43 protein-coding genes and 1 tRNA gene (2 of these 44 running past the window's edge) are annotated in these 57,671 nt (G+C 38.9%); 21 read left to right on the top strand and 23 right to left on the bottom strand.

Annotation, left to right across the window (positions count from 1 at the left end; translation table 11 throughout):
* The 3 genes in view from LV716_RS08115 to LV716_RS08105 are tightly spaced (at most 20 nt apart) and all read right to left on the bottom strand, a layout consistent with a single transcriptional unit that may run on beyond the window.
* Positions 1–202, bottom strand: partial view of a 3-oxoacyl-ACP synthase gene (locus tag LV716_RS08115; protein WP_163417242.1) — the 5' end (the start) only. Its footprint begins 242 nt before the window's first position; only the first 202 of its 444 coding nucleotides appear in the window; the start codon lies at positions 200–202; its stop codon lies off the left edge, out of view.
* A 20-nt stretch (positions 203–222) separates the two neighbouring features.
* A complete protein-coding gene (locus LV716_RS08110; protein WP_163417241.1) occupies positions 223–1,575 on the bottom strand; it encodes a PAS domain-containing sensor histidine kinase in 1,353 nt (450 codons plus the stop codon).
* A complete protein-coding gene (locus LV716_RS08105; RefSeq protein ID WP_163417240.1) occupies positions 1,575–2,939 on the bottom strand; it encodes a sigma-54 dependent transcriptional regulator in 1,365 nt (454 codons plus the stop codon). The genes LV716_RS08110 and LV716_RS08105 overlap by 1 nt, the downstream gene beginning before the upstream one ends.
* Positions 2,940–3,143: 204 nt before the next feature.
* Here LV716_RS08105 and LV716_RS08100 point away from each other — a divergent pair, with 204 nt between their 5' ends.
* From LV716_RS08100 to LV716_RS08035, 15 genes are all read left to right on the top strand, one after another.
* Complete coding sequence (locus LV716_RS08100; RefSeq protein ID WP_163417239.1) at positions 3,144–4,487, top strand: TolC family protein; 1,344 nt, start codon at positions 3,144–3,146, stop codon at positions 4,485–4,487.
* An 8-nt stretch (positions 4,488–4,495) separates the two neighbouring features.
* On the top strand, positions 4,496–5,746 hold the full coding sequence (locus LV716_RS08095; protein WP_163417238.1) for an efflux RND transporter periplasmic adaptor subunit: 1,251 nt from the start codon (positions 4,496–4,498) through the stop codon (positions 5,744–5,746).
* A 24-nt stretch (positions 5,747–5,770) separates the two neighbouring features.
* Positions 5,771–6,340 (top strand): hypothetical protein, encoded by a 570-nt coding sequence (locus tag LV716_RS08090; RefSeq protein ID WP_163417237.1) that lies wholly within the window; start codon positions 5,771–5,773, stop codon positions 6,338–6,340.
* Positions 6,341–6,429: 89 nt separating this feature from the next.
* The gene (locus LV716_RS08085) at positions 6,430–7,125 is read left to right on the top strand and encodes an ABC transporter ATP-binding protein (protein ID WP_163417236.1); all 696 of its coding nucleotides are present in this window, start codon (positions 6,430–6,432) and stop codon (positions 7,123–7,125) included.
* A gap of 81 nt (positions 7,126–7,206) precedes the next feature.
* Complete coding sequence (locus tag LV716_RS08080; protein ID WP_163417235.1) at positions 7,207–9,591, top strand: ABC transporter permease; 2,385 nt, start codon at positions 7,207–7,209, stop codon at positions 9,589–9,591.
* Positions 9,592–9,606: 15 nt separating this feature from the next.
* Positions 9,607–12,042, top strand: a complete 2,436-nt coding sequence (locus tag LV716_RS08075; protein WP_163417234.1) for an ABC transporter permease — start codon at positions 9,607–9,609, stop codon at positions 12,040–12,042.
* 56 nt (positions 12,043–12,098) lie between these two features.
* A complete protein-coding gene (locus LV716_RS18540; RefSeq protein ID WP_370637509.1) occupies positions 12,099–12,440 on the top strand; it encodes an ABC transporter permease in 342 nt (113 codons plus the stop codon).
* 50 nt (positions 12,441–12,490) lie between these two features.
* Positions 12,491–14,530 (top strand): ABC transporter permease, encoded by a 2,040-nt coding sequence (locus tag LV716_RS08070; RefSeq protein WP_370637508.1) that lies wholly within the window; start codon positions 12,491–12,493, stop codon positions 14,528–14,530.
* 52 nt (positions 14,531–14,582) lie between these two features.
* Positions 14,583–17,012 carry an ABC transporter permease gene (locus tag LV716_RS08065; RefSeq protein WP_163417232.1) on the top strand — a complete coding sequence of 810 codons (2,430 nt, stop codon included), beginning with the start codon at positions 14,583–14,585 and terminating at the stop codon, positions 17,010–17,012.
* Positions 17,013–17,066: 54 nt separating this feature from the next.
* Positions 17,067–19,466, top strand: a complete 2,400-nt coding sequence (locus LV716_RS08060) for an ABC transporter permease (protein WP_163417231.1) — start codon at positions 17,067–17,069, stop codon at positions 19,464–19,466.
* 22 nt (positions 19,467–19,488) lie between these two features.
* On the top strand, positions 19,489–21,903 hold the full coding sequence (locus tag LV716_RS08055) for an ABC transporter permease (protein WP_163417230.1): 2,415 nt from the start codon (positions 19,489–19,491) through the stop codon (positions 21,901–21,903).
* 169 nt (positions 21,904–22,072) lie between these two features.
* Complete coding sequence (locus tag LV716_RS08050; RefSeq protein WP_163417229.1) at positions 22,073–24,496, top strand: ABC transporter permease; 2,424 nt, start codon at positions 22,073–22,075, stop codon at positions 24,494–24,496.
* Between the two features lie 30 nt (positions 24,497–24,526).
* Positions 24,527–26,887 carry an ABC transporter permease gene (locus LV716_RS08045; RefSeq protein ID WP_163417228.1) on the top strand — a complete coding sequence of 787 codons (2,361 nt, stop codon included), beginning with the start codon at positions 24,527–24,529 and terminating at the stop codon, positions 26,885–26,887.
* A gap of 53 nt (positions 26,888–26,940) precedes the next feature.
* Entirely contained in the window at positions 26,941–29,316 is a 2,376-nt protein-coding gene (locus LV716_RS08040; protein ID WP_163417227.1) for an ABC transporter permease, read from the top strand.
* A 51-nt stretch (positions 29,317–29,367) separates the two neighbouring features.
* Entirely contained in the window at positions 29,368–30,030 is a 663-nt protein-coding gene (locus tag LV716_RS08035; protein WP_163417226.1) for an ABC transporter ATP-binding protein, read from the top strand.
* Positions 30,031–30,186: 156 nt separating this feature from the next.
* Here LV716_RS08035 and LV716_RS08030 read toward each other — a convergent pair whose 3' ends face one another.
* The 10 genes from LV716_RS08030 to pdxA all read right to left on the bottom strand — a co-directional run bounded on the left by LV716_RS08030 (position 30,187) and on the right by pdxA (position 40,582).
* Positions 30,187–31,305, bottom strand: a complete 1,119-nt coding sequence (locus tag LV716_RS08030; RefSeq protein ID WP_163417225.1) for an FAD-binding oxidoreductase — start codon at positions 31,303–31,305, stop codon at positions 30,187–30,189.
* A 15-nt stretch (positions 31,306–31,320) separates the two neighbouring features.
* Complete coding sequence (locus LV716_RS08025) at positions 31,321–32,742, bottom strand: hypothetical protein (RefSeq protein WP_163417224.1); 1,422 nt, start codon at positions 32,740–32,742, stop codon at positions 31,321–31,323.
* 3 nt (positions 32,743–32,745) lie between these two features.
* The gene (locus tag LV716_RS08020; RefSeq protein ID WP_163417223.1) at positions 32,746–34,701 is read right to left on the bottom strand and encodes a DUF4836 family protein; all 1,956 of its coding nucleotides are present in this window, start codon (positions 34,699–34,701) and stop codon (positions 32,746–32,748) included.
* An 8-nt stretch (positions 34,702–34,709) separates the two neighbouring features.
* Positions 34,710–35,396 (bottom strand): hypothetical protein, encoded by a 687-nt coding sequence (locus LV716_RS08015; protein ID WP_163417222.1) that lies wholly within the window; start codon positions 35,394–35,396, stop codon positions 34,710–34,712.
* A 148-nt stretch (positions 35,397–35,544) separates the two neighbouring features.
* On the bottom strand, positions 35,545–36,897 hold the full coding sequence (accC, locus tag LV716_RS08010; protein ID WP_163417221.1) for an acetyl-CoA carboxylase biotin carboxylase subunit: 1,353 nt from the start codon (positions 36,895–36,897) through the stop codon (positions 35,545–35,547).
* A 90-nt stretch (positions 36,898–36,987) separates the two neighbouring features.
* Positions 36,988–37,479: an acetyl-CoA carboxylase biotin carboxyl carrier protein gene (gene accB / locus LV716_RS08005; RefSeq protein ID WP_163417220.1), complete on the bottom strand. Its 492-nt coding sequence runs from the start codon at positions 37,477–37,479 to the stop codon at positions 36,988–36,990.
* A 27-nt stretch (positions 37,480–37,506) separates the two neighbouring features.
* Positions 37,507–38,502 (bottom strand): beta-ketoacyl-ACP synthase III, encoded by a 996-nt coding sequence (locus tag LV716_RS08000; protein ID WP_163417219.1) that lies wholly within the window; start codon positions 38,500–38,502, stop codon positions 37,507–37,509.
* A gap of 175 nt (positions 38,503–38,677) precedes the next feature.
* Positions 38,678–38,878, bottom strand: a complete 201-nt coding sequence (gene rpmF / locus LV716_RS07995) for a 50S ribosomal protein L32 (protein WP_163417218.1) — start codon at positions 38,876–38,878, stop codon at positions 38,678–38,680.
* Between the two features lie 7 nt (positions 38,879–38,885).
* Positions 38,886–39,419: a DUF177 domain-containing protein gene (locus tag LV716_RS07990; RefSeq protein ID WP_163417217.1), complete on the bottom strand. Its 534-nt coding sequence runs from the start codon at positions 39,417–39,419 to the stop codon at positions 38,886–38,888.
* 110 nt (positions 39,420–39,529) lie between these two features.
* Positions 39,530–40,582 (bottom strand): 4-hydroxythreonine-4-phosphate dehydrogenase PdxA, encoded by a 1,053-nt coding sequence (gene pdxA, locus LV716_RS07985; protein WP_163417216.1) that lies wholly within the window; start codon positions 40,580–40,582, stop codon positions 39,530–39,532.
* A gap of 57 nt (positions 40,583–40,639) precedes the next feature.
* Between pdxA and LV716_RS07980 the strand changes: the two genes are divergently transcribed.
* Entirely contained in the window at positions 40,640–41,230 is a 591-nt protein-coding gene (locus LV716_RS07980) for a riboflavin synthase (protein ID WP_163417215.1), read from the top strand.
* Here the strand turns inward: LV716_RS07980 and LV716_RS07975 are convergent, their stop codons facing one another.
* Positions 41,231–43,015, bottom strand: coding sequence for a sodium:solute symporter family protein (locus LV716_RS07975; protein ID WP_163417214.1), 1,785 nt, complete (start codon positions 43,013–43,015; stop codon positions 41,231–41,233).
* 117 nt (positions 43,016–43,132) lie between these two features.
* Here LV716_RS07975 and LV716_RS07970 point away from each other — a divergent pair, with 117 nt between their 5' ends.
* On the top strand, positions 43,133–43,843 hold the full coding sequence (locus LV716_RS07970; protein ID WP_233759275.1) for a sulfite exporter TauE/SafE family protein: 711 nt from the start codon (positions 43,133–43,135) through the stop codon (positions 43,841–43,843).
* 51 nt (positions 43,844–43,894) lie between these two features.
* Here the strand turns inward: LV716_RS07970 and LV716_RS07965 are convergent, their stop codons facing one another.
* From LV716_RS07965 to LV716_RS07945, 5 genes are all read right to left on the bottom strand, one after another.
* On the bottom strand, positions 43,895–44,311 hold the full coding sequence (locus LV716_RS07965) for a response regulator (protein ID WP_163417213.1): 417 nt from the start codon (positions 44,309–44,311) through the stop codon (positions 43,895–43,897).
* Positions 44,312–44,315: 4 nt separating this feature from the next.
* Positions 44,316–46,145 (bottom strand): PAS domain-containing sensor histidine kinase, encoded by a 1,830-nt coding sequence (locus tag LV716_RS07960; protein WP_163417212.1) that lies wholly within the window; start codon positions 46,143–46,145, stop codon positions 44,316–44,318.
* A gap of 286 nt (positions 46,146–46,431) precedes the next feature.
* A complete protein-coding gene (locus LV716_RS07955) occupies positions 46,432–47,694 on the bottom strand; it encodes a serine hydrolase (protein ID WP_163417211.1) in 1,263 nt (420 codons plus the stop codon).
* Between the two features lie 147 nt (positions 47,695–47,841).
* Positions 47,842–48,549 carry a LytTR family DNA-binding domain-containing protein gene (locus tag LV716_RS07950; protein WP_163417210.1) on the bottom strand — a complete coding sequence of 236 codons (708 nt, stop codon included), beginning with the start codon at positions 48,547–48,549 and terminating at the stop codon, positions 47,842–47,844.
* Complete coding sequence (locus tag LV716_RS07945; RefSeq protein WP_163417209.1) at positions 48,546–49,595, bottom strand: sensor histidine kinase; 1,050 nt, start codon at positions 49,593–49,595, stop codon at positions 48,546–48,548. The genes LV716_RS07950 and LV716_RS07945 overlap by 4 nt, the downstream gene beginning before the upstream one ends.
* A gap of 227 nt (positions 49,596–49,822) precedes the next feature.
* Here LV716_RS07945 and LV716_RS07940 point away from each other — a divergent pair, with 227 nt between their 5' ends.
* Both LV716_RS07940 and LV716_RS07935 read left to right on the top strand, forming a co-directional pair.
* Positions 49,823–50,425 (top strand): YceI family protein, encoded by a 603-nt coding sequence (locus tag LV716_RS07940; protein ID WP_163417208.1) that lies wholly within the window; start codon positions 49,823–49,825, stop codon positions 50,423–50,425.
* Position 50,426: 1 nt separating this feature from the next.
* Positions 50,427–52,778, top strand: coding sequence for a TonB-dependent receptor domain-containing protein (locus LV716_RS07935; RefSeq protein ID WP_163417207.1), 2,352 nt, complete (start codon positions 50,427–50,429; stop codon positions 52,776–52,778).
* A gap of 129 nt (positions 52,779–52,907) precedes the next feature.
* On the opposite strand, the gene LV716_RS07930 is transcribed toward LV716_RS07935, so the two are convergent.
* Positions 52,908–52,984, bottom strand: a tRNA-Ile gene (locus LV716_RS07930).
* Positions 52,985–53,043: 59 nt separating this feature from the next.
* Entirely contained in the window at positions 53,044–53,451 is a 408-nt protein-coding gene (gene mce, locus LV716_RS07925; RefSeq protein ID WP_163417206.1) for a methylmalonyl-CoA epimerase, read from the bottom strand.
* Positions 53,452–53,557: 106 nt separating this feature from the next.
* Between mce and rbfA the strand changes: the two genes are divergently transcribed.
* Positions 53,558–53,950 carry a 30S ribosome-binding factor RbfA gene (gene rbfA, locus LV716_RS07920; RefSeq protein WP_163417899.1) on the top strand — a complete coding sequence of 131 codons (393 nt, stop codon included), beginning with the start codon at positions 53,558–53,560 and terminating at the stop codon, positions 53,948–53,950.
* 2 nt (positions 53,951–53,952) lie between these two features.
* The gene (locus LV716_RS07915; protein WP_163417205.1) at positions 53,953–55,164 is read left to right on the top strand and encodes an ABC transporter permease; all 1,212 of its coding nucleotides are present in this window, start codon (positions 53,953–53,955) and stop codon (positions 55,162–55,164) included.
* Here LV716_RS07915 and dusB read toward each other — a convergent pair.
* Both dusB and LV716_RS07905 read right to left on the bottom strand, forming a co-directional pair.
* Positions 55,161–56,153, bottom strand: a complete 993-nt coding sequence (dusB, locus tag LV716_RS07910) for a tRNA dihydrouridine synthase DusB (protein WP_163417204.1) — start codon at positions 56,151–56,153, stop codon at positions 55,161–55,163. The two genes, LV716_RS07915 and dusB, sit on opposite strands and share 4 nt — an antisense overlap.
* A gap of 46 nt (positions 56,154–56,199) precedes the next feature.
* A protein-coding gene (locus tag LV716_RS07905; RefSeq protein ID WP_163417203.1) for an outer membrane beta-barrel family protein crosses the window boundary here: on the bottom strand, positions 56,200–57,671 show its 3' portion. It continues 949 nt past the right edge of the window; 1,472 of the gene's 2,421 nt are visible here — the last part of the coding sequence; its start codon lies beyond the right edge, outside the window; the stop codon is at positions 56,200–56,202.

The raw sequence follows: 57,671 nt of genomic DNA, 5'->3' as shown, positions 1-57,671 counted from the left end.
TCATTTGCTCAACTTCAAAAAGTTGCTTGCCCAGTTTCTCCTGTTCCAATTGAACCATTGCCCTACCCGTCTCATGTTTATCACCTGCACTGCTCTTAGTTTCTGAATTTAGCGATTCTTGTAAAGCATCACTTCTCTTTTGTAGGTTTTCCATTTTGCCGTTCACATAGTCCCAACAGAATTGCAAAAGTTTTTCTTTCATTATAGTTGAAAATTAAGGGATTATGCAAAGTTCAATCTAAAAACAGTTTCTTCATAAGGTACAGAACGTACCTTTAAACTGCCCCCATGCAACTGCATTACCTGTCTAGAAAGGCTAAGCCCTATGCCCGTGCCTTCATTCTTAGTAGTGAAAAAGGGCACAAAAATTTCCTCTATAAGATCTGGTGGAATTCCCGGGCCATTGTCCCTTATCTCTATATACTTTCTTCCATCTTTTTCAATACCTGCCTTCATCTGAACTTGTCCATTCTCAACTTCCTTAACTGATTGCAGCGCATTTTTACTGAGATTGATCAATACTTGGGTCAATTGTTTTTTATCAATAAAAAATTCCAGATTTTCTGGATGACAACTTACCGAAAAAACCGTTTGTTCCTCTTCTAATCTAGCAGACATTAAAACATCTATTTTTTCGAGGAATACTTTCCCTTTAACAATGGTTCTGTTCGGTTCTGGAACACTCAACAGACTACGGTAAGACTGAACAAACTCCATAAGGTTGCCACCTTGTTCTTTTATGACTTCCAGCCCTTTTAAGGTGTTCTTGATCTTACTGTCGTCCAAATCCTTTAGAGCTACTATCTCCCCGTTTTTGGTATAGTATTTAATAATGGAGTCTGTAATCGAGGTTATTGGTGTGATCGTATTCATGATTTCGTGCGTAAGCACCCGTATCAATCGTACCCAAGATTCTGTCTCTTTTTCATCCAGCTCTGCATTGATGTCCTGTACCACAACCAACATAAGCGATTCCGCGTTCAAGGTAAGTGGGGTGGATTTAAGCGCTAACTGTATTTGCTCCCTTTCGTTGGTCAGTTGGAAAAGTTTTCGCTCAAAAGGTTGTAGGGCTTTGAAGGTTTCGTATAGATTTTGATCAATTTGTTCAATTTGCTTAATGTGGTTTAAAGGGCTGTGGTTCAACATTTTTTCCAATGTGGGATTAGCGAAGAGAATATGCCCTTTCTCATTTATGGTCATGATTCCAATACTTGCCTGCTTTAGGATTTCTTGGTAATACTTTTCCCTAACCTGCATTTCCAAATGGATTTCCTGAATAATGCTGTTGACCCTATTTAAGCTCTGATTGAGTTCCTTAAAAGATTTTATGGACATTTTTTCTGGAAACCTAAGAGTGAAATCCTCATTTCGAATGGCATCAAAAAAATAGGATATCTTACGATTGGTACTATTGATAAACCGGATAAGGTAATAAACTTGCCCTGAAAGAAAAATAATTGAGAATGCAATTGTAAAGTACCATACCTTAACCAATGAAAAGGCAAAAGCCAATGCGGTCAGTACAATGACCAATACTCTCAAAATGACTTGGTAATAAAAGTTTCTGCTTGCCATTACTTGTTCTTTTTCTTCAATTTGTTGTACAATGTTTGGCGGGAAATGCCCAATTGGTCAGCGGCGGCACTATAATTGCCATCATGCTGCTCCAAAGCTTTGTATATCATCTGCTGTTCCATTTCATCCAGTGTTTCCGGGCCATTTTCAAACGATTGTAGAGGCTTAGAGTGCAAAAGAAAATCTGTTGGCTTTAGCACGTTTCCTTCAGAGAGGATTACCGCACGTTCCATAGTATGTTGAAGTTCTCTTATATTTCCTGGCCAGGCATATTCCATTAACTTTTCCTCTGCTAAATTGTTTATGCGTAACCCGGGCTTATCGTATTTATTGGCATATTTCTTCAAGAAAAAGTCGGCCAATATTAGAACATCGCCTTCTCTTTCACGTAACGGTGGCACCTCAATGTGGATGGTGTTGATTCTATATAGCAAATCCTCTCTAAAAAGACCATCGGAGACCATTTGTTCCAAGTTGCAGTTGGTGGCACAAATCAACCGAATGTCTACATTGATGGACTTGTTAGATCCCACTCGTACTATGGATTTATTTTGAATGGCCGACAGTAACTTGGCCTGCATCTGCAACGAAAGATTCCCCATTTCATCCAAAAACAAAGACCCCTGATGGGCAGCCTCAAACTTGCCGGCACGATCTTCCTTAGCATCGGTGAAAGAGCCTTTCATATGTCCAAAAAGCTCGCTCTCGAACAAGTTCTCTGCAATGGAACCCATGTCGACATTTATGAAAACCTCATCTTTTCTGGAAGACAAACGGTGTACCTCTCGTGCTATCAGTTCCTTCCCTGTACCGTTTTCACCTGTAATTAAAACATTAACATCGGTTTTGGCCACTTTACGCACCAAATTTAGGACCGAGTTGAGTGCTTTGGAATTTCCAATAATCAGATTCTTGTCATCATTTATAAGTTGCTTTAGGTTGCTCTGTTTCTTTTTAAGCTTATGTATCTCTTGTTTGGATTGTCTAAGTTCAAAGGCCGATTTCACGGTGGTCAATAGCCTTTCGTTGTTCCATGGCTTTAAGATAAAGTCGGATGCTCCAAGCTTTAAGGCTCTTACCGCCAAATCAACAGCACCATAGGCCGTCATCATAATTACTGAGGTATTCGGAGATTTCTTTTTAATTTCTCCCAACCAAAACAATCCTTCGTTACCTGTGTTCACACCTGCTGAAAAATTCATGTCCAACAGCACAATGTCTATCTCTTCCATGTTTGGAAAGGAGGATATTTGGTTAGGGTTGAAAAGTGTTTGGACACTTTTATATTCAAACTGAAGCAAAATCTCCAGTGCACTCAATACACTTTTATTATCGTCGATCACTAAAATCTTAGCATCTATCATAAGGCACGCATTTCATATTTAATGCTTAAAACTACGAATTGGTATTGTCAATTTTTAGACACTGTAAAAATATTGGACATTTTTTGTCTAAAAATTTTACACAAATATTTATCAGAGGTAATTAAAATACTTTTATATAATTGATAATCAGTTATTTAATTTTTTGGCACAACAATAGCAAATAGTTTGGCATAGTAATAAATTATGAAATTTAGAATATACCTTACCGCTCTAACCTTCTTCATCTCCTTCATAGGGATTGGCCAAAAGACTTGGACCTTGGATGAATGTGTAGCCTATGCCATAGAACACAACCTTCAGGTCAAAAACAGTGCTTATGATAAGGATTCGGGAAAAGAAACCTATAGACAATCCATACGAAGTTTGTTGCCAAGCGTAACCGCCTTTTCAGATATAACCTACAATACTGGGCTTGGAGATGATCCAACAACAGGTCTTCTTGTAAATCAGGATTTCTATAGCTCCAATTTTAGTTTAAATGCGAATATTGATGTATTTCAAGGGTTTCAAAAATTGAACAACATCAAAGCTTCCAAGTTTATTTATAAAGCAACACAAGAAGATGTATTGCAACAAAAATTTCTTTTGGCGTTTAGGGTAATGACCGCCTATTATGACATCAAATTCAATGAAGGCCTTGTGGCAAACTCCCTTGAGCAGCAAGAAATCTCCCAAGCCAATTATGATTTGGTTAAAAAGCAAGTTGAAATTGGTCTTATGGCCAAAGCGGACATCTACGAAGCTGAATCCAATTTGTTGGCGGATAAACTTTTGGTCACCCAAAATAAAAACCTGCTCAAACTGGCCAAACTGACTTTGCTCCAAGAGATGAACTTAACGGAAGAAAATGACATCGTACTACAAGAAACTCTCGATCCCCAACCCGAAAAAATAAACGGAGAACAATCTGTAGATTCAGTTTATACAATGGCCAGAAATTTTGTGCCTCTTGTCAAAGCTCAAGATTTCAGGGTAAAAGCTGCCAAAAAGCAATTACAGGCCACTAGAGGTGGTCTGTATCCCTCCCTTTCGCTTGTTGCGGGAATGCGTACAAGATTTTCTGAAACTAACCTTGATGAAGATTCAGGAGAACTAATCCCATTTGAAAATCAGTTGAATGACAACCTAGCAAGATTTGTAGGTGCTGAGCTTTCTGTTCCCATTAGCTTGGGATGGGCTAATCACTCTAGGGTAAAACAGCAAAAAATAGCATACCTACAAGCTAAGAACAACCTTGAAATACAAGAGCAAGAGCTATTTCAGATTATTCAGCAGTTAGTGCAGACCAATGAGGCACTAATAGACGAATATGACCAAAGCAATAAAAGGGTTGAAGCTCAAGAGTTAGCTTTTAACATCGCACAAAAAAGATACGAAAAAGGACTTATTAATGCCATTGACCTTTTTCAGGCAAAAAATCTATATGCCGTCACCCAAAATGAAAACCTGCAAGTGGGCTTGCGCTTAAAAGTGAACAAGAGCACTTTGGACTTCTACAATGGCTTACCAATTTTTAATCTTAATTAACCAAAGGAATGGATATTCAATTAGAAAAAAGAAAAGGATTACGACCAAAACATTACGGATACATTGCAATAGGTATCTTGGTCTTATTTACGGGTTGGAAATTGCTCTTCGCAAATTCTGTGTCCACCTTTAGAACTGAAAAAGAACGCCTGTCCATAGCGCAGGTGTCTGAAGGTAAGTTCGATGACTATATCACCATAAATGGTTCTGTAGCTCCAATAGCCACCATATATATGGATGCTTATGAAGGCGGTCGAGTCTCTGAAAAGCTAATAGAGGAAGGAACTATGGTAAAAAAGGGAGACATTATCCTTAAGTTGGAGAATATGGGGCTTTATGAGCAAATATTGGCAAGCGAGAGTAACCTTGCCCTTAAACAGAATGACCTTCGTTCCACAAAATTGACTTTTGATTCCAGACAGGTGGAAGGCAGAAGATCTTTGGCAACTGCAGAAAACGACCTTCAACGCTTTAAAAGAAATTATGAGCAAAATCAAGCATTGTACGAAGACGAGTTGATTTCCAAAGAAGAATTTTTACTTTCCAAAGAGAACTATGAACTATCAAAGAAACAATTTGATATTGTAAAGTTGCAAACAGTACAAGATGATGAGTTACGGGAGACGTCACTCACAGGACTTGATACCGATTTAAATAGGATGCGCAAGACATTGTCCATGGTCTACGAACGTTTGGACCACCTCAATGTAAGGGCTCCTGCGGACGGACAATTAGGTTTCTTGGACGCAGAGGTTGGGCAAAGCATTGCTCAAGGACAGCGTATTGGTCAGGTGAATGTGTTGACAGATTTTAAGATAGAAGCGGAAATAGATGAACATTACATTGATCGTGTAAAAAGAGAGTTATCGGCTTCACTTGAAAGAAACGGAAAAGAATTTGGCCTCAGGTTGCGCAAAGTATATCCAGAAGTAAGGAACGGAAGGTTCAAAGTGGATCTTGTCTTTACTGGTGATAAACCAGCAACAATACGAGCCGGCCAGAGCTATAACATCAAGCTACAGTTAGGTGCATCAAACGATGCACTGTTACTGCCAAAAGGAGGGTTTTTTCAAAGTACGGGAGGACAATGGGTATTCGTTGTTGGAACAAATGGGGATGAAGCTGTAAAGCGAAATATCCGCATTGGCAAACAAAACTCCAGGTACTATGAAGTTTTAGAGGGCCTTGAGCCAGGTGAAAGCGTTATCACAAGCAATTACGACAGTTTTGGTACTGCCGAAAGAATAGTATTAAAGTAAAAAACAATATAAAAATTAATCAAAATGAAACAATTATTAATGATTTACGGATGTGTGCTCGTTGCAAGCACGGCCGTAGCCGAAATTCAGCAAAGCACCAATAGTTTTATGGACACAAAAGTCAATACTATTGCAAAAGATTTAGAAGTATTCCATAAAAAAGTTGCAACAACAGATGATACTTATGAATTGAACCTAAGCGAGATTCAGTTTGTAGAAGAGGATTCAGAGGTTGTTCTTGGTTTCGACACCAAAGATTATCTTCCAGAAGACTTTGATCCATATGAAAGATACTTTGATTTGAGTTCCGTAGCTTATATCGAAGATGAAAATGCACTACAACTGGATTTTGATGCTACTTATCATTTGCCAGAAGGGTTTGATCCATATGCAGAAGAAGTCAGCATCCATTCAATAAATTATGTTGAAGATGAAACTTTGAAATTAGGCTTCGATACCACGGATTACCTTCCTGAAGGATTTTCTCCTTTTGAAGTTTACTTCGATTTAAACTCCATTGAATACATAGAAGACGAAGAAGATATCCAAATAGAGTTCCATGGTCTTTGTCAAACTTTTTCAAGAAGTAAATAAAGCTGAAACAAAATCAAAAAAGTGAGGTCTTTAAACTAGAACAAGACCATTAATAAGTTAATCCAATAAAAATTACTAACACCTAAATAATGATACAAATACAGAATCTGAAAAAAAGCTTTAGAACCGAAGAAGTAGAAACACTTGCGTTAAACAGCGTAAACTTAAACGTAGCTGAAGGGGAATTTGTAGCGATCATGGGGCCGTCTGGTTGCGGAAAATCCACACTTCTGAACATTATCGGAATGCTAGACAATCCAACAGAAGGTAGCTATCAATTTGCCAACCATGAAGTTGGAGGGCTTCGCGAGAGCCAACGCACACAACTTCGAAAAGGAAATCTTGGCTTCGTTTTTCAAAGTTTTAACCTCATAGATGAGCTTACCGTTTTTGAAAATGTGGAGTTGCCTCTTATTTACCTTAAGATGAACAAAGCGGAACGTAAAGAGAAAGTTACAAAGGTGTTGGAGCGGATGAAAATTGCCCATCGCGAAAAGCATTTTCCACAACAGCTCTCCGGAGGGCAACAACAAAGAGTTGCCATAGCTAGAGCTGTAGTTACCAATCCAAAACTGATATTAGCGGATGAGCCTACAGGTAACCTAGATTCCAAAAATGGTATCGAAGTAATGAACCTGCTTACCGAACTGAACCAAGAGGGTACAACAATCGTTATGGTGACCCACTCGGACAGAGATTCGCACTATGCCCATAGGGTCATCAATCTATTTGATGGGCAAATAGTGACCGAAAGCCAAAATAAACCCATGAATGCCATGGCTTAAACGAAACCGAGGAGTTTATTCATCAATCTAACCCGCCCCGAGCTGGTAACAAAGTAAGGGGCCAATCAAAAAACAATCATAATGCTTAGGAACTACATAAGAATTGCCTGGAGAAATCTTTTAAAAAGAAAAGTGTTCACTGCCATCAATATTTTAGGACTTGCCATTGGGTTTGGTAGCAGTATCTTAATCTATCTGTTCCTAAGCTATCATTTATCTTTTGATAAATTCCACGCCAACTCCGACCGTATCTATAAAATGGTTACCGAGGAGCGAACAGACGATATTGAATATGATGCCAGCGTACCTCCGGCGTTTGCAAAAACGTTTCGCGAAGAATATGACTATGCGGAAAAGGTTGCTAAAATCGTCACTCGATTTGGTTTTCTTTTAAATGTGGAAGAAAACGGGCAAACGGAAAAGTTCAAAGAGGATGTCTACTTTGTGGAAGAGGACTTTTTTAGGATTTTCAACTTCCCTTTGCTTGATGGAAGCAATAACATATCGCTATCCGCTCCCAATACCGCTGTAATTACTGAAGGAATGGCCCTAAAAATGTATGGTAGTGTAGATGTCATTGGCAAAACCTTTGTTCTGGAAAACGACAAGACCGTTGAAATAACCGGTGTGCTGAAAAATCTTCCCAAAACTACATTTTTGGAAAATGGGGTATTTATTTCATTTGAAAACTTAATAGATTTTTTCGAGTTTGCCGCAGAAGAAAGTTGGGGAGGTATCACCAGCAATTTGGAGTGCTATGCCCTCCTAAAACCAAACCAAAATATAGATGCTATTGAGACCGCTTTGCTAGAGTTGCCCAAAAAACACCGGCCAAAAAGCAAAAACAAGCATACATACAAACTACAATCCCTTTCAGATGTGCATTTTGATCCCCTTTATGGGGGCTTAGACCCTGTATTGCTTTGGGTGTTCGCCGTAATCGGGCTATTCTTGATTACGATTGCTTGTATCAATTTCATTAATATCTCTACAGCTCAAGCTTTTTACCGCTCTAAAGAAATTGGCGTGCGAAAGGTATTGGGTAGTTTTAAACAACATCTGTTTTGGCAGTTTTTGTCAGAGACATTTGTTATTAGTCTATTTGCCATATTGCTAGGTATTGGTCTGGCTTTAATCTTTCTTCCTTCGCTCAATTCCCTTTTTGAATTGGAATTGTCTTGGAAAGCTTTGCTAGATTACAAATTCATAGGTTTTATGCTGATTGTATTGGTTATCGTAGCTTTCCTTTCCGGAAGCTATCCAGGAATATTAATGTCCCGCATTGTTCCTGTACTAGCGCTCAAAGGAAAACTAAGCCATAATGATACGGGTGGAGCAAACACAAGAAAAGTTCTCGTCGTTGCGCAATTTGCCATATCCATTACCCTAATAGCTGCAACGTTGATTATCTCCAGACAAATCGATTATGCCGTAAACACCGATTTAGGATTTGATAAGGAATCAATTGTAATGGTAGAAATTCCAACCGAAGTAGAAAACATAAAACTTAATAGCTTAAAGGAACGCTTGGCTCAAGTTCCTGGGGTAGAAAGTGTATCCGCATGCTTGGGCAGCCCAGGTGCGGCAGATAACAATTGGGGTACCAGTGTTACCTACAACAATAGGCCAGAAAGTGAGGAATTCGGTATTCAAGTAAAGATGGCTGATGAGAACTATTTAAAAACATTTGATATTCCCCTGGTTACGGGAAGAAATTTCTTTAAGTCCGATACGATAACGGAAGTATTGGTCAATGAAAAATTTGGCGAGAAACTGGGACTGGCCTCACCAGAAGAATTGTTGGGCAAGAGATTAGAAGCTAATGGTGGAGACGTTAGTGGCACCATTGTAGGTGTAGTCAAAAACTTTCATCATGCCAGCTTCAATGACAAAATAGAGCCTGTTTTTATTGGTCCCCGAACAGACTACTACGGAGAAATCGCCTTAAAAATCAACCTTAAAAATACGCAAGCTACACTAGCACAAGTGGAAGAACATTGGTCCGATACCTTTTCAGGATACATTTATGAATATCGCTTTTTGGATGAACGGGTTGCAGAGCAATACGAAAGTGAACAACGCTACCTTTCACTCTCAAAAGTTTTTTCAGCGTTGGCCATTCTAATCGGATGCCTTGGGTTGTATGGGCTTATCCTCTTCTTTGTTGGGTTGCGAACCAAAGAAATTGGGATACGGAAAGTTTTGGGCAGCAATGTGGCCAACATCCTTGCTCTGTTTACGGCAGATTTCTTTAAGCTCATTCTCATTGCGGGCATCCTGGCTACGCCCATCGCTTGGTATCTGATGGAACAATGGCTTCAAGGGTATACCTATAGAACAGAAATCCACTGGTGGTATTTTGCAATAGCAATTGTAGCCATCATGATTGTTACTCTAATTACTATCAGCTACCAGACACTCAAAGTTGCAGTGACCAGCCCTGTAAAAAGTTTAAGGACAGAATAATAAAACCAATCCATCATGCTAAAGAACTATATAAAAATCGCTTGGAGAAGCCTCTTAAAAAACAAGGGGTTTACTTTCATCAATATTGTTGGACTAAGTAGTGGCGTAGCGGCTTGTATTTTGATTACGGTATATATCATCCATGAAAGTAGTTACGATAGCTCCGTAGCCAATGCTGATAATATCTATCGCATGATAAATAGGGATACAAGGGATGGTAAGATCAATGATGGTGTTCATTTTTCGGCCAATACCGGGTCTACCGTACAGAACGATTTTGCAGAGGTCATCAATTCGGGCAGGTTAAATGATAATGATCTTTTCTATGGAGCAGGAAGCAATGAAATCCGTATTCAAGGAAGAGCTTCTCAGCACCATGAAGAAGGTTTCACATACGCTGACCAGGCTATCATCGATATTATGGATATTGGAATGGTACATGGAGAAGCTTCATCTGCTCTGACAGAACCCAATACAATCGTTATTTCTGAAACCATGGCAAAAAAATACTTTGGCGACCAGAACCCAATAGGTACCTCCATCTATTTAAATGGAAATGATGATCAGCCCTTCAGGATAAATGGTGTAATGGAAGATTTTGCCAGTAACTCACATATGGATTATGATTTTTTATTGACATTGACTGGAGTAGAATTTGGCGAAGGAGAACAGACTCGATGGGTGCAAAGTAACTATTACACGTATTTACAGCTAAAATCAGGAACCGACGTCGTGGCATTTCAAGAAAAGATGTCCAATAGGCTTATCAACGATTATATAACACCTGCTCTTAAAGCTGAAGGGTTTGTTATTCCTGAAAATGCTGATGATCTTTTTAGTATGCGTTTGCAACCAATGACCGATATCAACCTGCATTCGGGTACAATCGACTTTGAGACCAGCAAGCGAAACGACATTAAGATTGTCTGGATTTTTGGTATCGTAGCCTTGTTCATTTTGGTTATTGCCAGTATCAACTTTGTAAATCTATCCACCGCTAAATCAGCAAACAGGGCCAAAGAAGTGGGAATCAAAAAAGTAGTTGGTTCTTCTAAAAGGGCTCTTGTTCAGCAGTTTTTGACAGAGTCGGTTTTAATCACTGTCCTTGCCTTTGGGGTTGGAGTACTTTTGGCTTTTCTTATAATGCCTTTTTTTAGGGAGCTTTCGGGCAAAGCAATCCAAATTCCATGGACAAACCCGTTATTCCTTCCCATATTGATTGTTTCGGCATTATTAATAGGTGTATTTGCTGGCTTGTACCCTGCTTTTTATTTGTCAAAGTTTAAACCCAGCGCCGTATTAAAAGGAAAACTGGCCATAGGCAGTAAATCAAGTAGTTTACGAAGTGGTTTGGTCATTTTTCAATTTGCAATTTCCATAATCCTAATTATTGGGACCTTAACGGTAAACCAACAAATGAACTTCATTCTAAACTCAAAAATAGGTTTTGAAAAAGAGCAGGTATTACAGCTATACGGCACCAATATGTTAGGTGACAAACTAACTACTTTCAAGGACGAGTTAAAAAGTCTAAATGGTATCAGTAATGTAAGCGTGAGTGATTTTTTGCCTCTTGAAGGAACAAAACGAAATGGAAACGGTTTTGTTAAAGAGGGCCGTGACAACTTGGATGAAACCGTATTTGGACAGGCTTGGGTAATTGACGAAGATTACCTGAACACTTTAGGGATGCAATTAGTCGCAGGAAGAAACTTTTCTGAAGATAGGAGCACTGATCAAGAAGCGACCATTATCAATCAGAAAATGGTCCAAAAACTCAATCTGACAGACCCAATAGGTAAAAAGATTTCTAGATATGGTGAAATCTATGAGGTTATAGGTGTAGTCGAAGATTTCAATTTTAATTCCATGACACAAGAAGTTGAACCATTATGTTTTTTCTTGGGAACGAGTTCAACCATCACTTCTGTAAAGGCCAATACGGACAATATAGGGCCGTTATTGGAATCCATAAAAACCAAATGGTCCAAGTTTATGCCAAATATGGAATTGCGCTATGCTTTTATGGATAATTCATTCGCAAAGATGTACAACAATGTAAGTCGCATTAAAAGCATTTTCATCTCATTTGCGATACTGGCGATTTTTGTGGCTTGTTTAGGGTTATTTGCACTTTCCGCATTTATGGTGGAACAACGTAAAAAGGAAATCAGTATCCGTAGGGTGCTCGGGGCTTCTTTTAGAAATATTTACAAACTTCTTACGGTTAATTTTTTAAGCTTGATAGGTGTTGCGGTTTTAATTGCAGTCCCCATAGCATGGTACATCATGTCTCGTTGGTTAGAAGATTTTGCTTATCGTATTGAAGTAACATGGCAACTTTTTGCACTCAGCGCTTTAATAGCGATAATCATAGCAATATGTACCATAAGCTATCAATCTATCAGTGCTGCACTGGCTCAACCCTCAAAAAGTTTAAGAGCTGAATAAACTTATTAATAAGATAAGATACCGAAATAAATTCGGTATATAAAAACGAAAAGATCATGTTCAAAAATCATATAAAAATAGCATGGAGAAGCCTTAAAAAGCAACCCTTTTTTTCATTTCTGAATGTTTTTGGTCTTGCTATAGGAATTTCAAGCGGGCTGCTTATTTCATTATATATCCACGATGAGCTAAGCTTTGATAAAATGTTTGCAGATACTGAACGTATACATCGTGTTGATTTAGATGTAAAGTTTGGAGGTACGGAGAGTAAAATGGCCGTGGCATCAGCGCCAATGGCAGATGCCTTGGTTACGGATTTCCCTCAAGTTGAACTGGCAACTAGGTTTAGTAGTGGGGGAATGCACTTATCAGAGAAAAAGATGAGAATCAAAATGTAAAGGAACCCTATGTAACCTTTGTAGATGCTTCTTTCTTTGAAATGTTTGGTTTGAAACTACTACTTGGTGATGAAGCTACTGCTCTAACCGAGCCAAACACGTTGATTTTAACAAAAACCGCTGCAGAGAAGCATTTTGGTGTTAACGAAGCCTTGGGACAGACCATGATTTTGAACAATGTTGAAACGTATACGGTTACCGGAGTTATTGAGGATATGCCCAAAAATTCTTTTTTAAGGGATTACAGTGTGTTCATGGCTATGGCAGGATATGAAGATGCTCTAAGCCCAGAATGGACCAGTAACAACTACCCGACTTTCTTTAAGTTGGCTCCCGGAGCAGATGTAAAAAATTTCCAACATCAGCTACAATCACTGTTCGGCACCTATGTTATTCCTTATGCGCAACGATTTTTCCCGGGCATCTCTGAAGAGCAGTTCAAAGCAGCGGGAAACCATTTCTATATATCCTCCACTCCCCTAACAAGGATTCACTTACATTCTAATTTAGAATCGGAAATGAGTGCCAATAGCAGTATTCAAAATATTTATATACTGTCTTTTATTGGGCTCTTTTTGATTGTTCTGGCAAGTGTAAACTTTATGAACTTGTCCACGGCCTACTCCCTTAAAAGAAGTAAGGAAGTTGGTGTTAGAAAAACATTGGGCTCTACAAAAATAACCCTACTATGGCAATTTTTAATGGAATCTGGCCTTATCACTTTTATTTCGCTGGTAGCTGCTCTTATCTTGGCAGTTGCTTTACTTCCATTATTTAATGGTTTGGCCGGGAAAGAGATATCCATTCCGTTTACAAATCCTATGTTTTGGATAGTTCTGGTGGTTATGACTTTACTTCTCGGATTGTTCTCTGGAGCATATCCTGCTTTTTTTATGTCCAGATTCATTCCTGCAGTAGTGCTCAAGGGTTCTGGGGAAAAAAGTGTTGGTGGTGGGAAGATTAGAAATGTCCTGGTAGTATTTCAATTTGCTATATCGGTTTTTTTAATCGTGAGCACCATCGTGGTTTACCAACAATTGAATTTTATCCAGAAAAAAGATCTTGGTTTTTCCAAAAGTCAAGTATTGGTCATTGAAGATGTTTTCGCTGCTGGAGATAAAGCCCGCACGTTCAAAGAGGAAGTGGGCCGCATAGGTCAAGTAGAGAGCGTCACTTTGACCGGTTTCCTTCCCACACCTTCGTATAGAACCAATACCACCTTTTTTAAAGAAGGTTCAACGCACCAGGAAAATACCATAAATATGCAGACATGGAGGATAGATCATGATTATCTATCTACATTGGATATGGAGCTTATTTCTGGGCGGAATTTTGACCGTCAATTTGTATCCGATTCTACTGCCATGCTTTTAAACGAATCTGCTGTAGCCATTCTGGGAATTACTCCAGAAGAAGTTCTTGGCATGCGATTATCAAGGGATCTAGGCGAACAAGATGCTGAATTTTTCAAGGTGGTCGGGGTTGTGAAGGATTTTCATTTTGAGTCTTTGAAAAAAGGCATTGGCGCATTGAGCATGACATTGGGAAATTCTACAGGAGCTTTAGCAGTTAAACTTGAATCTGAGGATTTTTCCAGTTCTATAGCAGCTATAGAAAACATATGGAGAAAGGTCGCCCCGGGGCAACCCTTTAATTACCGTTTTATGGATGATGCATTTAATAGCACCTATGAGGCAGAACAGAAGTTGGGGAAAATTTTCATGGTGTTTACGATTCTTTCAATTTTAATAGCATGTTTGGGCCTTTTTGGCTTAGCGGCTTTCAATGCAGAAAAACGAACCAAAGAAATAGGGGTTAGAAAGGTATTGGGTGCTAGTGTAAGTCAGATTACTTACAGACTTACCATCGATTTTCTCAAACTTGTCGGCATTGCAATATTGATTTCTTTGCCTTTAGGTTGGTACGCTATGAATACATGGCTAGAGGATTTTTCATATAGAATCAATATAGGGATAGAGATTTTAGTCTTGGCTGCGTTATTGGCCGTTACGGTAGCCATAATAACCGTAAGCTATCAAAGTATAAAAGCTGCGATTGTAAATCCGGTCAAGAGCCTAAAAACAGAATAAATTTAGTAATGGGATACCGAAATAAATTCGGTATAAGAAAAATAAAATAGTCATGTTCAAAAATTATATAAAAATTGCATGGAGAAACTTATTAAAAAATAAGCAGCAGACCATTATCAACCTTTTAGGTCTTACGGTTGGAACCGTTAGCTGTCTTGGTATACTCTTATATGTTTTTGCTCAATTTGGATATGATGAGCATCATGAGGATGCTGCCGCTATTTTTAGGGTAGAAACAATCATTGAAAGGGACGGTAAAGAAAGTTTTGATACCGCAGCGGCTTCTCCACCCATAGCTTTTGCATTGAAAGAGGATTTTCCCGAAGTTCAGGAAGCTACAAGGGTCGTATTGACGGATTTATTTTATAGCAACTTAATTGGAGCTGCAGAAAGTGAAGACGCCTATTATGAACCCAGGGTCTATCTTGCCGACTCTACCTTTTTTAAAGTGTTTGCCTATAAGTTTCTTGAAGGAAACCCAGAGACCGCTTTGAATGAACCCAATGCATTGGTACTCTCTTCCTATTTGGCAAATAAAATGTTCGGCAAGCAGAAAGCCCTAGGCAAAGCAGTCACTTGGGGAAGTGGGGAAGATTCACAAACATTGACCGTTAAAGGGGTTTTTGACGAATCGCATGCCAAATCGCATTTGAACCCGAACTATATCGTTAGCATGAGTACCCCTGGTTTGGGTCAGTTTGTCAGAAACTTTGAAAGTTTTGCAACCAACAATTTTGTCTATTCTTATGTAAAACTAGTTGCCAGCGGGAATGCAAACAGTATTCAACGCAAACTTCCCAATTTCATTAAAGACAGAGGTGCAAAAGACCTTTCCAATGCAGGAATGACCAACAAGCAGCTACTTCTAAAAAACGTGCGCGATATCCATCTGTATTCCGCAGGTCGTGAAAATCAAATTCATGAGGTCTCCAACATTAAATACTTGTACTTTTTGTTGACATTGGCATTTTTTATCCAGTTGGTGGCCTGTATCAATTTTATCAACCTAAGCACGGCTAGGGCAAGTAAAAGGGCAAAGGAAATTGGGGTCCGCAAAGTGGTAGGTGCCGGAAAAAACAGTTTGATAGGGCAGTTTATGGGAGAATCCCTTTTGCTTTCATTGTTCGCGATGCTCATCAGCATTCCAATAACCATTTTATTGCTACCCTTACTGAATGATTTAGCCCAAGCCAATCTTGTGATTTCCGATCTGTTAAATTGGAAAATATTGGCCTTATTGGCTGTACTCGGAGTTTTCACAGGACTCGTTGCGGGTATATATCCGGCTATAGTGCTTTCTTCAATTAAACCGGTAAAAGCCCTTAAAAGCGTAACAATATTGCAATCCGGAAGTGGAACGTTCAGAAAAGCACTTGTGGTCTTTCAATTTATAGTTTCCATCAGTCTTGTGGCTACCGTAATTATTGTGACCCAACAGTTCAGATTTGCACAGACCAAAGACCTTGGTTTCAAAAAGGACAATCTCATCGCACTGCGTATCGGCACAGATGCTGCATCGAGCAAATTCGAGTCCTTGAAATCCGCATTTTTGAACGTTCCGGGCATATCGAACGTCTCTAGCGGAAACTATGCCCCTTCGGAAGTAGTGCTATCCGACAATGGGCTTTATCTACCTGGCGGGAATCGTGAAAATAATACCATTGTAAAACGTAACGGCGTTAGTGATGGTTATTTCAAAACAATGAACATTCCACTACTCAAAGGAAGGGACTTTACCGTTGCTGACACTACGGACCAGATTATCGTGAATCAGGCTACGTTGAAAGCGTTCAACATCAAAGAGGAAAATGCCTTGAACTCTTTATTGGTTCAAAGCTTTGGAGATGAAACATTCGAAATGCGAATTATTGGGGTAGTGGCAGATTACCATTTTGCTTCAATAAAGCAGAAAATTGCACCACTGTTCCTGTATAAGGAAGAATCCCCAAATTGGTTGTTCCTCAAAACCCAAACCACCGACTATGGGCAATTGCTTGCAAATGCTGAGCTACAGTGGAAAAGTATTGTGAAGAACGTACCTTTCGATTATGTATTTGTTGACAAAGAGGTCGAAAGACTTTATGATGAAGAAAAGCGTTTAGGTCAAATATCAATGGTCTTCACGACCTTGGCCATACTCATAAGCTGTTTGGGGCTTTTTGGTCTTGTATCTTATGTGGCAGAACAAAAGAAAAAAGAAATTGGCATACGAAAAGTACTCGGGGCCAGTGTGAACTCCGTAGTACAATTATTGACAAAGGACTTTATCAAACTGGTGGGTATTGCCTTTTTAATAGCTTCGCCAATAGCATACTATTTTATGCAAAGATGGTTGGAGGATTTTTCGTATCGTATCGACATACAATGGTGGGTATTCTTGCTTGCCGGAGGTTTTGCACTTATAATAACTTTTATGACCGTTGGGTTCCAATCCTTGAAGTCTGCCGTTGCAAACCCTGTAAAGAGCCTGAGAACAGAATAAAAAAATCAATCAATCTGCTGCTAAAATCGATTCAGCACCAAAAAACGAAAAATCATGTTCAAGAACTATCTAAAAATCGCTTGGCGAAATCTAACAAAAAATAAAGGTTACACCATCATCAATGTAGGTGGTTTGGCATTGGGTATGGCCGTAACGCTTATAATTGGCCTTTGGATAAATGATGAACTAACGCACAATAAATATTTTAAGAACAAGCATAAAATTGGTCAAATATTTCAATCACAGACCTTTAACAATAATACGGGTACTGGACCTGCCATCCCGCTTCCTTTAGAGCCAACTTTACGAGAAAAATACAACGACAACTTTGACCTTTTGGTCATGTCTTCATGGACCAATCAACAGTATTTAGAATACAAAGAAACCAATATTGCCCGGTTTGGAAATTTTATGCAAGTCGATGCTCCCGAATTATTAGAGATTAAAATCGTGAAAGGGGAAAAAGATGGCCTTAGGGAAGTAAATGCGATTATGTTGAACGAATCTACAGCAAACGCACTCTTTGGTTCGGAAAATCCTATTGGCAAAGTCATTAAAGTAAACAGTGAACATGACATGATGGTTACCGCAGTCTATGAAGATATGCCATACAACAGTTCGTTTAACGAACTACAATTTATGATGCCATGGAAACACTATGTAACAACAAACGAATGGATACAAAATTCCTTGGATAATTGGGGTAACAATTCTTTTCAGCTATTTGTTAAAATTGCGGACAACACTACCATGGAACGAGTAACCAACACTATTATAGATGTAAAGAAAAATTCAAGTGAAGATAATGCGGAGTTCAATCCGAAAATTTTCTTGCTCCCTATGGAAGACTGGTATCTTCGAAATAACTTTGAGAATGGCAAACAAGTTGGTGGACGCATAAAATATGTTTGGCTTTTTGGAATTATTGGAATCTTCGTACTCCTTTTGGCCTGTATCAATTTTATGAACCTTAGTACCGCTAGATCAGAAAAACGGGCCAAAGAAGTTGGTATTAGAAAATCCATAGGATCGCAAAGGGGTCAATTAATCAATCAGTTTTTAAGTGAGTCCTTTTTGGTGGTTGTTTTCGCTTTTTTCATTTCGGTTTTAATTGTGTTGATGTCTCTCAACGGGTTTAATGAACTTTCCAGAAAGGAAATTGAGTTTCCTTGGGGAAATCTTTCATTTTGGATGATTTCTTTTGTCTTTATATTGTTTACCGCCTTATTGGCCGGTAGTTATCCCGCTTTGTATCTTTCTTCATTCAGACCTGTAGATGTATTAAAAGGAACTTTTAAAGCAGGGAAATATTCCGGTTTACCAAGAAAAATTCTAGTTGTCCTTCAATTTACCGTTTCGGTGGCCTTCATCATTGGAACGGTTATTGTAATGCAGCAAATTAACCATGCGAAAAATAGGCCCATTGGTTATGATAAAGAAGGTTTAATTCAGGTGCCAACATTCAGTGAAGATTTTACTGGAAAGTATGATCTTATGCGAGAGCAGTTCCTCGCTTCGGGAGCTATTGTTGAAATGTCTTCGTCCAGTAGCCCAACAACAAGAATATGGTCCAATAGGAGTGGTTTTGATTGGGAAGGAAAACCGGAAGGTTTCCAAGAAGATCTCGCTTGGACCGAAGTATCCCCAGAATATGCAAAATCATTAAATTTAAAAATAGTACAAGGCCGCGACTTTGATAGAAACATGGCAACCGATTCCCTAGCGGTACTCATCAATGAAACCGCCGTCAAATACATGGGTTTTGAAAATCCTATCGGGCAACTGATACGGGACAGTGATGAAGAGGACCCTGACCCGCCATTGAAGATAATCGGCGTGGTAGAGGATATGATAGCTCAATCACCTTACGAACCTGTTAAACAAGGCATGTACGTATATGATCGGGAAGATGAGTCAAGTTATTACAATATGCGTTTAAACCCAAATCAAAGCGCCAACCAAAATATCGCCATCATTGAACGTGTATTTAAGGATAATTTTCCTTCAATTCCTTTTCAATTCGATTTTATTGATGAGGAATACAACGAGAAATTTGCTGCAGAGCAGCGCGTTGGAACTTTATCGGGAATCTTTACTGCACTCGCTATTTTGATAAGCTGTCTTGGTCTATTTGGGCTAACTTCTTTTGTGGCAGAACAGCGCACTAAAGAAATAGGTGTCCGTAAAGTATTGGGAGCATCTGTATTCAATGTTTGGAACATGCTGTCCAAAGACTTTTTAAAATTGGTTATAATCTCATGTTTTATTGCTGTACCCATAGCTTATTACGTAATGAACGGGTGGTTGCAAGAGTATCCCTATCGGGTCATTTTAAAATGGTGGATTTTTGCGTTGGCTATGTTAGGAGCTATGGGAGTTACAGTTTTGACCGTAAGCTTTCAAGCGATAAAGGCCGCAAAATCCAACCCGATAAAGAGTTTGAGAACGGAGTAAAAAATTCATCAATCAAAAAACCATGATAAAAAATCATTTCAAAATAGCTTGGAGAAACTTAATTAAAAACAAAACATTTTCCCTATTGAATATCATAGGGTTATCTGTCGCTTTTGGAACTGCAATTCTTTTGTCCATGGCGGGTTTTTTCGACCTTTCTTACGATAAATTCCATACGAATGCGAACACCATTTATCAAGTCTATTCTGTAAAGCAATCCACAAAAGGGCCACTACCCAGTGATAGCCACCCAGCTCCCTTAGTTGAGGCTATAAAGAACGAAGTGCCAGGGATTGAAAAGGCTACACGGTATTTACAGGAAGAAACCATTGTATCCTTTAAGGAAAAAGAAATAAACATGGATGCGGTTTGGGTTGATGCCGACTTCTTTAACATGTTTACCTTTCCATCGATTAAAGGAAAAGTAAAAAATCCCTTAGAACAACTAGCAGCCGCAGTAATTACAGAAGATACCGCGAACAGACTTTTTGGAACGGTTGAAGCGGTAGGCAAGACGATACACCTGCTTATCGATGGAAAAGACCGCCCTTTCACGGTTTCTGCCGTAGTCGCCGATAATTTACCACAAAGTACTTTGGAATTTGAAATAGCGGTACGGTTTGAAAAGCATGGAGATTACCAAAGAAACAAGGATATTTGGGGCGCAAAGTACCATAGTGTTTACGTTCAACTGGCAGATAGCGGAAATCCTGAACTTTTTGAAGAAGCTACTAGATCTTTCATAGCTATCAATCTAAAACGACAACTTGAAAATGCAAAACGGGATGGAGCATCACCCAATTCAGATGGACAGTTTTTTAAGTTGGAACTTCTCCCACTAAAAGATGTTCATTTTACTATATATAGAAATGGTAGTGCTGAAGTTAGTAGGGCAAGGCCCTATTTGGTATTGGGCATTGCATTGCTAATACTCTTTATCGCCTGCGTAAACTTTATTAATATGAGCATTGCCAAGAGTGGGCAACGACTTAAAGAGATTGGTATGCGAAAAACCCTCGGTGCCAAAAGAAAACAACTATTTCTACAGTTTTGGTTTGAAAGTCTTTTTCTTTTCTCCATATCACTGGTTTTTGGTACAATTTTGAGCCTTCTACTTATTGATGAATTTAAAACAGTCTTTCAGACCAATGTCTCTTTTGATTTGATACTATCAACAACCTATATTCTTGGTTTTTTGGTCGCTGTATTGTTGATAACACTTTTTGTGGGTGGGTATCCAGCATTCTTGTTAAGTAAATTGGGTACACTACAGTCCTTAAAAGGAAAAGTCGATATTTCTGGCAAGAACAGCGTACGTGATGTTTTAATGATATTGCAATTCGGTATTGCTATTTTATTGATTTCGGGAACCTTGGTTTTACGTAGTCAATTGGAGTTTATGCGCGAAAAAGATTTAGGGTTTAATAAAAAATATGTGCTTTCCTTTCCGCTTGATGGAAAAATGGATAGTCACAAAGCGGTTGAACTACTTCGCAACGAATTGGCAAGTAACCCCGATATTCTAGAAATAACCGCAGCTGATAATAATCTTGGGTATGGTAAGGATGGAAGTGTATCTAAGAGTATGATGGGTTTTGAATATAAAAATAGGGTCGTGAACACTAATACGTTAGTGGTGGATTACGACTATGTTGAAACTCTGGATTTAGAAATTGTTGCCGGTAGAAATTTTAATAAAGGGTTTGCCAAAGATAGTCTGAGCGTAGTAATCAATGAAAGCATGGCTAAAGAATTTGGGGAAGAAGACCCTTTAATAGCACACGTAAATGTAACTGATTCAATCAGCTATCCTGTAATTGGTGTGGTCAAGGATTATAATTTTGAAAACTTAGACAAGACCATTGAGCCCATGACGATTTTTTTACGGCCAGACTGGGGGCTTTACTATGCCTATGTAAAAGTTTCGTCTTCCAATATGTCCAAATCTTATGATGCGATTGAAAAGGCTTGGGCAAAAATCGAACCCAATGCCACTTTTTTAGGTTCGTTTTTGGATGAAAACATCAATAGAACATTTAGAAAAGAAGAACGTATGACCACCATGATAACAAGCGGTTCAATTTTAGCGATTGCATTAAGCTGTATCGGACTCTTCGCAATCTCATTATTAATTGTGAACGAACGAACCAAAGAAATAGGGGTTAGGAAAGTCATCGGGGCTAGTGTTGTCAATATTACAATCTTATTAACAAAGGATTTCTTAAAATTAGTAGGCATTTCCTTTTTAATCGCTTCGCCAATAGCGTGGTATTTTATAAAGTCGTGGTTACAGGACTATCCTTTTAAAATAGATTTGGACATCACTTTCTTTTTAATAGCTGGTCTATTGGCCACGGGTATAGCTTTACTTACTGTTGGTGGAAGAACTGTAAAAGCGGCCACACAAAATCCAATAAAAAGTCTGCGAACTGAATAAACATAAATCTACATATTTGTAAATTTATTGTACATGATTTGTCAAAAATTTTGACATTCTAGAATTGTTATATTTTTCAAAATATTGATTTTTAGTTATTTACATTTTGGCATAAAAATCGTTTTCTATAAATCAATATTTACTTTGCCAACACATAACAAAACTATTCATGCTCAAACTATTCTTTAAAATCGCTATACGATACTTATTCAAAAACAAACTGTATTCCTTTATCAACATTTTTGGATTAGCTGTTGGTGTGGCTTCCTTCGTTTTGATAATGCTCTATGTGAATTACGAAAAGAGCTATGATAAGTTCGAAGGTTCGGAAAACGTCTACAGAACTTATATGGATTATATAGAAGGGGATACTTTCGTTCCTGGCGATGCCATGACCTATAATCTTTCGGGTCCTACCCTAAAAAACGAATTTCCAGAAGTACTTGATTATGTCCGCTTTTATTTTTTCGAAAAAATGACCTTTCAGGTCGGTAATCGCATATTGGAGCAACCTTCGGGATCACTTGTCGATCATTCTTATTTCAATATTTTCAGTTATCCACTGCTCAAGGGGGATAAAGCATCAGCCCTGGAAAAACCGTATTCCATAGTGTTATCAAAGTCATTTGCGGAAAAATTATTTGGCGACGAAAATCCTATCCAAAAAACAATATCGGCCTTTCAAGATGGGCGGGAAGCAATACTCACGGTTACTGGGGTCATGGAAGACGTACCAAAAAATACGCACTATAGAAATTCGTTTTTGATTTCTTACGAGACCGAGAAAACCTGGACAGATTTTGGCCCAAGAGCGCACGAGCTCAACTGGAACCAGAACAATTACTATACGTATTTAAAATTAGCCCCCAATACAAATACAACTATTCTTCGCCGGAAAATAATCGATAGTGATATCGAAGAAAATGAAGATGAACGACATAATATAGAGCCCATTGAAGAAATCCATTTGTATTCCAACAAGCCTTATGAAGTTTCTGCCAACGGAAGTGCCACTAGGGTAAAGTTTTTAACTGCCATTGCATTTATTATCCTAATTCTTTCATGGCTCAACTACGTGAACCTTTCTACCACAAAATCCATGGAAAGGGCGAAGGAAACAGGGGTGCGAAAAGTGGCGGGGGCCAATAAACCCCAATTGATTTTCCAGTCGTTAATGGAGTCCACCCTGCTTAATCTCTTTGCTATAGGCATTGCCTTAGTTTTGGTATTCATTTTACTTCCAGTCTACAACAATCTAACCCATAAAGACCTTAGTTTGGAGCTTTCCAATATCCTTGACCTCTTACCATATTTTGCCTTTATTCTGCTTGGTATGTTATTGGCTGGACTCTATCCAGCATTGGTCTTGAGCAGGTACTCCCCTGCAAAGGCTCTAAAAGGAAAAATTCGTGCTTCCGCAGCTGGTTTAAACTTAAGAAAGGGGTTGATCATTACACAGTTTTTGGCCACGATCGTACTGCTCATAGGCACTATCGTGGTGACCAAACAAATCAATTATTTGGAAAGCAAACCTATTGGGACAAATCTCAATCAAATCGTTGCTCTAAAGGGAGAAGTAATCGCCACCAAGGCGGATTCTCTAATTATCAACGACTTTAAGGTTTTGGAAGGAGAGCTAAAAAAGTTCCCCTTCGTGGAAAAAACTGCTATTGCCCAAACCTATCCTGGTGATCGTTTTGAAAACTTAAATTCTTCCCGTGGAATTCTCCTTCCCAACGGAGAACGGGAAGACACCAAAGTATACTACGTTTACTTTGCTCAGCCTGATTATTTCGAGTTGGCAGATATTAAATTCCTAGCAGGCAGAACATTTCTCCCATCTTCAGAAATGGCCGGCAGACAGGTCGTAATCAACGAAACATTTTTGAAGACCATGGGATTTTCTTCACCTGAAGAGGTCCTGAACAAAACGATGAAATTTTATGGGGATGAATGGCAAATCTCGGGTGTAATACAGGATTACTATCATTTTGGATTGAAAAGTCCTGTGCTGCCGACAGTCATACGTTACGGTAATGGGGTAAGCAACCTTTTGGTCAAGTTTGACGAATCGGCAACCTCTATTGCAGGTTTCGAATCAGCGATTGGAAAGTTGAAAAACAAGTGGGAACAGGTTTTTCCAAAAAGTACGTTTAACTACACGTTTTTAGATGAAAAATTCGAAGCCCAGTACGAGGAGGACAAAGCATTTGGCACAGCTTTCCAGGTTTTCACCTTTTTGGCCATCATTATCGCTTCTCTGGGACTTTTTGGACTCACCTCCTACACTGTGGTTCAGCGAAAAAAGGAAATTGGTATTCGCAAAGTCAATGGTGCGACCATTACACAGGTACTTACACTTTTGAACAAGGACTTTGTGAAATGGGTCGGTTTCGCCTTTATTGTTGCAATACCCATCTCCTGGTACGCTATGAATCAATGGTTGGAAGGTTTTGCATATCGAACTACGCTTAGCTGGTGGGTATTTGCCCTAGCAGGAGTGTCGGCACTTTTAATTGCTTTGATTACAGTAAGCTGGCAAAGTTTTCAGGCAGCGGTTGCCAATCCAGTGGAATCTTTGAGGGACGAATAAATATAGATGCGATTTAAAGAATGAAAGATTATGCTTAAGAATTATATAAAAATCGCTTGGCGAAATCTGCTGCGTAACAAAAGCTTTTCGTTTCTTAATATCATAGGGCTGTCCATTGGTTTAGCGGTTACGGCGCTTATATTGATTTGGATCAACTTTGAGACGGGGATAGATCAATTTCACGAAAAGAAAGATCGTATCTACCAAGTCTACAATGAATATCCCATAGATGGAGAAATATGGACATGGAATTCCACACCAAAAATAATGGCTCCGACCATTAAAGCTGAGTACCCAGAACTGGAGTATGTCTCCAGATTTTTTTATGATACTGAATTTCTTTTTTCAAAAGGTCAGAAAAGGATAAAATCCACAGGCACCATCGTAGATCCAGATTTCTTGAACATCTTTAGTTTTCCGCTAGTGGAAGGGGAGAAAGCATCCGTTTTAGAAAATGTGAATTCTGTTATAATCACTGAAACTTTTGCCAAAAAACTATTTGGAAATAAACCTGCCGTCGGCAAAGTAGTAAAAGTTGATAACACCGATACTTTTACAGTAACTGGAATATTGAAAGACCTACCCGACAATACCGAATTTGACTTTGAATTTTTAATGTCCTGGAAATACCTAAGACAAAAAGGATGGGACGATGAAAATTGGAGCAATAATTCTATTGCAACCTATGCCCTGTTACGTGAAGGAACGGATTACCGGGCTTTTTCCGATAAAATAAAAACTCTACGTAAACATCATGATAAAGGTGCACCAGAAATGGTAACCTTTCTTTATCCTTGGGCACGGTCTTGGCTATACTCTGAATTTGAGAACGGAAAAGAAGTTGGTGGCAGAATCGATCAAATTAGAATATTTGGCATCATCGCAGCCATTGTCTTGATTATCGCCTGTATCAATTTCATGAATCTTAGTACCGCCCGTAGCGAAAAACGAGCCAAAGAAGTTGGAATACGTAAAACAGTGGGAGCCAAAAAATCTGCATTAGTCATTCAGTTCTTAGGAGAATCCATATTGATATCCCTTTTGTCAGCAATATTGGCGTTACTTATTGTGTTCTTAGTGTTGCCCTCATTCGGGGCACTTATCGAAAAACCGCTATCTCTCGATATAATGAATGTGCAGTTCTGGCTATCAGCTGTCGCAATTGTAGTTCTAACTGGAATACTAGCAGGAAGCTATCCTGCATTATATCTTTCTGGATTTAAACCGTCTTCCGTTTTAAAAGGAACTTTTAGGCAAATGAGTGCATCGGTAACTCCCAGAAAAGTATTGGTCGTCCTTCAATTTTCTGCGGCTATCCTGTTGATTACCGCAAGCATAATCGTTTCGCAACAATTAAGAAAAGTCCAGGACAGAGAATCTGGTTACGCCAAGAACAATCTTGTTTACGTAACGATGGTGGGCGACATGGAAAAAAATTATACCCTGATAAAGAAAGCGCTTTTGACTTCCGGTGCAGCTACCTCTGTGACCAAGACAGGGTCACCAATAACCCAAAGCCAAAGCAACTCATGGAACCTAGAATGGAAGGGCAAGGATAACGAAACTAAAATCTTGGTACATAGACTTCCAGCAGACGATGCCATAGCCAAAACCTTAAATATCGAAATAGTGAATGGACGAGATTTTGATCTTGAAACATATCCAACAGATTCAACTGCTGCAATAATCAACCAATCAGCCTTAGAATTGATGAATTTTGAAAATCCCATTGGACAAATAATCAAGGATAATGGTATCGACTGGCATGTAGTTGGAGTGGCCAAAGACTTTATTATGAATTCGCCGTTTCAAAAAATAGAGCCCATAGTTATACAGGGGGCAAAATCTTGGTTCAGTGTGATACACGTACGATTCAATGAAAAACTTACTACTTCCGAAGCTCTTGAAAAAACTAAATCCATATTCCAAAAATATAATCCGGAATACCCCTTCGATTACGAGTTTGTGGACCAGCGGTATGCCGAAAAGTTCGATGACGGGCAAAGAACCCAAAAACTGGTGAGTTTGTTCACCTTACTCGTCATTTTCATTTCATGTTTGGGTCTTTTCGGTCTTGCTAGTTACATGGCTGAAAACAGGATAAAGGAAATTGGGATACGCAAGGTGTTGGGCGCCACAATCGCCAATATTGCAAAGTTGCTTTCAATCGATTTTCTGAAGCTCATCCTTGTTTCAATAGTGGTATCAGTTCCCGTTTCATGGTATTTTATGTCAAATTGGCTGGAGACTTATGAATATAGGATTTCTGTTTCTTGGTGGACATTTGCCTTGGCAGGTATGCTAGCATTGCTAATAGCAGCCTTTACCATCAGCTATCAATCTGTGAAAGCTGCGATTACCAATCCCGTTAAATCTTTAAGAACTGAATAAATCATCATTTTATGTATAAACTTTTTGAGCCATCACACTAAAAACTTGAAAAAATGTTAAAACACAATTTGCTGCTTTTCTTCCGTAACATTAAAAAACACAAAAGCAGTTTCCTTATTAACTTAATTGGTCTGTCATCTGGCTTAGCCTGTGTGCTATTGGTATATCTCTGGATTTCAGACGAGTTAAGCATAGATACCTTCCATGAGCACGAAAAGCGATTGTACCAAGTCTTGCGGCATGTGCCAGATGGTCAAGGCTCCTTGGCCACCTATAGTTCCAATTCAAGCTTAATGCTAACAGCACTACAGACTGAGGTGCCCGAAGTTGAAATGGCAACTGCAGTATTTGAATTCGATACCGGCGCCATGGTCAAAACAGATGACAAAAAGCTGACCGCTATAGGTAATATGGCAAGTGAAGACTATTTTAAGCTATTCTCCTATCCTTTGATTCACGGCAGTAAGCATACAGTTTTAAAAGATATAAACGCCGTAGTCATTTCTAAGGAAATGGCCCGTAATTTCTTTGGACAAGGAGTAGACCCCATGGGAAAAAGCTTGACCATAAAGCATGGTGAAGAAGGGGTGGACGGCATCTTTACTGTAACAGGGGTATTCGATATTCCAGCGAATTCCTCCAAAAAGTTTGATTTTGTATTGTCCTATAAAAAGTTTTTACAGCGGCGAGATGCCGATAATATCCATTGGGGAAGCAACAGTTCTAGGATGTACGCTTTGCTCAATCCCGATGTACACATCGACCATTTCAACAATAAAATGGCCGATTTTATCAAGAATAAAAACGAATACAATCTGGCCACAGTATTTTTCACCCGTTATGCCGACAATTATCTAAAAGGGAACTTCGAAAATGGAAAACAAACGGGAGGGCGAATCAATTATGTCATCTTGTTTTCGTTAGTAGCAATTTTTGTTTTGGCCATAGCATGTATCAATTTTATGAATCTCTCTACGGCAAGGGCTTCCAGACGCTTAAAAGAAGTTGGGGTTAAAAAAGCAGTCGGGGCAAACAGAAAAGTTTTGATTTTTCAATTTTTGACCGAGTCCATAGTACTCTCCTTTTTCTCTTTGTTCTGTGCTTCAGTCTTTGTTATACTGATTTTATCATGGTTCAATGGTGTTACTGGCAAAGACCTTGTCTTTTCTGTTGATAACAACATGACCATGGCCTTAATCGCCATAACATTGCTGACAGGTTTAGCTTCTGGTAGTTATCCCGCTCTATACCTTACTAAATTCGATGCCGCTAAAGTCCTAAAGGGAAAAATCAAGACTTCGTTTGGGGAATTACTGGTACGAAAAGGCTTGGTCATCTTTCAATTTAGCATCTCTATTTTTCTTATTGTTGCCGTTAGTGTTATTTACATGCAATTGGATTTCATTCAATCCAAAAATCTAGGCTACAACAAGGACAACGTCATGATTTTTGAACGTCAGGATGGTCTTGTCGACAACATGGAAACCTTTCTTGAACAAGCAAAACAAATACCTGGAGTCGTCAATGCATCTTACATGCAAGGTGGTATGACGAGCTTTAACAACTCTTCTTCAGATCATCGATGGCCCGGTCAAACTGAAGCATCCAAAAAGTTGACCTTTAGACATGCCCATGTTGGCCCCGAATTTATAGAGACTATGGGCATAGAAATGAAAGAAGGGCGTTCGTACATCAGTGAAAAACCCAATAATGACTCAAAAATCATATTGAACGAAACCGCAGTAAAACTTATGGGGTTAAAAAACCCTATCGGTACCAGAATAGACATGCGCGGTCCAAACCGAGAGATCATAGGGGTAGTCAAAGATTTTAATATTCAATCCCTTTATGATGAAATAGCGCCCATGGCATTGCTCTGCAGAACCGAATGGGTCGGTACCCTGATGGTAAAAATCAAATCTGGTAAAGAGAAAGCTACTATTGCGGCATTGACCGATCTTCACAATACGTTTAATCCCGGACTAACTTTCGATTTCAGGTTTTTGGACGAACAATACCAGCAACTTTACGAATCGGAACAACGTGTAGCCATTTTATCAAAATATTTTGCAGGGCTCGCTATACTAATATCTTGCTTGGGTCTTTTTGGGTTGGCCGCATTCACTGCTGAGCGCAGAAAAAAAGAAATCAGTATTCGTAAAGTGCTTGGCCAAAGCATTGGGCAAGTAACGGTAATGCTCTCGAGCGAGTTTGTAAAACTGGTCCTGATTTCCATGCTTATCGCACTGCCCATTGCATATCTACTTGCTACAAATTGGCTTGGTCAATTTGCGTATCGCATTCCTCTGAAAATCTGGTATTTTATAGGTGCTGGTGTGGCAGCGCTATCGGTAGCAATGTTTACTGTAGGAAGTCAGGCTATCAGAGCCGCGAATAGGAATCCCATCAATACGCTTAGAGAAGAATGAAAAACTAAAATAATACCTGCGCTTGCGGGAACAATAAAATTAATATATACTATGCTTTTACAACTAAACAATATTTTTAAATGGGTCAATTCAGGAGGCCAACGCATTTTTTTGCTCAAGGACATTAACCTTAATATAGAGGAAGGGGAGTTTATTTCCATTATGGGACCTTCGGGTTCAGGGAAATCCACATTGTTGAACGTCATCGGGATGTTGGATGGGTTTGATGAGGGGGAATACCAGTTTTTAGAAGAATCCGTACATACGTTAAAGGAAAAAGACCGTGCCAAGCTCTATAAAGAATACATAGGTTTTGTTTTTCAGTCGTACCATTTATTGGATGAACTCACGGTCAAAGAGAATTTAGAGATGCCGTTACTGTACAAAAAATTCAAAGGTACCGAACGCAAGGCCATGGTCGCTGACATGTTGGACCGATTTAATATTGTGGGCAAAAAAGACCTTTTCCCCGCCCAATTAAGTGGCGGACAACAGCAGTTGGTGGGAGTTGCCAGAGCGCTGATTTCCAGTCCAAAATTGATCTTGGCGGATGAGCCTACAGGAAACTTGAACTCCAAGCAAGGTGAGGAAATCATGGACATGTTCAAACAACTGAATGATGAGGGCGTTACCATTGTTCAGGTTACACACTCTGAAAAAAATGCGGAATATGGCTCCAGAATCATCAATTTGTTGGATGGTAGGATGATTTAATCTCACAGAGCTTGATTTGCTTAAGCTTGTTGACTATTTTGTTCGGATTGTTGGACACGAATTACACAAATTGGCACAAATTCTCGGCTAATCTTGTTTTAGGATTTGTACTTGAAGTTTTAATATCTGATGTGAGCTTGCCCCAAGGGTATTTATTTACTCGACTAAATCAGCGAGTTCCTTACCGACTAGGCTACCCAAGGCAATGCCCATTCCCCCTAAACGTATTCCACAATAAATGTTGTTGGATATTTGTTCAAGGATTGGGTTCTTTTGTAGTCCAATGCCCATGATTCCACTCCATCTTTGGTCTATTTCAATAGATTGATTTGGCAAAATTACTTCTGCAAGAAGTTTTTCAAGAGTGTTTTGAACCAAGGGGGTTTCTCCAAAAGAAGCAGTCGCTTCGGTTTCAAAATCGAGATTACGACCACCGCCAAAGAGAATTCGGTTATCGACATTCCTAAAATAATAGTATCCTTCATCAAAATGAAAAGTTCCTTTTATTTTTAGATTTTTAATGGGCTTCGTGATTAAAACCTGGGCCCTGGCTGGGGCAACCCCTTTATTTTTTAAGAGTTTGGACGAAAAACCATTGGTTGCCACAAATACTTTCTTCGTTTTAAAGGCAAACGTTTTGGTTTTCACTACAGCTGTGTTTTCTACATCTTCCAAAGTTTCAACTTCTACCCCATTTAAAATACGCACTCCCTTTTGCTGACATTTTTGAAGTAATGCGGACATCATTTGCCCCGTATCCAATTGCCCTTCAAATTGATGCGTGATGTAATGTTCCTTGATTTTTTCAAACTGAAAAAAATTGTCATTTTTCAGGAAAGGAAACGCCCCAAATATGGGCTCGAGCATCTTGTTCAATCGCTCCATTTCATGTAAACACCCTTCATACAACACAACATCTTTATGTAGAAATAGTTCATGTCCCCCATTGTTTTCAAAACCTATCGCTCTATCTCCCAAAATTTGCCGTAAGAGCTGAATGCCTTCCCAACGTTTTTGGACCAAATCAATTACTTCTTGCTCTGTATGGGTTTTTAAATCCGCTAAGATTTCGGAAATACTTCCAAAACAGGCAAACCCGGCATTCTTCGTACTTGCTCCTTGAGGTAAAGGTTCTTTTTCCAAGAGCAGAACTTCACTTTTTGGATATTTTTCCTTCAAATGCAGGGCACAATTAAGCCCAACGATACCACTCCCGACAATTGTGAAGTCAACTTTGGAAAACCATGTTTTGTGTTCCCAATAACTTAGTCCCATCAGACTAAAATACGTTTATAATTTGGCTTCTTGATCGTCGTCTTTCTCGGCATTCAATCCAAAAAAGACTTGGGAAAGTATGTTTATATATTCTTCCTTTGCTTTGATAAACCCTTCAATCTGAATTTCATCCTCGGCTTCCTGCCATGCTTGTACGCGCATATTTTTTAACAAGGAAAATAATTTTTCGGTCTGAGGTATGCCCATATCTTGCTGTAGCCTATTAAAATTGGCCTGAAGATTGAAAAAATAGGAACTGGTTTTCTGTGTTTGGGAGGAAATGGAATCTCCTGTGTTAAACGTAGTTCTCGAATCATTTTCGGATACACGCAATTGATACAAAGGAAATGGTTTGAAGACATCGCTATTGGACAATGCCCCTGCTTCCAAAAGATATTCTTTTACACTGCCCTGTGTTGATCCCAAATTCATATAGAATTGGGGAACTTCTTTCCGTTCAATCGTTTTTTGCGCTATTTTCTCAAAATTGTCGTCATATCCGTAAGTAACAATGGTATCATTTTGGGCGGTCCTTCCAGCAATGCAAAGGCTAAGCGCTCCATCAAAAGGTTGCAACAGCTCAAGTGGGGTTAAGTTGTTTTTACTAAAAAAAGATATTCCATTTAATTTTTGAGCAAGTTTCTCCTTCTCGGAACTTTGCTTCAGATTAAGGTCGTAATGAAAGGAAAGAGAAGGATCTTGATACACTGGGGTCACAAATTCCTTCGTGTGCGACCTACTAGTTAATGCGTTGCCCCTTAAAACCGCAGCACCATCCTTAAATGATACTGTGGAAATCCCTTTAGTGTCAGCATACACCAAGTGTCCCGGTGCTTCTTTCACGGCTTTAATTAAATCGTGATCGCTATCATCAATGGTCTTGCCATCGACCAAAACTTCTTTAAAAACAGTTCTTATAGCCGACTTTTCAATCTTGAGTGATCCAGCTACTATCAACTTTTCAGTGTTCCATGCCAATGCTATGTTTCCGTTTTTGAACCAAGCAAACTGATATGCTTTAGCATCTGAAGTATGAATTTTATCTACCTTATCGTTGATTTCCCTTTTGATGTACTTTTCGAAATCAGTAGCGTCGTCGATTCTAAAAACCGAAAAAACCGTATTTTCAATATCTGGCATGGTAAAAAGCAAGAGGTTGTAAGGCGTTAATTCCACACCCGAGCCTTCCTTCTCTTCATCTTCTTCTTTAATATCGCCGGAGGATGATTTGCTGTTTTTATAATAATAGCGGGGAGCTCCTAAGGCATCTAGAATCAAGGTCTCTTTTAGATCGTGTATTCCGACTTTGATAATACTGTGTGCATCTTGGTGGACTACGCCCAGCAAAGCACTTGACTTTTTATAGCTCGTATACACATAGTACCCTATCGATAGAGCCACAAGTACAAAAAAAACTTTTTTTATAGGTTTTCCCATGTACTATTCCATCAATTTATCAATAATGTTTATAAAGTATGCCAAACTGTTCTTGTGACCCTTTTCAGGAGTTTTCAATACCATTCTTCCAGTCATGGTATTACCCTTTATTTTTGAAAAGTTCACCCTGAGGTCTTCGGTATTGTCCGTTAGAAAATCTATGTTGCTTCGCAATTCTCTGGGAAAAGCTTCTGAAGGTATCTCAGAAATAATGTTCTTACCATTAACATAAAAGCTTGTGGAACTTTTACTGATCTCTTTTTTAAGTGTATTGGATAGCTTTGAAGGATACGTGCCTTTTTTGATTTGGGTCAACTGTGCCACAGAGCTACCTATGAACACAGTATTATCTTTATACATTGCATAAATGTCGAAAGGATTGGACCTTGTTTGTCCTACGTGATAGATGTCATTCTCATAATCTACCTTTTCTTCCAAAACCCCTATTTTCATGATATTCCTGAACATTTTTTCCTCTTCGGAAGTAAAAAGAAATAAAAAGTCGGGCACCGTTTCTGTTTTTGTCTTCTCTACTTTTTTGTAGTTGTATTCCTCATCATACTCATAATCGGTATAGGTAACTTCTTTTTCACGTAAATCCGTCAACAATAATAGCATATCGCCTCTTAAGATTTTGGCAGCTCCTTCTTCGTCTATCAATAATGAAAACAGTCTGGTTACGGAGGAAGATGCCGCTGCAATCGTGGCTGCCTTTTTGTTCTCGGATTGTTGTGTTTTAGTATCGAACATGGTTTCGATCAAAGAAGGATACGCCTTTAAAATACCTGCAGTACTTAGATTAACGCTTATATAACCCAACAGTTTATCTTCATTGATGTAGCTGAAAAAGTTTTTGTTGAATTTCCCTTCATACATGGGCTTGTATATCTTTGCCAATTCGTCACTTATGGTGTAATCAATACCCATTACCGCTTCGTCCTTTTCAAAATTGAGTCTGGCAGTTACCGTCGTTCCCTTGTAAAATTCATCAAAGTTCATGTAGTCATAAGGGTTGTTACGACCCAGAAGTCCAGGTGGAAATGCATTTTTATAGATTTGAGAAAAATCGTTCATCCAGACCATGACTTCATCATTGCCCTTTCCTAGGCTTTTTTTATAGCTGTTGTTCTGTAAAATATTCCTGGTCGGCTGGCTTAGGAGCACTTGTTTTGCATAAGCTAGCGTTACCGTATTTTGTTTCTTTTTGGCAGCTTCCCTTTCCAGTCTTCTTTGCTCGTATCTTTCTTGTTGCTTTTTATATTCCTCGCTATTATAGTAGTCGTACACCTGAACTTCGGCCTCTTCTATGACAACTTCTTCCACTATCTCTACTTCTTCTATAACAGTTTCTTCTATTTCTTCAGCTGCCCCTGCTGATTCTTCTATTTCCTCCGCTGCTTCTACTGCTTCCTCTACAGCTCCTTCTACAATGCCTTCCTGTGCGGGTTCGGCCACGGTAGCGGGAACTTCATAATCCAAATAGCTATAATCCTCATTTTGGTCGCTGGGTATCACAAAAACCAATTCTTTGGCATTCCACATGATTACCGTTCCGTTATACGATTCCTGTACGTAAGAAACAGTACCGTCCTTAATGACCTCATCACGTTCGCGCGGAAACAATTTTGGGAGGTTAGCGGTACTTTTCATGGGAATCATAAATGTATTGTAGAACACCCCTTCCTTGGTCTGCAAAAAATAGTATAGGTTTTCATTTAGATTGAATCCCAAATCCTCAATAGTAGAAAGTTCACCTTTGGTTTCACGGCTGATTCCCTTGTTCATTTCCTGCCCTAACCTCGAATTCGAAAATTCGGATAGCGAAAGAAGCTCCAGAACATTTTTTCCTTTAACGGTAACAACAACATTTGCTTCACTTGGAATTTTTCTGGCTAAATCCTGAGCATTAAGTGATAGAAAAAGTCCACATAAGAAAATGGTAGTGTATAAGTGTTTCATGGCTATTTTTAATTGATAAGTTTTATTTTATTTTGAATTGTTTTCTCTCCTAGAATGAATGACATGGCATCCACGCGAAGCATTACCGCTTTTTTTGAAGGCGCTATTTTAGCGTTGCTGTTCGAAGCTGTCTGTACAGGTTCCTGAAACCGATAAATCGATGTAAAACTTGCATCTTGAAAGATTTTTTTGTCTTCTTTCTTCAAATAGTCAAAAGACTTTTTAATGCTTGAATCGTACTTGAACTTTCTTTCAAAAACCCGTTGTGAAGCATCGTAGGCAAAGTTTGATGTATTGAAGTTGGTTTTTTCCCTACGATTCTGTTCTTTGATTAGTTGGGAAGTGATTCCGTTTAAACTGGCTATATCTTCAAAATTGTACGATACGGAAAAAATATAGTTTTTAAAATCCTTGTTTTTTTTGATGTTGGTTATCCCTTTTGATTTTTCCAAATGTTTTACTACATCATTCAGTGCCAGTTCAATATCGTCTATCGTTGGTACTTTGTAACCATTCACACTATCCAGAAGCATTAAAGAAGCTATCTTGGTTTTGCTCTTGCTCATATTAACGGTGAATAACATGGTTCCGCTACCGTCTTTATTTAGATTGACTTCTTCCAAAATATCAAAACAACTACTGGTTGATAACGTAACTAATACTAGACAACAAATTTTTATGGCTCTTTTTAGCATTGGTCAATAGTATGGTGTGGTTTACATAACCTAGTTATGTGAAGAAAATTGTTTTAAACATTAAATTAGGACAAAACTATTTTATAAATGTTCAGTGTAAATACCTGAAAACCGTGAAATAAAAAACCCCGATAAATCGGGGTTTGTATTAGTCTTGATATTTGACATCTATTTCAAAATCGTCCATAAAGGCAGTTGTATAGTTTCCCGCCAGATAATCGGGATGATCCATTAACTGTCTATGAAATGGAATGGTCGTCTTTACGCCTTCAATCACAAACTCATCTAGTGCTCTACGCATTTTATTAATGGCTTCTTCCCTGGTTTGGGCCGTTGTAATCAATTTGGCAATCATTGAATCATAGTTGGGCGGAATTCTGTACCCACTGTATACATGAGTGTCCAGACGAACTCCATGACCCCCAGGTGTATGGAGGGTAGTAATTACTCCAGGAGAAGGCCTAAAATCGTTATAGGGGTCTTCTGCGTTTATTCTACACTCAATGGAATGTAGTTTTGGAACATAGTTTTTCCCTGAAATAGGTACACCTCCAGCAACCAAAATCTGTTCGCGAATCAAGTCATAGTCTACAACCTGTTCGGTAATCGGATGTTCTACCTGTATACGGGTGTTCATTTCCATAAAGTAGAAGTTTCTATGCTTATCTACCAAAAACTCTACGGTTCCCGCTCCTTCATATTTAATGAACTCCGCAGCTTTTACCGCAGCTTTTCCCATGTCATCACGAAGCTTGTCCGTCATAAAGGGAGATGGTGTTTCTTCCGTAAGCTTTTGGTGCCTACGTTGTACAGAACAATCCCTTTCTGAGAGGTGACAGGCTTTTCCGTATTGATCTCCCACTACTTGAATTTCTATGTGGCGCGGTTCTTCGATCAATTTTTCCATGTACATACCGCCATTGCCAAAAGCAGCTGTGGCTTCTTGGACAGCACTCTCAAAATTACTTTCCATTTCCTCTTCTCCCCAAATGGCCCGCATTCCTTTTCCACCACCACCAGCTGTGGCCTTTATCATAACGGGATAGCCCATTTTTTTGGCTATGTTTTTAGCATCCGCAACATCTTTAAGGAGTCCTTCTGAACCTGGGATTGTTGGAACACCTGCCTTCTTCATGGTTTCCTTGGCAGTCGCCTTATCGCCCATTTTATCAATTTGTTCTCCTGATGCCCCTATGAACTTGATTTCATGCTCTGCACAAATCTTGGAGAATTTCGAATTTTCCGAAAGAAACCCATATCCCGGGTGAATGGCATCCGCATTGGTAATCTCAGCTGCTGCAATAATATTTGGGATCTTTAGATACGATTCATGACTAGGTGCAGGTCCTATACAAACGGCTTCATCAGCAAAACGCACGTGCAGGCTTTCTTCATCAGCTTTGGAATAAACCGCGACTGTCTTTATGCCCATTTCCTTACAAGTCCGTATAATACGAAGTGCTATTTCGCCCCTATTTGCAATTAATATTTTTTTAAACATGCTTTTTAGTTTAAGAGTTTATGGTTTAGTAGTTTTTTAGTTTAATGGCGTACGCTTTAAACTGAAAACTGAAAACTTCTAAACTTAAAATTATGAGGGATCAACTAAGAACAAGGGTTGATCAAACTCTACAGGTGAGGAATCATCGACCAATACCTTGACGATTTTACCGGCAACTTCAGATTCGATATCATTGAAAAGTTTCATCGCTTCAATAACACAAAGTACGTCTCCAGGATTGATAGTACTTCCAACCTCAACAAAAACTGGCTTGTCAGGTGATGGTTTTCTATAGAAGGTTCCAATAATTGGAGATTTGATGGTAATGTATTTTGAATCTTCGCTTGCCGCTGCCGGCTCTGAAGTTTGAGGTGCTGCTGGCTCACCCGCTGCAGGAGCTTGCATCATTGGAGCTGCAGGAGCTTGTGCCATAGGAATCTGCTGAACTATCGTAGTTTCTGGGGCAACAGCATCACTTCCCGTACGAATCGTAATCTTTATGTCTTCCATCTCCAACTTTACCTCGCTGGCACCCGATTTAGCTACAAACTTGATTAAACTTTGAATTTCCTTAATGTCCATGGAATATAATTTAGTTAGTTTCTTATTTTATGAATTGTAGGCCCATTTTAAATAAATAGATCCCCATGTAAATCCGCCACCAAAAGCTGCAAAAATGAGATTGTCCCCTTTTTTTAATTGCTTTTCATAGTCATGCAATAATAGTGGCAACGTTGCCGAGGTAGTATTACCGTACTTATGAATATTGATCATGACTTTATCGGCATCAACGCCCATTCTGTTGGCTGTAGCATCTATGATACGTTTATTGGCTTGGTGTGGCACCAGCCATTGCACATCCTCTTTTGTCAGATTGTTTCTATCCATTATCAAGGCAGAGACATCGGCCATGTTGGATACGGCAAATTTAAATACCGACTTCCCATCTTGAAAGACATAATGCTGCTTGTTCTTGACCGTTTCTTCCGAAGGTGGTAAAATAGAGCCTCCTGCTTCTATTTTTAAAAACTGACGACCAACTCCATCTGTCCGTAAATATTCATCCTGAAGCCCTAACCCTTCATCGTTTGGTTCAAACAATGCGGCTCCTGCTCCATCACCGAATATGATACACGTTGTACGGTCCGTATAATCAATGATGGAAGACATTTTATCAGCTCCGATCAACAATACTTTTTTATACCTGCCAGATTCTATATAACTGGCTGCCGTAGACATTCCAAAAAGAAAGCTGGAACAAGCGGCTTGTAAATCGTAAGAAAATGCATTTACCGCTCCAATTTCCGAAGCTACGTAAGCGGCTGTTGCTGCAACTGGCAAATCTGGTGTCGCTGTAGCAACTAAAACAAAATCTATTTCTTTTGGATCTACCCCGCTTTTATGTATTAAATCTTCTGCAGCTTTGATAGCAAGAAAAGAAGTTCCTGCATTTTCTTCTTTTAAGATTCGTCGTTCTTTTATTCCTGTTCTGCTGGTTATCCATTCATCATTGGTTTCCACCATGGTTTCTAACACTTTGTTAGATAAAATGAACTCTGGAACATAGCCTCCCACAGCTGTAATAGCTGCTGTTTGTTTTTTCATACTAGTGCCCTTTTTTCTCAAAAAAAGTTAAAATTTGACCCAAAAACGGTGAAAAATAGTCATTTTCTATGACTTTTTGACCAAAATTGATTTGTTTTTAGAATTAACTATTGTCCATAAAAAAACTCCCGTTGTTTTAGGACGGGAGTCTACTTTTATTTTAAGGGGCCTGCGCTTACGCAGCAGTTTCTTCCTCTGTTTTATCGATTAAAACCTGACCCTTGTAGTACAATTTACCTTCGTGCCAGTGAGCCCTGTGGAACAAGTGCATTTCTCCTGTTACGGAATCCTTGGCAATTGTTGGCATAGTCGCCTTGTAATGGGTTCTTCTTTTATCTCTTCTGGTTTTTGATATTTTTCTTTTAGGATGTGCCATTATAAACCTATTTGTCCGTTAGTAACTTTTTTAAATCGTCCCATCTGGGATCTGTATTTTCTGATTGTTCCTTGATTTCTTTTGGTTGTAATTCTTCAAGCTTATCCAAGATTTCCGATTGAAGCGTTCCATCTTCTACACCTGGGTGTATTCGTTTTTGTGGAACTGCCAACGCTAACATTTCATAAATGTATTGCGCAATATTAATCTGGTACTCGCCATGGGGAATAATAAGAATCTCATCATTTTCATCGTTATATTCTTCCCCGAACTTAATGACCAAATGCAATGTTGCTGTAACGGGCAAATCAAACGGTTCTCCCGTTAAATCACAATCCACATTTACAGTTCCTTTTGCCTCAATATCCAACTCCATCATAGTACTCATCTTGTCCAAGACAGCGATGGTCTCTATAGATGCGCCATTAAATTCCTGATAATCAAAAGATTCAAAGAACGTATTTTCAATCGTATACTCAAACTCGTGCTTTCCTAACTTTAATCCCGAAAAAGGAATAAAAAACTCCTTTAGCTTCATCATTTTTACACTTAAGGTTTGTGTACCAGCCCGTAAAGGCGGGTGCAAAGATACTACTTATATTCAAAAACGCAATCCAATTACAATAAATATAGCAAATATGCCCTCAAGTTTTAGCTTGTTCGTTTGACTCTTTGCTTTTGTAATGGGTTTTTGTTCAATATTTTATATTCTTCCCTATTCTTAAATACTTGAATTGCAGTAAAAACCGCTTCCTTAAAAGAGCTTTCGTCCGCCTGTCCCGTTCCAGCGATTTCGTATGCCGTACCGTGATCGGGAGACGTTCTTACTTTTTCCAATCCTGCCGTATAATTTACGCCCTTACCAAACGAAAGTGTTTTGAACGGTATGAGTCCTTGATCGTGGTATGCCGCCAAAATTGCATCAAACTTTTTGTGCCCATTGGAACCAAAAAAACTGTCTGCGGAGTATGGCCCATAGACCAGTATTCCTTTATCGAACAATTCCTGTATAGCTGGTTTCAAAATTTTATCATCCTCTTCTCCAATAGTACCATTATCGCCACTATGTGGGTTTATTCCCAATAATGCTATTTTGGGTCTTCGTATTCTAAAATCCTTTTTAAGGGATTCCTCCATGGTACGTACTTTTTCTTGTATCAATTTTGGTGTAATTGACTGGGCCACCTCTTTAACAGCTATGTGGTCAGTAAGCAACCCTACACGCAATGTATCTGCCACCATAAACATTAGGCTTTCTCCATTTAGTTCTTGGGCGAGGTAGTCTGTATGCCCTGGAAATTTAAAATCGTCCGCTTGAATGTTGTTCTTGTTTATGGGTGCAGTGACCAAAACATCTATCTTATCACTTTTTAACGCAGTTACTGCAGCCCGCAGCGATTTAATAGCATACTTACCACTTTCCTCAGTGGCTTTTCCAAATTCAACTGTGGGTGTATCTTTCCATATATTGACGACATTGATTTTCCCATCAACAGCATGTTGCGCATCTTTTACCCCATTAAAGCTGATAGTAAGGCCTAAATCATTTTTTTGTTTGGAAATCATTTTGTTCGATGCAAAAAAAATCGGGGTACAAAAATCCAGCATTCGATTATCCAGGAAAGTTTTTAGCGCTACCTCACACCCTATACCATTGAAATCCCCTATTGAAATTCCCAGTTTTATTTTTCCTTTTTCTCTCATAAATCAATGTCGATATCGCTACTTTTACATTACAAAACTACTCAATTAAAAAGATTCATGTTTACTGGCATTATCGAGACTTTAGGAAAAATTGAAAGACTGGAAAAGGAGGGTGACAACCTGCACATCACTATAGCTTCAAAAATTACTTCGGAATTGAAAATTGACCAAAGTGTAGCACATAATGGGGTTTGTTTGACCGTTGTTGCCATAGAAGGAAGTTTGTACACGGTCACCGCTATTGAAGAAACTTTGCAAAAAACGAGTCTAGGGTTCTTGGAAGTGGGGGCTATGGTAAATTTAGAAAGAGCCATGGTTCTTGGCGCACGATTGGATGGTCACATCGTACAGGGACACGTGGATCAAACCGCAAACTGTATTGCCATTGAAGAAAAAGACGGAAGTTGGTTTTTCAGTTTTCAATATGATTCACATCTCAATAATGTGACCATCGAAAAAGGTTCTATTACCATAGATGGCGTGAGTCTGACCGTTGTTGATTCCCAAAAAGATACGTTTAGCGTTGCCATTATTCCATATACTTACGAACACACACGTTTTAATACCTACAAAATCGGAACGGTTGTAAACCTTGAATTTGACGTAATCGGGAAATATGTATCGCGTTTGTTGGAGCTGCGAAATTGATTAAAACACATTCTTCATCTTATCCCAAACTTTTCTTAATACAATGGCCGATACTAAAACCAAAACAGTAAGTCCTGCTGCTAGTTCGTAGTTCCCGTAAATCCAATTACCTGTAGCAAAAAGACAGCTATAGACCAAAACACAACCCAAAAGCATGGCCAAAATACCCGAAGGCACCATCCATTTTTGACCATCGTTAGTCTTTGCGGATTCCCTTATTTTTTTCCATCCCGGGCCTCCCGGTTCTGTTTTCTCATAGAAATTTCGAAGCACCTCTTCACTTTCCGGTTTTGTTAAAAAGGTAGTGGCCAACCAGACTATGGTCGTTATCACCACTACTAACGGAAATTTTGCCCAAGCTGGAAACACAGCAGCTTCGCCAGAAAACAAAACAGCATCAAACTGCCAGAACAGTATTGAGATAAAACCAGAAGCAAACATAGCCACTATCTCACTCCAAGCGTTGATACGCCACCAAAACCAGCGCAGAATAAAAATAAGTCCGGTACCCGCCCCGAACATGATGATAATATCGAACAGTTCTACTGCATTGGTCAAGGTCAAAGCAAAAATAGCACTTAAAACCATTAAAATTATTGTAGTGATACGCCCCACATTAACCAATTCTTTTTCTGAAGCATTCTTGTTGATCTGTTGCTTGTAAAAATCATTGACCACATAAGATGAGCCCCAGTTTAAATGTGTGGAAATAGTGGACATATATGCTGCCCCCAGCGATGCTAGTACAATGCCCAATAATCCGGAGGGGAGCTTGGTCAACATTGCGGAATACGCCAAATCATGGCCCAACTTACTTTCTTCAATATTGGGAAATGCTGCTTGTATACTTTCCAAATCAGGGAAGACCACTAAAGATGCTAGGGCGACTAAAATCCATGGCCACGGACGCAAGGCGTAATGCAAAATATTAAAGAAAAATGTGGCCCCCACAGCATGATTCTCATTTTTGGCCGCTAACATACGCTGTGCCACATAACCGCCACCACCTGGTTCACCGCCCGGATACCAAGCACTCCACCATTGCACGGCCAAGGGCACCACCAATATGGTCATCAATGCCTCTGTATCCGAGAATTCTGGTAAGATGGACATCTTGCTTCGTACCAAATCATTCTGTAAAATATTGGAAAGCCCACCCACCTCGGGAAGGTTGACCAAATAAATGGCCGCTCCTATTGCCCCAGCAATAGCTACAAAAAAAAGGATAAAGTCTGTGTAGACAACGCCCCTAAAACCCCCGATAGCGCTAAAAATGACGGTTATACTTCCTGCGACCAATACGGTCTGTAGGGGTGAAATCCCTAACATGACCTGACCAATTTTAATGGCTGCCAAGGTCACTCCCGCCATTGCCATAACATTGAATATCACCCCTAAATATAAAGAACGGAACCCCCTCAAGAAATGTGCCGGTCTTCCCCCATAACGCAAATCATAGAATTCCATATCTGTAGCAACGTTGGATTTCCGCCATAATTTAGCATATACAAAAACCGTTAAAAGACCTGTCAACAAAAAGACCCACCAACCCCAGTTTCCCGATACTCCATCCGTTCGAACAAAATCGGTTACCAAGTTGGGCGTATCTGTAGAAAATGTGGTCGCTACCATAGAAAAGCCCAATAGCCACCATGGCATATTTCTTCCTGATAAAAAATACTCCGCAGTATTCTTGCCTGATTTTTTGGAAACATAAATACCAATAAAAAGTACTAAGGCAAAAAAGCCGAAAATAATGCTGTAGTCTAAGGTCTGAATATCCATTTAGTTGGTTTAGGTGATGACTAAAGTATAATTTTTTAAAATACCTTTACCTTCCATTCGGAAAACATCTATTTGATATTATCCCCTACATACGAGATTTCTTTAATGGCCTGGACCATGGCCGCCACAGCTACATTCTTAATGGGCACGTCCAAAGCTGGTTTAAAAGGCTTATCCATTTTTAATGTCACCCTTATGGCATTGGCTTTTGGAGCAAGGGAATCAACAGGTATCTTGATGCCTTTATTACTGGTTGGAGATATCTTTGCGGTAATCTATTACAACCGACATACACAATGGAAATATATCCTTCGTTTTTTACCGTGGATGATTACGGGTATTTTAATAGGTGTTTTGGTAGGTAAGGACTTGCCCGAAAAACAATTCAAAATAGGAATGGTGGCTGTAATATTTATCAGTTTGGCCGTACTGGTTTATTGGGGTAGGCGCAAATCAAAATCTGTGCCCACTCATTGGGGTTTTGCGGGCAGTATTGGCATATTTGCGGGAATTTGCACTATGATAGGGAATTTGGCTGGGGCATTTACAAATATTTTCTTTTTGGCCATGCGATTACCGAAGAACGAATTTGTGGGCACCGCTGCTTGGCTATTTTTGATCACCAACTTATTTAAACTCCCTTTTCATGTTTTTGTCTGGAAGACCATTTCAATAGATACTTTATTAATCAATGTAAAATTACTTCCGGCAATTTTTACCGGGCTCTTATTGGGGGTTTTTATTGTAAAAAGAATCAACGAACGAAACTATAAAAAATTCATCATATTGGTTACCGCTATTGGAGCTGTAGCGATATTGTTTAAATAGTTGATATAATTTTACGTGCTTAAACTACTAGGGGCGCACTTTGGGCTTCCCTTAAACTTTGGTGCACTCCTTAATTAGGGTGTTGTGCATTTTTTTTAAATCTGCTTTGGTAAGCGGCTTGGTGATATACCCTTTTATAAACTCGTACTTTTTAGATAAATTAAGGTCTTCTGGTGCTATGGAAGAAGTTAGTATGTAAATGTGGGATTTTCCATTGATCAGGGTTGGATTTTGTTTCAATTCTTCTAAAAATTCCCAACCGTTCATAACGGGCATATTAATGTCCAATAAAATGAGTTCTGGTAATTCTTCTGTTCTATCCTTTAATTCAACTAATGCATTATAAGCATCAAGGCCGTTTTCATATTGTATAATCTCATCGGTTATTTCACTGACTTTTATAAGAATATCAGCGGCTGTTCTGAATATATAATCATCATCGATCAAAAAGACTTTTTTTGCTACCATAGTATCAATCATTATTGCTAAAACAAAGGTTAAATGTAGTTCCTTCGTTTACTTTGCTTTTTACTTCAATTATTGCTTTCATGGCATCCATTTGGTTTTTTGATATGAACAATCCTACTCCTTTTGCATCCTTATTGCCATGAAATGTTTTGTACATACCAAATAGTTTATCCTTGTGCTTGTCCAAATCAATGCCCTTTCCGTTATCTTCAAAAGAAATAACAGTCTGGGTTGAAAGTACTTTTGCTTTTATCTTGATCTTAAGTTTTTGCCCTGGTCTTCGGTATCTTATACTATTGGTCAAGAGATTTAAAAAAATGCTTGTCAAATATGGTTTGACTGCATATATCTCTAGGTTTTCAGGAAATTCTATAATAATCTCCGGATCTACTTCTTCAATCAGCGCATTTATACTTTCCAAAGCGTTTTGTAATGCCGGACTCACCTTTACCCATTGTAAATCTTTACCGGCATCCGATTGTATTTTTACGATTTCATTCAGCTCTACAAGGGTTTCGTCCAATCTTTCAGAAGATATCTTGATCATCTCTAAAAATTTGTCATGGCTTTTCGGGTCTGTTTTTTCCAATAACATTCCCGTAAGCATGGAAAGGTTGCTTGAGTTTGAACGTAAATTATGCGATACTATATGGGCGAAATTTAAGAGACTTTTGTTTTGGTTTTCTGTAATATTGAGCAATTGCCTAAGACGATCATCCGTTTTTTTGATTCTTGTGACATCCATGTTTGCACCGACCATCCTAACTGGAGTCCCATCTTTATCCTTAAAAACCTTACCCCGGCCATGGATATGCCTTATAGTACCTTCTTGAGTCTTGATCCGAAATTGTGTATTAAACTCTTTTCCTTCTTTTACGGAAACCTCTACTTCTTGGAGCGCACGTTCTTTATCTTCTGGATGAACCGTATTTTCCCATGCAGAAAATTCCGAACTAAAGTCTTCCTTCGAAATACCATACAATTTGTACATATTGTCATCCCACAATAATCTATCTTCCAACAAATTATAATCCCAGATGCCAATATTGGAACTCGCTACGGCCACGCGCATTCGGTCTGCCAACTCTTGGTACTTAATACTTTCTCTTTTTGCTTTATCAATATCTTGAAAAACCCCAAACATTCTGCAGGCTTTTCCATTGACCATTTCTGTTTTTCCTATCGCTCTCACCCATTTTTCATTCCCTTTTGCCGTAACCAGAATAAGTTCTTCGTCATAGGGGGTTCCATTTTCTATCGATTCGGAAACAACCTTGACTATTCTATCTCTATGCTTTCCTTCTTTATAAAAACTAATCCCCGTTTCAAGATTGGGAACATAATCCTTGGATTCTTCATGAATTTCCCGGGTCATTTCTGACCAAAAAACTTTGTGGTTGATCAAATCAACTTCCCAGCTCCCTATTCTTGCGGTCTTTTCAGCTTGAAGGGAAATATCCAGCGCTAATTTTTCCTTTGTGATATCATCAAAATAAAGGTAATAGCACAAACGGTACTCGTCTGGGTGCAATGACAGTTTATACCATTTTAACTCTCCTTTTTTAGAAATAACTTCAACATTTTCTGTTAAGGAAGTTCTATTGAATTCTTTTGAACTTCTAATCTTTAAAAATGACTTGGGCAATTTCCCTATTATTTCCTGAAGTGAAATAGGCTGATGGTTTACTCCATCAAAATCAAATAAAGTGCGTAAAACCGAAGAGCATTCTTTTACCTCTAAATTTTGATCAAGGGAAATTATGGGAAATGGCAGTTGTGCTATGCTTAACTTCTGTCCATCAGGTTTTATTGTTTTATCACGGTTACGCTGCATAAAACAATAACGTGGGAATTTTCCTTATAGTGTATTTTCTCTGGTAAGAAGTAGATTGACCCCAGATTATATTGTTCCCGAGCAAATGTCACTAAAGAGCTCCATCTAGGTAACTAAGCCAAAACCCTACCATGGCAGCGAAAACAATAATTGTATAAGCCTTGTATTTGCTGATAGTTATCTCCATTTTGGCATATTTAAATGTTTTTAAATTTTTCGGGGTCGCTCGTAATAAAGTTCCAATGATTGTTAAACATCAGTATGACTAAAGTTACTCATTTCTTTCTCACAACGCATCAAGAATCGTAGGAATAATCTCTTGAAAGAAAACAGTGTTGTAATACTTTCCACTACAATTTGTAACTACACTAACAGAAACCCCGTCTTTTGGATCATGAAACATAAAAGATTGGTATTTTAACGTGCCACCCGCATGTCCCAGATATTCCTTCCCGTTGTAGTTCAATTTCATTATACCATTACCATACTCAGAAATGTTGCCTTCTCCAATAGGAATGGTCATGCTATCCGTTGAAATCCAACTGGCCATAAGCGCAATTGTCTTCTCGTTGACAAGTAATTTCTCTACAAAGAGTTTTTGTAGAAACATATTAAGCGCTTCAGGTTCACTATATGCTCCGCCATCATATCCATAGTTCTCTTTCCAGCCTGAAACATCTGCACTGCCCTTATCATTCTCTGCGTAAAAAGCTTGTAAATCTGACTCCGCATCATCTAATCGGATACCTTCTAAGCCATTGCTTTCGAAAAAGTCGTTAAAAGCGGTATCATAGGATTTGGACAATACAGTTTCAACCACCTTCTGAAGCAGTAAATAATTGGTATTACTATAGGAATACATACCATGATTTTTCAATTCATTATCTATGTATCCAAACTTTGTCTTAAAGTCTTTTGGGCCATTTCCGTCAACAACGGTTTCTCTCCATTCTGGACTCATCGTATAGTCCGAAAGACCACTGGTATGATTCAGTAAATTTTCAATTTTGATGGTGTCTCCTTTCTCAACAACTGCTAAATCCTCTACATAATCCTGGGCATTACCCTCCAACTTAAGTTTTCCTTCTTCTATAAGCTTGAGTATAAGTGTTGCGGAAAGAAACTTTGTGGTGCTCCCTATTCCAAATATTTTTTGCTCTTTGACATCTGGGTGGGTGTAATTTACATTTAGAACAGCATCACCTGTTTTTACCTGCAGGGCAATCGAGGGTATGTTATGCTGCTTTGCTATTTTTAATACCTTTTTTTCCAACCTGTTTGGGCCAACATCGGCATTTGATATGCCTTTATCGCAGGATACAACAGAAAATAGGTGCAAAACCAAAAAAAGTATTGGCATAAGTAGCTGTTTCATCAATAAGCCTTTGTTATAGTTAAAACGACAGAAGCTTAGTGTTTTTGAAAGATACAAACTTCTTGAAATCAGTAAAATAATCCTTGCAACAACAATAGTACCTTTCTCTATATTTCCATTTGTCAAAAAGTCTTTTTTTTGACAAACGCGAAGCATAAAAGTTAACCTTTTCATAGTATTCAAGTTTAGGATAATCCTAAAGTCATGACTTACCTTTAAGGTTACCGGCCAAACTGAAACATAACAGACAAAATCCTAAAACCCTTGGGATAACAATATCATACTTGGTTAAGAATCTATGGAAAAAAGGACAATATAAGCCTACTTGGTACTTAAAAATGGAAGTAAATTATCTTTGTAATTATTGCCGATGGGTATCTCTCTTTGGTCAACCTCAACATCATTCTTGGTGTATGCCGTAATTTTTTCACTATTGACAATATAAGAGCGGTGCAAACGAATAAACCGATCATCCAAGCGCTTCTCAAAGTTTGAAATACTTTCCTTTATGGTCAAGGTATCTTCTGTCATGTGAATTTTAATGTAGTCTTTAAAACTCTCTACATACAAAACACGATCAAAAATCACTTTAATTTGCTTTTTAGCTTTGTTTACAAAAAGGTATTCGTTAGGAGCAAATCCAGTGGTTAATACCCCATCAGTTTTGGCGATATATTGAAGTTTTAGGAACTTTTGGATTGCAGAAAAAAACCGTTCAAAAAAGATGGGTTTCAATAGGTAGTCCAACGCATTTAGTTCAAAACCGTCCACTGCATAATCACGGTAAGCAGTTGTGAAAATAACATGGGGTTTGTAGGCCAAGTTTTTAAAGAAATCCGTGCCTTTTAATAAAGGCATTTCAATATCTAAAAACAACAAATCTACTTTATGGTTGCTTAAAATCGCACTGGCATCAATGGCGCTTGCGCAAGAAGCCACCAACTCAAAATCGGGCATCTTTTCAAGATAACCTTCAAGTAACTCCCTTGCCAAAGGTTCATCATCAATTATAACACATTGGTAACTCATACCACTGCTAGCTTTAGGTTGGCCGAAAATGAATTTTTACTATTTTCAATAATAAGGTCGTATGCTTTTGGATACAATAGTTCCAATTGCTTTTTAATATTCTTTAGCCCTATAGATTCCTTTTGGACCAAAGGTTTAGCATTGATCGGTTTTGTGTTCTCAACGGTAAAAAGCAGTTGTTCATCCTTTTTCGCAATGTTGATATCGATACGTGCCTGTTTCATCTCGTTGGTCACTCCATGCTTAAACGCGTTTTCAACAAAAGTGAGCAACAATAGCGGAGCTACTTTTTCTTTGCCTGTTACATTTTTACTGAAAACGATATTGACTCTATCCGCATAACGTATTTTTTCCAACGAAAGATAGTTTTCTATGAGTTCGATTTCTTTGTTCAGCGGAACATAAGATTCATTGCAGCGATAAAGGATATAATCCAGAATTTCTGAGAGTTTTTGAATCACCTTGGGCGCATCGTCTGACTTCTTTAAGGTGAGGGCATACAGGTTGTTCAGGGTATTGAACAAAAAATGCGGATTTAATTGGTTTTTTAACGCTACAAGCTCTGCTGTTTTCTTTTGCTCGTTCAACTTTAGCAGACGTTGCTTTTCTACATACAGCTTTAAGACCGATAGCAGTACCGTTGGGTATAGCAGATACAAGCTTTTAAAAACAAACTCGTTTACATTGGTCAGTCTACCCAAGAATGACGCATCACTAAAACGTTTTACATAGTTTGCATACGTTGCAGGATAGGTCGGTTCAAAATAGTTCATATAGATTAACGTGCAAACTACATAAAATCCCAATAATGTAATTGTAATGGCGCCCATGAAAGCTACCTGTTTGCCCTTGTTCAAAATATAAGGCACCAATAGTTCAAGTATGACAAACGCCATCCCTATTTGCAGCGTCGCACGAATGCTATAGGTGATGACGAGTTCCTCAGTCGTTGCATGGTACCAACTAGAGGTAGAGGCAGAAAATGCAAAAATCAGAATACCAAATACAACATACTTTAATTTTGATGTCTCTAAAAAATGCTGCATTTTTTGCCACATAATCACTGCTTTACCATAAAAGTACAAATCTAAAGGGGTGTTTCTTACAATATCAGACCAATAGTACGTTACCGCTGACAAAAGTTCGATTTCCGAAGACTAAGCCTTCTATCCTTATTTTCAGCATTTCTATCATCGGTCAAAGCCTTTCCAACCACCTTATCCATAAGACGTTCAATCTGTCTCTACCTTGCATGGAAACAAAATATAATCTCATGAAAAACAGTATTTTAAAAACCAACAATCTAATTTTTTGTCTTCTTTTCTGTATCGTTACATCGACCGTAAGTGCCCAAGAATCCACTTGGAAAATAGACCCAAATCATTCAACGATCAATTTTGAAATCTCCTACTTTAAGGTAGGAACTATTAAGGGTGCTTTTGACACCTATTCAGGGTCATTCACTCAAAAAGACAATACCTTTTCAGGTGTCGCTATTTCCATACAGACCGCTTCGATAAATACGAATCAAGAAGACCGCGATAAGCATTTAAGAACTGGTGATTTTTTTAGTGCGGAGGAACATCCAGAAATAACCTTCACCAGTACTGAAATCAGAAAGACTGGAACGGATACCTATGAGTTAAAAGGTAATTTTACCATGAGCGGTATTACCAAACCTATTGTTTTAAAGGCTACGGAGAAAGGAAGTTATGTTCATCCTCGTTTTAAGACCGATAATGTGTTCATGACCATTACTGGGATAATTCCACGAGAAGAATTCAATGTAGGCACGAACTATCCTCCTGCAAAATTCGCTCTTGGAAAAGAAGTATCTCTAGTAGCGGAAATACAACTGACCAAAGAGGAATCATAAAATGAAGCAACTATTCCTTTTTATTGTTCTTTTGATTTCCGTTTCGTCTTTTGGTCAGGGTATTATCTCTGGAACCGTTTTGGATAAGACCTCCCAGGAAGTCATCCCTTATGCCAACGTGGTCATAAAATCTGGAGATGCCATTACAACTGTTGGTATCACCAGCGATAACGGCACTTTCGATGTGAGCGATATCGCATTTGGCACCTATACTGTTGAAGTACAGTTTATCGGATATAAAACTCTAACAGTTCCAGTGACTATAAACAAGACCAACAAGAAACTAAGTTTGGGAAGTCTATATATTGAAGAGGATGCCGTAGCGCTGGAATCTGTTGAAATCATTGCGGAACGTTCGACCATTGAGCAAAAAATTGACAGAAAGGTCATAAATGTGGGCAAAGACCTTACTACGGCAGGTGCTTCAGCAAGTGACATTATGGGAAACATTCCATCGGTCAGCATTGACCAAGATGGTCAAATCTCGTTTCGGGGCAATGAAAATGTTCGTATTCTGGTGGATGGCAAACCCACGAACATTAGTTCTAGTGAACTTTTACAGCAGATTCCTTCCACCTCCATCAAAACCATTGAACTGATAACGAACCCTTCGGCAAAATACAATCCCGAAGGCATGAGCGGCATCATCAATATTACGCTAAAAAAGAATGCTTCCTTAGGCTTTAACGGATCCATAAACACAGGTATTACCTTTGGTAGAAAAACACGCTACAACAATGCGTTAAACCTGAATTATAGAGCAGGAAAAATCAATTTTTATGGAAGCTATGGCAATCGCTTGGGCAAAGACATTACCGATGGTGAAATCATTCGATTTCTAGAAGGTACGGGTCAGTTTATTGAAAGTATTGGGGACCGCACATCGCACCTCTTCAAATTTGGTATGGATTACTTTATCAATGATAAGAACACCTTTTCGATATATACAAATCAAAACCAATTTGATGTGGTCTTGGATGCAACTAGGAACATTCTCTTTTTTAATGACCCGAGTGCAGATTTCAATCAATTTGATTTAACGAACAGGGACAACACCAATGCCACTTATAATGCCGATTTTAAGCATGAATTTACCAAAGAGGGCCACTCGTTGGAATTGGAAGTGGACTACAATACTTTGCAAAGCGATACAAACAATGGTTTTGATTTTAATGGCGCAACACCAATAGCCAACTACGATGAGTTTATCGATGACACCCGCACCAATACCACTATAAATCTGGATTATGTAAATCCCATCTCGGAAAATTCAACCTTGGAAATTGGGCTGGAAACACGTCTTCGCCGTACCGAAAATACCTATGTCACAGATAGAATAGATTTTTCCGATTCCGATTTTAGGTACGATAGGGACATCCACTCGTTTTACACCACGTTTAGCCAGCGGTTGAACAAATGGCAGTACAATATCGGTCTGCGAATTGAAGATTATAACGTAGACACTGAATTTAATGAAGTTGGGCAACCTCAGTTTACGTTTACGGACAAATTGTTCAATGTTTACCCCTCCGGATTTTTAAAGTACTCGCCTGATGAGGCTCAGAAAAACTCCTATCAGCTTAGTTTTAGTCGAAGAATTGACCGTCCTTCATTGAACCAAATTAACCCCATTCGGCAGTTGAGCACTCCACAGATCATTATTACGGGAAACCCCAGTTTGGTGCCACAGTTTACCAGTTCAGTGGAACTCAACTACAGTAGAAAACTGAACAAGGGTAGTTTTACCATTGGTGGATTTTATAGGAGAATCAATGATGAAATCAATAGAAGAGGGTTCTTTGATGAGGATAACCCAACAGTATTGATTATTGACTATGATAACTTTGATAGTAATAATGCGTATGGGTTTGAGTTTTCATCAAATTACCGCCCCACAAGTTGGTGGAGCCTTAACGGTAGTTTTGACGTGTACTCAAGAACCCAAAAAGGAGTGATTGAAGGAGAAAACGTGCAGGTGAACAATACCCTCATGAACGTAAAGCTTAACAACACCTTTAAGGCCACCAAGACCCTCACCTTTCAATGGTTTACGTTTTACAGTGGACCACAAGAGATTCTGCAGTATGAGCTAAAACAAAACTTCTTCATGAACCTTGGCGCACGTTACGGTTTCGCCCAAGGCAAAGGAACCTTTAGTTTAAACTTCACTGATATTTTTAGGTCGCAGCGTTTTGCCTTCAAGACATTTAGAACCGTTTTTCAGGAAGGGGAGTTTTTACGGGATTCCCGTGCACTCTACGCTGGACTTGCCTACCGTTTTGGAAGCGGAAAGAACAAAAGCGTGAAACGGAAAAAGCGCGATAAAAATGAAAAGGCGGATAAGCTTTTATAGAACTGCTTATTTGAATTAGCTGTTTATCGGACTTACTATTATCTATTTCATTAATAGTTTGAGAAGAAGGGTCGATACCTTTTTTTACAATAAAGCTCCGAGGTCAAAAACCACGGAGCTTTATTTTGTTGGTGGTCCCACATGGGCTCGAACCATGGACCCCCTGATTATGAGTCAGGTGCTCTAACCAGCTGAGCTATAGGACCTGTAATTTGCGGATGCAATATTAGCATTTATTTTTCTACACCGCAAGGTTTTAACGGTCTTACCCTTCTTTTATTTCTTGGCAAAGCTCGACCAAAACCCCATTGGTGCCTTTTGGATGCAAAAACGCCACCAATTTATTATCTGCACCTTTTTTTGGAGTCTCATTTAAAACCTTAAAACCTTCTTTCTGTAATCTGTTTATTTCTACTTCGATATCATCAACAGCAAAGGCAATATGGTGAATTCCCTCTCCCTTTTTCTCTATGAATTTAGCGATAGGGCTATCAGGCTTTGTGGCTTCGAGCAATTCTATTTTATTGGGCCCTGATTTAAAGAACGAAGTGCGTACTCCTTCCGAAGCTACTTCTTCCATCTTGTAATGTGGTTCTCCAAAAAGTTTCTCAAACAACGTATTGGATTCCTTTATGTTCTTAACAGCTATGCCTATGTGCTCTATTTTCTCCATTTTATATGTGGTTTTATTGGAACAAATCCAGCTAATTCTTCAAAATTACGTACTGTTCCCTTAACATATCATGAGGTTCGTCATTAAATCCCGTATTTTTGCACCAATGGAAACACAAAGGCAACGAAAAATTGCAGGAATCATTCAAAAGGACATCGCCGATATTTTACAGCGCGCTGCAACAGACGGTGGTTTAACGGGAACCTTGATTTCTGTTTCAAAGGTCTACGTCACCACAGATTTATCCATAGCAAAAGTTTATGTGAGTATTTTTCCAAATAAAAATGCAGGAACGTTGTTGGACGGTATGAAATCCAACCAAAGCCTCATAAAGCATGAGCTGGCGCAGCGTACCAAAAATCAATTACGCCGTGTACCCGAACTTAATTTTTATCTGGACGACTCCTTGGAGTATATTGACAAGATTGAAAAATCACTCAAAGGAGAGGAAAACCCTATCGAAAATAGGGACTTATTGGACAAACGAAAGAAATCCTGATTTTGAGTTTTCCCTTTTATATCGCTAAGCGCTATTTGCGGTCTAAAAGCAGTCAAAATGCTGTCAATATCATCAATTTTATTACATTTTTGGTCATTGTTATTGGCGCAGCAGCATTGTTCATTGTATTATCGGCTTTTGCAGGATTAAAAACGTTTAGCCTTTCCTTTACGAACACTTTTGATCCCGATTTAAAGGCATCTCCTGTATCTGGCAAACATTTTTCCATTTTGCCAGATGAGGAACGTCAACTACGTGCCATTTCCGGTGTAGCCGAATTTTCCAAAGAACTGGAAGAACGGGCCTATCTAACGTTTAGGGAACGTAGTTGCATTGCCTATATAAAAGGAATCGATAACCATTACCGTTCTGTTACTGGAGTAGATAGCACTTTATATTTTGGGAATTGGGGCATAACGGAATACAACGGTGTTATGGGTATCGGTATTTATAATTTACTTGGAGTACCTATTGACAATTATCAAACTCCAATGACCGTTCTGGTTCCAAAACCGGGAAAAGGTTCAATTTCGCAATCAGGTTTTAGCCCAAAGCCATATAATGAACTACCTCTTGTGGTAAGCGGGGTATATGCGGTGGAAGAAAATCTGGATAAAAAATATGTGTTTGCCCAACTTCCATTAGTACAATCATTGCTACAAAAGGATAGCACCCAGATTTCCGGAATCAATTTTAAGTTGGATGGCCAAGTACCTGTTAGAGATGTAAAAGCGACCATTAAAAAAGTTTTGGGAAATAAGGTATTGGTGCTTGACCGACAAGAACAAAATGGTACGCTGCACAGAATGCTCAATACCGAGAATTTGGCTACCTATCTTATTTTTACCTTGGTGTTGATTATTGCACTGTTCAATGTTGTTGGTGCAATCATTATGATGATTTTGGATAAACAACAAAATTCAAAAACATTGTTTAGCCTTGGTGCAACCATTAAAGAGTTACGAACCATTTATTTTACCCAAGGCCTTTTGGTCACTTCTGTTGGAGGTCTTATCGGAGTCTTTATCGGTTCACTGCTCATTGGTAGCCAACTTGCGTTCAGTTGGTTAAAGATTACCCCTTCTTTGGCTTATCCGGTTGAGTATAATTTCATGAATGTACTTATTGTATTGGGCACTATCGTGGTTTTGGGCTTTATCTCATCAAAAATTGCAAGTAGCCGAGTCACCAAAAGATTGATAACCGCCGCTTAGGCAAACTGAAAATCACCAAACTTTTCCAGCACTTCATCAAATGCTGCAAAAACATCTACGGATTCGTCGCTGGTAACCATCTTCATGCGATATTCCTTAAAGTGGGGTATTCCTTTAAAATAATTGGTGTAGTGTCTTCTGGTTTCAAAAACACCAAGTTTCTCCCCTTTCCAATCAATGGCCATTTTTAGATGCCTTCGGGCAGCACCCACACGTTCTTCCATGGTAGGCGGTTCTTTGTGCATACCTGTTTCAAAGAAATGTTTTACTTGATTAAAAAACCATGGATTACCTATACTGGCCCGCCCGATCATAGCACCGTCCAATCCAAACTCATCTCTCATCTTTACAGCGGCCTCCGGGGTATCAACATCCCCATTGCCAAAAACAGGAATATGTATTCTGGGATTGTTCTTGACCTGTGCAATAGGTTTCCAATCTGCGACACCCTTATACATTTGAACCCGGGTTCGACCATGAATGGAAATAGCTTCAATACCTACATCTTGCAAGCGTTCAGCAACCTCAACAATTTTGATGGAATCCGTGTCCCAACCCAATCGGGTCTTAACCGTAACCGGCAGTTTGGTTCTTTTAACCATTTCAGCCGTTAATTTCACCATCAACGGTATGTCACGTAAAATACCTGCTCCAGCATTTTTGCAAACCACCTTTTTTACGGGACAGCCGAAATTAATGTCAATAATATCTGGGTTGGATTTTTCTACAATATCCACAGCTTGAAGCATGGAATCCAATTCAGCACCGAAGATTTGAATGCCAACAGGACGTTCTTTTTCATAGATGTCCAGTTTCATGGTGCTTTTGGCCGCATCGCGGATGAGCCCTTCTGAAGAGATAAATTCTGTGTAGACCACGTCAGCTCCCTGTTCTTTGCACAAAGCCCTAAAAGGAGGATCACTTACGTCCTCCATTGGCGCAAGAAGTAACGGAAAATCAGGAAGTTCTATGTCTCTAATTTTTGGCAAAACCTATGTTTTTGGAATGCAAAAATACAAAATGCGCTAAATACCGTTATTCTTCCGATTGAAGCCGCTCCCGCTCCTTTTTCTCAATCTCTTTTTTATTGTCCTGTAATTTGAAATTACCAAAGTTATAGGTGAACCCAACTCTTATGAATTGGGTTTCGGGACGTCTTCTGTAAAAGTTATCTTGGTTAAGGTAACGAGACGTGTAGGTTGGAACATATTGTTCCAATAAATCTTCAGCTGCGATTGAGATAACCGCCCTATTATCGAACAGGGATTTTCGTAGTCCTAGAGTCAAATTCAATTCACTATCAGAAATATACGAACCAAATAGAAACTGTGACAAGTAGGTCATGGTCAATTCTCCTGTTAAAGTACCATCCTTGGAAAGCGTTAGGTAATTTGCCAAGTAGCCGTAAACTCCATCAACGGATGCAGTAAACCTTACGTTATCGCTTTCTTCCGCTAAAAAAGTTTCCTCTTCATGAAAAACAGAAGTGTAGGCATACATGAACCAAAAAGGTAAAATACCTTTGCTTACCGTAAAGTCCAGTCCATACGATTTACTTGCCAGCACATTTTGTTTTAGCTCTACCAAAGTCTGTGCATCGTTGTCCTGAAAGATCAGATAGGCAATATTGCTTCCGTTATCCCGATAGTAAACATCAAAGAAGAATTCACTGTTCAAGGTGTAGTTGATGTTGAAGTTGTTGGAAAAATTTGGTCGTAAAAAAGGATTTCCCTCTTCAAAATCATTTTCATTGAAAAAATAACGGAACGGGTTTAAATCGTTGTACTTTGGTCTTGCTATTTTTCTTCCATAATCAAAGGAAAAACTATGCTTGTCCGATGGGGAATATAGTACATAAAGTGATGGGAAGGGTTCAAAAAAATTCTGTGAATTTGTTTCGCCCAATGTTAAAGAAGTTCCTTTTGCGTTGGTAAGTTCACCTCTTACTCCCAACTTCATGGACCATTTTTCCCAATTTCTAACCAGACTAAAATAAGCGGCATAAACATTTTCGTCGTAATCATAGTCATCGGACAGAGAGGCATCTACTTCATTGTCAACCCCTGTAAAATTGAAAAAATCCACCATACTCTCCGAAGCAATGGAAGAAACCCTAAGCCCACTTTCAATAGAGGCATTTCCTATTGGCGATGAGTAATCCGCTTGTCCCGTGAAAATATGAATGTCTTGTTGGGCATCTGTATCAAATGCGAAAGTCCTTAAAAAATTACCGTTGGCATTAAAGTAATCTGAGTTTAGGTTTTGTAGTGATTGCCCATTGTAATAAGTGTAATGTCCGTTCACAGATAATTGTGCTCCAGGTTTTTTTAATTTACGGACATAGGTTAGGTCAAAGGCCAAATTGGTATCATCAAGCCCCGTATTATTCTGTGTTGTAAAGGTAGAATCCAACTGGCTTTGTCCATCCCTGATTTCTGTACGCAATCGGGATGTTTGTTCTTGATTTAGATTGAATGCAAGATTCGAAGTCAGGTTCAAACTGTTGT

Source organism: Flagellimonas sp. HMM57, from assembly GCF_021390175.1.
Taxonomy (GTDB): domain Bacteria; phylum Bacteroidota; class Bacteroidia; order Flavobacteriales; family Flavobacteriaceae; genus Flagellimonas.
The sequence above is the reverse complement of the archived record's forward strand: the minus strand, read 5'-3'. Positions and strand labels throughout refer to the sequence as shown.

Coding starts and splice junctions, on each gene's coding strand:
- LV716_RS07970 (WP_233759275.1), top strand. CDS start 43,133: ATGGCCGCCACAGCTACATTCTTAATGGGCACGTCCAAAGCTGGTTTA.
- LV716_RS08085 (WP_163417236.1), top strand. CDS start 6,430: ATGATACAAATACAGAATCTGAAAAAAAGCTTTAGAACCGAAGAAGTA.
- LV716_RS07955 (WP_163417211.1), bottom strand. CDS start 47,694: ATGAAAAGGTTAACTTTTATGCTTCGCGTTTGTCAAAAAAAAGACTTT.
- LV716_RS08095 (WP_163417238.1), top strand. CDS start 4,496: ATGGATATTCAATTAGAAAAAAGAAAAGGATTACGACCAAAACATTAC.
- LV716_RS07935 (WP_163417207.1), top strand. CDS start 50,427: ATGAAGCAACTATTCCTTTTTATTGTTCTTTTGATTTCCGTTTCGTCT.
- accC (WP_163417221.1), bottom strand. CDS start 36,897: ATGTTTAAAAAAATATTAATTGCAAATAGGGGCGAAATAGCACTTCGT.
- LV716_RS07965 (WP_163417213.1), bottom strand. CDS start 44,311: ATGGTAGCAAAAAAAGTCTTTTTGATCGATGATGATTATATATTCAGA.
- LV716_RS08110 (WP_163417241.1), bottom strand. CDS start 1,575: ATGGCAAGCAGAAACTTTTATTACCAAGTCATTTTGAGAGTATTGGTC.
- LV716_RS08030 (WP_163417225.1), bottom strand. CDS start 31,305: ATGGGACTAAGTTATTGGGAACACAAAACATGGTTTTCCAAAGTTGAC.
- LV716_RS07940 (WP_163417208.1), top strand. CDS start 49,823: ATGAAAAACAGTATTTTAAAAACCAACAATCTAATTTTTTGTCTTCTT.
- LV716_RS08105 (WP_163417240.1), bottom strand. CDS start 2,939: ATGATAGATGCTAAGATTTTAGTGATCGACGATAATAAAAGTGTATTG.
- accB (WP_163417220.1), bottom strand. CDS start 37,479: ATGGACATTAAGGAAATTCAAAGTTTAATCAAGTTTGTAGCTAAATCG.
- LV716_RS08045 (WP_163417228.1), top strand. CDS start 24,527: ATGCTTAAGAATTATATAAAAATCGCTTGGCGAAATCTGCTGCGTAAC.
- LV716_RS08015 (WP_163417222.1), bottom strand. CDS start 35,396: ATGCTAAAAAGAGCCATAAAAATTTGTTGTCTAGTATTAGTTACGTTA.
- LV716_RS08075 (WP_163417234.1), top strand. CDS start 9,607: ATGCTAAAGAACTATATAAAAATCGCTTGGAGAAGCCTCTTAAAAAAC.
- LV716_RS08100 (WP_163417239.1), top strand. CDS start 3,144: ATGAAATTTAGAATATACCTTACCGCTCTAACCTTCTTCATCTCCTTC.
- LV716_RS08055 (WP_163417230.1), top strand. CDS start 19,489: ATGATAAAAAATCATTTCAAAATAGCTTGGAGAAACTTAATTAAAAAC.
- LV716_RS08060 (WP_163417231.1), top strand. CDS start 17,067: ATGTTCAAGAACTATCTAAAAATCGCTTGGCGAAATCTAACAAAAAAT.
- rbfA (WP_163417899.1), top strand. CDS start 53,558: ATGGAAACACAAAGGCAACGAAAAATTGCAGGAATCATTCAAAAGGAC.
- LV716_RS08020 (WP_163417223.1), bottom strand. CDS start 34,701: ATGAAACACTTATACACTACCATTTTCTTATGTGGACTTTTTCTATCA.
- LV716_RS08065 (WP_163417232.1), top strand. CDS start 14,583: ATGTTCAAAAATTATATAAAAATTGCATGGAGAAACTTATTAAAAAAT.
- LV716_RS07950 (WP_163417210.1), bottom strand. CDS start 48,549: ATGAGTTACCAATGTGTTATAATTGATGATGAACCTTTGGCAAGGGAG.
- LV716_RS07980 (WP_163417215.1), top strand. CDS start 40,640: ATGTTTACTGGCATTATCGAGACTTTAGGAAAAATTGAAAGACTGGAA.
- LV716_RS07990 (WP_163417217.1), bottom strand. CDS start 39,419: ATGATGAAGCTAAAGGAGTTTTTTATTCCTTTTTCGGGATTAAAGTTA.
- LV716_RS07960 (WP_163417212.1), bottom strand. CDS start 46,145: ATGCAGCGTAACCGTGATAAAACAATAAAACCTGATGGACAGAAGTTA.
- LV716_RS08080 (WP_163417235.1), top strand. CDS start 7,207: ATGCTTAGGAACTACATAAGAATTGCCTGGAGAAATCTTTTAAAAAGA.
- LV716_RS07945 (WP_163417209.1), bottom strand. CDS start 49,595: ATGCAGCATTTTTTAGAGACATCAAAATTAAAGTATGTTGTATTTGGT.
- LV716_RS08090 (WP_163417237.1), top strand. CDS start 5,771: ATGAAACAATTATTAATGATTTACGGATGTGTGCTCGTTGCAAGCACG.
- mce (WP_163417206.1), bottom strand. CDS start 53,451: ATGGAGAAAATAGAGCACATAGGCATAGCTGTTAAGAACATAAAGGAA.
- LV716_RS08050 (WP_163417229.1), top strand. CDS start 22,073: ATGCTCAAACTATTCTTTAAAATCGCTATACGATACTTATTCAAAAAC.
- LV716_RS08040 (WP_163417227.1), top strand. CDS start 26,941: ATGTTAAAACACAATTTGCTGCTTTTCTTCCGTAACATTAAAAAACAC.
- LV716_RS07975 (WP_163417214.1), bottom strand. CDS start 43,015: ATGGATATTCAGACCTTAGACTACAGCATTATTTTCGGCTTTTTTGCC.
- LV716_RS08025 (WP_163417224.1), bottom strand. CDS start 32,742: ATGGGAAAACCTATAAAAAAAGTTTTTTTTGTACTTGTGGCTCTATCG.
- pdxA (WP_163417216.1), bottom strand. CDS start 40,582: ATGAGAGAAAAAGGAAAAATAAAACTGGGAATTTCAATAGGGGATTTC.
- LV716_RS08035 (WP_163417226.1), top strand. CDS start 29,368: ATGCTTTTACAACTAAACAATATTTTTAAATGGGTCAATTCAGGAGGC.
- rpmF (WP_163417218.1), bottom strand. CDS start 38,878: ATGGCACATCCTAAAAGAAAAATATCAAAAACCAGAAGAGATAAAAGA.
- LV716_RS18540 (WP_370637509.1), top strand. CDS start 12,099: ATGTTCAAAAATCATATAAAAATAGCATGGAGAAGCCTTAAAAAGCAA.
- LV716_RS08000 (WP_163417219.1), bottom strand. CDS start 38,502: ATGAAAAAACAAACAGCAGCTATTACAGCTGTGGGAGGCTATGTTCCA.